The sequence below is a fragment of the Microbacterium schleiferi genome (assembly GCF_020781975.1).
Classification (GTDB): Bacteria; Actinomycetota; Actinomycetes; order Actinomycetales; family Microbacteriaceae; genus Microbacterium.
In genome coordinates this window covers 171,371-229,041 of the sequence record NZ_JAJGNI010000004.1, presented here as the reverse complement: position 1 = coordinate 229,041, position 57,671 = coordinate 171,371, and the positions used below count along the sequence as shown (strand labels likewise).

The 57,671-nt window shown below is 67.0% G+C and carries 52 protein-coding genes, 1 tRNA gene and 1 other RNA gene (2 of these 54 running past the window's edge); 14 read left to right on the top strand and 40 right to left on the bottom strand.

Going from position 1 to position 57,671, the window contains the following annotated elements; all coding sequences use genetic code 11:
- The 4 genes from LL236_RS06740 to LL236_RS06725 form a co-directional block, all read right to left on the bottom strand.
- Positions 1 to 382 carry the 5' portion of a thymidine kinase gene (locus tag LL236_RS06740; protein WP_228177997.1) on the bottom strand. 272 nt of this gene lie to the left of the window's left edge, so only the first 382 of its 654 coding nucleotides appear in the window; it begins with the start codon at positions 380 to 382; its stop codon lies off the left edge, out of view.
- Positions 383 to 414: 32 nt separating this feature from the next.
- Complete coding sequence (locus LL236_RS06735) at positions 415 to 1,890, bottom strand: malate:quinone oxidoreductase (RefSeq protein ID WP_228177996.1); 1,476 nt, start codon at positions 1,888 to 1,890, stop codon at positions 415 to 417.
- 52 nt (positions 1,891 to 1,942) lie between these two features.
- Positions 1,943 to 3,013: an aspartate-semialdehyde dehydrogenase gene (locus LL236_RS06730; protein WP_228177995.1), complete on the bottom strand. Its 1,071-nt coding sequence runs from the start codon at positions 3,011 to 3,013 to the stop codon at positions 1,943 to 1,945.
- A 124-nt stretch (positions 3,014 to 3,137) separates the two neighbouring features.
- Positions 3,138 to 4,424, bottom strand: a complete 1,287-nt coding sequence (locus LL236_RS06725; RefSeq protein ID WP_228178037.1) for an aspartate kinase — start codon at positions 4,422 to 4,424, stop codon at positions 3,138 to 3,140.
- Positions 4,425 to 4,546: 122 nt separating this feature from the next.
- Here LL236_RS06725 and LL236_RS06720 point away from each other — a divergent pair, with 122 nt between their 5' ends.
- Entirely contained in the window at positions 4,547 to 5,980 is a 1,434-nt protein-coding gene (locus LL236_RS06720; protein ID WP_228177994.1) for a threonine/serine exporter family protein, read from the top strand.
- Between the two features lie 24 nt (positions 5,981 to 6,004).
- On the opposite strand, the gene recR is transcribed toward LL236_RS06720, so the two are convergent.
- From recR to ffs, 7 genes are all read right to left on the bottom strand, one after another.
- Entirely contained in the window at positions 6,005 to 6,598 is a 594-nt protein-coding gene (gene recR / locus LL236_RS06715; RefSeq protein ID WP_228177993.1) for a recombination mediator RecR, read from the bottom strand.
- Between the two features lie 2 nt (positions 6,599 to 6,600).
- Positions 6,601 to 8,700 carry a DNA polymerase III subunit gamma and tau gene (locus LL236_RS06710; RefSeq protein ID WP_228177992.1) on the bottom strand — a complete coding sequence of 700 codons (2,100 nt, stop codon included), beginning with the start codon at positions 8,698 to 8,700 and terminating at the stop codon, positions 6,601 to 6,603.
- Between the two features lie 20 nt (positions 8,701 to 8,720).
- On the bottom strand, positions 8,721 to 11,264 hold the full coding sequence (locus LL236_RS06705; protein WP_228177991.1) for a glycoside hydrolase family 65 protein: 2,544 nt from the start codon (positions 11,262 to 11,264) through the stop codon (positions 8,721 to 8,723).
- A complete protein-coding gene (locus LL236_RS06700) occupies positions 11,261 to 12,046 on the bottom strand; it encodes an HAD family hydrolase (protein WP_228177990.1) in 786 nt (261 codons plus the stop codon). Before LL236_RS06700 ends, LL236_RS06705 begins: the two co-directional genes overlap by 4 nt.
- Before the next feature lie 127 nt (positions 12,047 to 12,173).
- Positions 12,174 to 13,406: an acetate kinase gene (locus LL236_RS06695; RefSeq protein ID WP_228177989.1), complete on the bottom strand. Its 1,233-nt coding sequence runs from the start codon at positions 13,404 to 13,406 to the stop codon at positions 12,174 to 12,176.
- Positions 13,403 to 15,586: a phosphate acetyltransferase gene (gene pta, locus LL236_RS06690; RefSeq protein ID WP_228177988.1), complete on the bottom strand. Its 2,184-nt coding sequence runs from the start codon at positions 15,584 to 15,586 to the stop codon at positions 13,403 to 13,405. Before pta ends, LL236_RS06695 begins: the two co-directional genes overlap by 4 nt.
- A gap of 105 nt (positions 15,587 to 15,691) precedes the next feature.
- Positions 15,692 to 15,788: signal recognition particle sRNA small type (ffs, locus tag LL236_RS06685), an RNA gene on the bottom strand.
- A gap of 142 nt (positions 15,789 to 15,930) precedes the next feature.
- On the opposite strand from ffs, the gene LL236_RS06680 reads away from it, so the two are divergent.
- The 3 genes from LL236_RS06680 to LL236_RS06670 are packed head-to-tail and all read left to right on the top strand — an operon-like array spanning position 15,931 to position 20,451.
- Positions 15,931 to 16,944, top strand: a complete 1,014-nt coding sequence (locus LL236_RS06680; protein WP_228177987.1) for an AAA family ATPase — start codon at positions 15,931 to 15,933, stop codon at positions 16,942 to 16,944.
- A 1-nt stretch (position 16,945) separates the two neighbouring features.
- Positions 16,946 to 18,166, top strand: coding sequence for a DUF58 domain-containing protein (locus LL236_RS06675; protein WP_228177986.1), 1,221 nt, complete (start codon positions 16,946 to 16,948; stop codon positions 18,164 to 18,166).
- Positions 18,167 to 18,213: 47 nt separating this feature from the next.
- Positions 18,214 to 20,451, top strand: coding sequence for a transglutaminase family protein (locus tag LL236_RS06670; RefSeq protein ID WP_228177985.1), 2,238 nt, complete (start codon positions 18,214 to 18,216; stop codon positions 20,449 to 20,451).
- Positions 20,452 to 20,506: 55 nt separating this feature from the next.
- Here the strand turns inward: LL236_RS06670 and LL236_RS06665 are convergent.
- The 10 genes from LL236_RS06665 to LL236_RS06620 form a co-directional block, all read right to left on the bottom strand.
- Positions 20,507 to 20,596, bottom strand: a tRNA-Ser gene (locus LL236_RS06665).
- A 421-nt stretch (positions 20,597 to 21,017) separates the two neighbouring features.
- Positions 21,018 to 21,431: a VOC family protein gene (locus tag LL236_RS06660; RefSeq protein ID WP_228177984.1), complete on the bottom strand. Its 414-nt coding sequence runs from the start codon at positions 21,429 to 21,431 to the stop codon at positions 21,018 to 21,020.
- Positions 21,428 to 21,775: a DUF2200 domain-containing protein gene (locus tag LL236_RS06655; RefSeq protein WP_228177983.1), complete on the bottom strand. Its 348-nt coding sequence runs from the start codon at positions 21,773 to 21,775 to the stop codon at positions 21,428 to 21,430. Before LL236_RS06655 ends, LL236_RS06660 begins: the two co-directional genes overlap by 4 nt.
- Positions 21,776 to 21,798: 23 nt before the next feature.
- On the bottom strand, positions 21,799 to 22,887 hold the full coding sequence (locus LL236_RS06650; protein ID WP_228177982.1) for a DNA glycosylase AlkZ-like family protein: 1,089 nt from the start codon (positions 22,885 to 22,887) through the stop codon (positions 21,799 to 21,801).
- A gap of 42 nt (positions 22,888 to 22,929) precedes the next feature.
- On the bottom strand, positions 22,930 to 23,346 hold the full coding sequence (locus tag LL236_RS06645; protein ID WP_228177981.1) for a GNAT family N-acetyltransferase: 417 nt from the start codon (positions 23,344 to 23,346) through the stop codon (positions 22,930 to 22,932).
- Between the two features lie 53 nt (positions 23,347 to 23,399).
- Entirely contained in the window at positions 23,400 to 24,299 is a 900-nt protein-coding gene (locus tag LL236_RS06640) for a multidrug DMT transporter permease (RefSeq protein ID WP_228177980.1), read from the bottom strand.
- Between the two features lie 73 nt (positions 24,300 to 24,372).
- Positions 24,373 to 25,095, bottom strand: a complete 723-nt coding sequence (locus LL236_RS06635; RefSeq protein WP_228177979.1) for an ABC transporter ATP-binding protein — start codon at positions 25,093 to 25,095, stop codon at positions 24,373 to 24,375.
- Positions 25,088 to 26,020, bottom strand: a complete 933-nt coding sequence (locus LL236_RS06630) for an ABC transporter ATP-binding protein (protein ID WP_228177978.1) — start codon at positions 26,018 to 26,020, stop codon at positions 25,088 to 25,090. Before LL236_RS06630 ends, LL236_RS06635 begins: the two co-directional genes overlap by 8 nt.
- Position 26,021: 1 nt before the next feature.
- Positions 26,022 to 28,652: an FtsX-like permease family protein gene (locus LL236_RS06625; RefSeq protein WP_228177977.1), complete on the bottom strand. Its 2,631-nt coding sequence runs from the start codon at positions 28,650 to 28,652 to the stop codon at positions 26,022 to 26,024.
- 3 nt (positions 28,653 to 28,655) lie between these two features.
- Positions 28,656 to 30,524 (bottom strand): hypothetical protein, encoded by a 1,869-nt coding sequence (locus tag LL236_RS06620; RefSeq protein WP_228177976.1) that lies wholly within the window; start codon positions 30,522 to 30,524, stop codon positions 28,656 to 28,658.
- A 124-nt stretch (positions 30,525 to 30,648) separates the two neighbouring features.
- Here LL236_RS06620 and LL236_RS06615 point away from each other — a divergent pair, with 124 nt between their 5' ends.
- On the top strand, positions 30,649 to 31,266 hold the full coding sequence (locus LL236_RS06615) for a hypothetical protein (protein WP_228177975.1): 618 nt from the start codon (positions 30,649 to 30,651) through the stop codon (positions 31,264 to 31,266).
- 96 nt (positions 31,267 to 31,362) lie between these two features.
- On the opposite strand, the gene LL236_RS06610 is transcribed toward LL236_RS06615, so the two are convergent.
- Positions 31,363 to 31,500: a hypothetical protein gene (locus tag LL236_RS06610; RefSeq protein WP_228177974.1), complete on the bottom strand. Its 138-nt coding sequence runs from the start codon at positions 31,498 to 31,500 to the stop codon at positions 31,363 to 31,365.
- On the opposite strand from LL236_RS06610, the gene LL236_RS06605 reads away from it, so the two are divergent.
- Positions 31,490 to 32,227 (top strand): sensor histidine kinase, encoded by a 738-nt coding sequence (locus LL236_RS06605; protein ID WP_228177973.1) that lies wholly within the window; start codon positions 31,490 to 31,492, stop codon positions 32,225 to 32,227. The genes LL236_RS06610 and LL236_RS06605 overlap by 11 nt on opposite strands.
- On the opposite strand, the gene LL236_RS06600 is transcribed toward LL236_RS06605, so the two are convergent.
- Both LL236_RS06600 and gnd read right to left on the bottom strand, forming a co-directional pair.
- Positions 32,203 to 32,568 carry a PLD nuclease N-terminal domain-containing protein gene (locus LL236_RS06600; RefSeq protein ID WP_228177972.1) on the bottom strand — a complete coding sequence of 122 codons (366 nt, stop codon included), beginning with the start codon at positions 32,566 to 32,568 and terminating at the stop codon, positions 32,203 to 32,205. The two genes, LL236_RS06605 and LL236_RS06600, sit on opposite strands and share 25 nt — an antisense overlap.
- 37 nt (positions 32,569 to 32,605) lie before the next feature.
- Entirely contained in the window at positions 32,606 to 33,664 is a 1,059-nt protein-coding gene (gnd, locus tag LL236_RS06595) for a phosphogluconate dehydrogenase (NAD(+)-dependent, decarboxylating) (RefSeq protein ID WP_228177971.1), read from the bottom strand.
- An 84-nt stretch (positions 33,665 to 33,748) separates the two neighbouring features.
- Here gnd and LL236_RS06590 point away from each other — a divergent pair, with 84 nt between their 5' ends.
- Positions 33,749 to 34,375: a hypothetical protein gene (locus tag LL236_RS06590; protein WP_228177970.1), complete on the top strand. Its 627-nt coding sequence runs from the start codon at positions 33,749 to 33,751 to the stop codon at positions 34,373 to 34,375.
- 3 nt (positions 34,376 to 34,378) lie between these two features.
- On the opposite strand, the gene LL236_RS06585 is transcribed toward LL236_RS06590, so the two are convergent.
- The 6 genes from LL236_RS06585 to LL236_RS06560 form a co-directional block, all read right to left on the bottom strand.
- Entirely contained in the window at positions 34,379 to 35,374 is a 996-nt protein-coding gene (locus LL236_RS06585) for a TIGR00341 family protein (RefSeq protein WP_228177969.1), read from the bottom strand.
- Between the two features lie 7 nt (positions 35,375 to 35,381).
- A complete protein-coding gene (locus LL236_RS06580) occupies positions 35,382 to 35,732 on the bottom strand; it encodes a hypothetical protein (RefSeq protein WP_228177968.1) in 351 nt (116 codons plus the stop codon).
- Positions 35,733 to 35,803: 71 nt separating this feature from the next.
- On the bottom strand, positions 35,804 to 37,033 hold the full coding sequence (locus tag LL236_RS06575) for a Dyp-type peroxidase (RefSeq protein ID WP_228177967.1): 1,230 nt from the start codon (positions 37,031 to 37,033) through the stop codon (positions 35,804 to 35,806).
- A gap of 2 nt (positions 37,034 to 37,035) precedes the next feature.
- Positions 37,036 to 37,587, bottom strand: coding sequence for a copper chaperone PCu(A)C (locus tag LL236_RS06570; RefSeq protein WP_228177966.1), 552 nt, complete (start codon positions 37,585 to 37,587; stop codon positions 37,036 to 37,038).
- Positions 37,588 to 37,598: 11 nt separating this feature from the next.
- Positions 37,599 to 38,255: a copper resistance CopC family protein gene (locus LL236_RS06565; protein WP_228177965.1), complete on the bottom strand. Its 657-nt coding sequence runs from the start codon at positions 38,253 to 38,255 to the stop codon at positions 37,599 to 37,601.
- A 79-nt stretch (positions 38,256 to 38,334) separates the two neighbouring features.
- Positions 38,335 to 38,943 (bottom strand): hypothetical protein, encoded by a 609-nt coding sequence (locus LL236_RS06560; protein ID WP_228177964.1) that lies wholly within the window; start codon positions 38,941 to 38,943, stop codon positions 38,335 to 38,337.
- A gap of 89 nt (positions 38,944 to 39,032) precedes the next feature.
- Between LL236_RS06560 and LL236_RS06555 the strand changes: the two genes are divergently transcribed.
- The 3 genes from LL236_RS06555 (at position 39,033) to cydB (ending at position 42,326) form a co-directional block, all read left to right on the top strand.
- Positions 39,033 to 39,677, top strand: a complete 645-nt coding sequence (locus LL236_RS06555; protein ID WP_228177963.1) for a helix-turn-helix transcriptional regulator — start codon at positions 39,033 to 39,035, stop codon at positions 39,675 to 39,677.
- A 162-nt stretch (positions 39,678 to 39,839) separates the two neighbouring features.
- On the top strand, positions 39,840 to 41,282 hold the full coding sequence (locus LL236_RS06550; RefSeq protein WP_228177962.1) for a cytochrome ubiquinol oxidase subunit I: 1,443 nt from the start codon (positions 39,840 to 39,842) through the stop codon (positions 41,280 to 41,282).
- A gap of 12 nt (positions 41,283 to 41,294) precedes the next feature.
- Positions 41,295 to 42,326: a cytochrome d ubiquinol oxidase subunit II gene (gene cydB / locus LL236_RS06545; protein ID WP_228177961.1), complete on the top strand. Its 1,032-nt coding sequence runs from the start codon at positions 41,295 to 41,297 to the stop codon at positions 42,324 to 42,326.
- A gap of 60 nt (positions 42,327 to 42,386) precedes the next feature.
- On the opposite strand, the gene LL236_RS06540 is transcribed toward cydB, so the two are convergent.
- Genes LL236_RS06540 through LL236_RS06525 form a run of 4 tightly spaced genes read right to left on the bottom strand, consistent with a single transcriptional unit; the run spans position 42,387 to position 45,150 of the window.
- A complete protein-coding gene (locus tag LL236_RS06540; RefSeq protein ID WP_228177960.1) occupies positions 42,387 to 43,157 on the bottom strand; it encodes an ABC transporter ATP-binding protein in 771 nt (256 codons plus the stop codon).
- The gene (locus LL236_RS06535; RefSeq protein ID WP_228177959.1) at positions 43,154 to 43,972 is read right to left on the bottom strand and encodes an ABC transporter permease; all 819 of its coding nucleotides are present in this window, start codon (positions 43,970 to 43,972) and stop codon (positions 43,154 to 43,156) included. Before LL236_RS06535 ends, LL236_RS06540 begins: the two co-directional genes overlap by 4 nt.
- The gene (gene modA, locus LL236_RS06530; RefSeq protein WP_228177958.1) at positions 43,969 to 44,754 is read right to left on the bottom strand and encodes a molybdate ABC transporter substrate-binding protein; all 786 of its coding nucleotides are present in this window, start codon (positions 44,752 to 44,754) and stop codon (positions 43,969 to 43,971) included. The genes LL236_RS06535 and modA overlap by 4 nt, the downstream gene beginning before the upstream one ends.
- A gap of 3 nt (positions 44,755 to 44,757) precedes the next feature.
- Entirely contained in the window at positions 44,758 to 45,150 is a 393-nt protein-coding gene (locus tag LL236_RS06525; RefSeq protein WP_228177957.1) for a TOBE domain-containing protein, read from the bottom strand.
- 173 nt (positions 45,151 to 45,323) lie between these two features.
- On the opposite strand from LL236_RS06525, the gene cydD reads away from it, so the two are divergent.
- A complete protein-coding gene (cydD, locus tag LL236_RS06520; RefSeq protein WP_228177956.1) occupies positions 45,324 to 46,985 on the top strand; it encodes a thiol reductant ABC exporter subunit CydD in 1,662 nt (553 codons plus the stop codon).
- Positions 46,982 to 48,643 (top strand): thiol reductant ABC exporter subunit CydC, encoded by a 1,662-nt coding sequence (gene cydC, locus LL236_RS06515; protein WP_228177955.1) that lies wholly within the window; start codon positions 46,982 to 46,984, stop codon positions 48,641 to 48,643. Before cydD ends, cydC begins: the two co-directional genes overlap by 4 nt.
- Here cydC and LL236_RS06510 read toward each other — a convergent pair.
- A complete protein-coding gene (locus LL236_RS06510) occupies positions 48,640 to 50,193 on the bottom strand; it encodes an SDR family oxidoreductase (RefSeq protein ID WP_228177954.1) in 1,554 nt (517 codons plus the stop codon). The genes cydC and LL236_RS06510 overlap by 4 nt on opposite strands.
- A gap of 9 nt (positions 50,194 to 50,202) precedes the next feature.
- A complete protein-coding gene (locus tag LL236_RS06505; RefSeq protein ID WP_228177953.1) occupies positions 50,203 to 50,835 on the bottom strand; it encodes a GNAT family N-acetyltransferase in 633 nt (210 codons plus the stop codon).
- An 89-nt stretch (positions 50,836 to 50,924) separates the two neighbouring features.
- On the opposite strand from LL236_RS06505, the gene LL236_RS06500 reads away from it, so the two are divergent.
- Positions 50,925 to 51,476, top strand: coding sequence for a nitroreductase family deazaflavin-dependent oxidoreductase (locus LL236_RS06500; RefSeq protein ID WP_228177952.1), 552 nt, complete (start codon positions 50,925 to 50,927; stop codon positions 51,474 to 51,476).
- Here LL236_RS06500 and LL236_RS06495 read toward each other — a convergent pair.
- The 4 genes from LL236_RS06495 to LL236_RS06480 form a co-directional block, all read right to left on the bottom strand.
- A complete protein-coding gene (locus LL236_RS06495) occupies positions 51,466 to 52,842 on the bottom strand; it encodes a multidrug effflux MFS transporter (RefSeq protein ID WP_374198014.1) in 1,377 nt (458 codons plus the stop codon). The genes LL236_RS06500 and LL236_RS06495 overlap by 11 nt on opposite strands.
- Before the next feature lie 162 nt (positions 52,843 to 53,004).
- Positions 53,005 to 53,991 (bottom strand): carbohydrate ABC transporter permease, encoded by a 987-nt coding sequence (locus tag LL236_RS06490; RefSeq protein WP_374198013.1) that lies wholly within the window; start codon positions 53,989 to 53,991, stop codon positions 53,005 to 53,007.
- Positions 53,992 to 54,049: 58 nt separating this feature from the next.
- Positions 54,050 to 55,183 (bottom strand): carbohydrate ABC transporter permease, encoded by a 1,134-nt coding sequence (locus tag LL236_RS06485; RefSeq protein ID WP_228177951.1) that lies wholly within the window; start codon positions 55,181 to 55,183, stop codon positions 54,050 to 54,052.
- A gap of 102 nt (positions 55,184 to 55,285) precedes the next feature.
- Positions 55,286 to 56,608, bottom strand: a complete 1,323-nt coding sequence (locus LL236_RS06480; protein WP_228177950.1) for an ABC transporter substrate-binding protein — start codon at positions 56,606 to 56,608, stop codon at positions 55,286 to 55,288.
- A 300-nt stretch (positions 56,609 to 56,908) separates the two neighbouring features.
- Here LL236_RS06480 and LL236_RS06475 point away from each other — a divergent pair, with 300 nt between their 5' ends.
- A protein-coding gene (locus LL236_RS06475) for a LacI family DNA-binding transcriptional regulator (RefSeq protein ID WP_228177949.1) crosses the window boundary here: on the top strand, positions 56,909 to 57,671 show its 5' portion. Its footprint extends 272 nt past the window's final position; 763 of the gene's 1,035 nt are visible here — the first part of the coding sequence; it begins with the start codon at positions 56,909 to 56,911; its stop codon lies off the right edge, out of view.

Below are 57,671 nucleotides of genomic sequence, written 5' to 3'. Positions count from 1 at the left end.
CCGGTACACCATCGAGCACGACGATCCGGAGCAGATCGTCGACCTGCTCGGGTGTGAGGAACTGCGCCTCGTCGATGAGGAGACATGCGACATCCGTGCGACGGCCTTCGGCTTCGGGAACGAGCGCTTCGTTTTCGCGGCGAACCAACTGTTCCCGGTGGTGCGCGAACAGCTCACGCAGGTCAGCGACGGGAGGGATGAGGAAGTCCACGGGACGCGTCACACCGAGCCGGCTCGAGATGTGATCGGCTTCCTTCGTGTCGATTGCGGGTTTGGCCAGCAGCACGTGCTGACCGCGCTCCTCGTAGTTGTACGCCGCCTGCAGCAGGGCGGTGGACTTTCCGGAGTTCATCGCTCCGTACCGGAAGTACAGCTTCGCCACGTTCGGATCTCAGCTCGACGGATAGGCGAGCATTACGCCTTCAGCGCGAGGACGTTCGCGGTCTCGGCAAGGGTCTGCTGCGCGGCATCCGGGTTGCTGTTGAGGTGCCCGCCGTAGCTCGGGATGAGGTCGCGCAGCGTCCCCTCCCACTCGTCGATGCGGTCGGGGAAACTCGACTTCAGGATGCCCAGCATGATCGCCACGGCAGTCGAGGCACCCGGGGAGGCACCCAAGAGGCCGGCGATCGTGCCGTCGGCCGAACTCACGACCTCGGTGCCGAACTGCAGCACGCCGCCCTTCTCGGGATCCTTCTTCATCACCTGGGCGCGCTGGCCGGCGTTCAGGAGCATCCAGTCCTCGTCCTTGGCGGTCGGCATGAAGGTGCGGAGGCTGTCGACCTTGCGCCTCTTGTTCTTGAGGAGCTCTCCGATCAGGTACCGGATGAGGCTTGGATTGTCGATTGCGACCTTGATCATCGGCCACAGATTGCCGGGGCGAACCTGGGCGATGATGTCGAATATCGAGCCGCGCTTGAGGAACTTCGGACTGAACGTCGCGAACGGTCCGAACAGCAGCGAGGTCTCACCATCGACGACGCGAGTGTCAAGGTGCGGCACCGACATGGGCGGCGCACCGACGGATGCCTGCGAGTAGACCTTCGCGCGGTGCTGGGCCACCAGGGCGGGGTTGCTGGTCTTGAGCCACTGCCCACCGATCGGGAAGACGCCGTATCCCTTGATCTCGGGGATACCGGATTTCTGCAGAAGCTTGATTGCCCATCCGCCCGCGCCGACGAACACGAAGCGTGCCCGCGTCTTGCCGGGAGTGCGACCGACCTGGTTGCGCCACGACACCTCCCAGGTGCCGTCCTTCAGCTTCTTCAGTCCCGTCACCTGGCGGTCGGTCACGACCCGACCACCATGCTGCTTCAGGTTGTCGAACAGCTGTCTGGTGAGGGCACCGAAGTCGACATCCGTGCCGGCCGGGACGCGCGTCGCCGCGAACGGCTCGTCGCTCGCGAGACGCTTCTGCATGAGCAGCGGAGCCCACTGGTTGATGACCCGAGAGTCTTCGCTGTACTCGATCCCGGCGAACAGCGGCTGCGTCTTCAGCGCCTCGTAGCGGCGCTTGAGGTACGCGACATCCTTCTCGCCGCGCACGAATGTCATGTGCGGCGTCGAGTTGATAAACGTCGACGGTTCGTCCAGGATGCCGCGCTCGACCAGCGATGCCCAGAATTGGCGGCTGAGCTGGAACTGCTCATTGATCGAGATCGCCTTGGCTGGATCCACGCTGCCGTCGGCTGCCGCCGGCATGTAGTTCAGCTCGCACAGGGCGGCATGCCCCGTCCCGGCGTTGTTCCAGGCGTTTGAGCTTTCCAGGGCGACATCGCCCAGCCGCTCATAGACCTCGATGGTCCAGTCGGGTTCGAGTTGGGAGATGAAGGTGCCCAGGGTGGCGCTCATCACACCGCCACCGATCAGCAGGACGTCGACGGGTTCGGTCACCGGTCAAGTCTACGGGCGGCTGGAACGATATCTCGACGTCGAGAGATCGGGATCAGACCTGTGCACCCAGACGCGCGGCGACCAGCTCAGCGATCTGAACGGCATTGAGCGCTGCACCCTTACGGAGGTTGTCGTTGCTGATGAACAGCACGAGCCCCTTGCCCTCGGGAGCGGACTGGTCGGCGCGGATGCGTCCCACGAAGCTGGGGTCCTTGCCTGCGGCCTGAAGCGGCGTCGGCACCTCGTCGAGGCTGACGCCCGGAGCGTCGGCGAGGATCTCCCGCGCACGTTCGGGCGTGATCTCGCGCGCGAATTCGGCATTGATGCTCAGCGAATGCCCGGTGAACACGGGAACGCGCACGCACGTTCCCGCGACGCGGAGGTCGGGGAGCTCGAGGATCTTGCGGCTCTCGTTGCGGAGCTTCTTCTCTTCGTCGGTCTCGTTCTGGCCATCGTCGACGAGGTTGCCGGCGAACGGGATGACGTCGAACGCGATGGGCGCAACGTACTTCTCGGGCTGCGGAAAATCGACAGCTGAGCCGTCGTGCACGAGGCGCAGGGTGTCGCCCTGGGCGAGCACACCCTCGACCTGGCCGAGCAGCTCCTGCGCGCCGGCAAGGCCCGAGCCGCTCACTGCCTGGTAGGTCGAGACGATGAGGCGTTCGAGCCCGGCTTCGGCATCCAGCACCTTCAGCACCGGCATCGCGGCCATCGTCGTGCAGTTGGGGTTCGCGATGATTCCCTTGACCGCCTGGTCGATCGCGTGCGGATTGACCTCGCTCACGACGAGGGGAACCTCGGGGTCCATGCGCCAGGCGCTGGAGTTGTCGATAACGGTGGCACCAGCCGCCGCAAAGCGCGGTGCGTGGGCACGGCTGCCGGTCGCTCCGGCCGAGAACAGGGCGATGTCGATGCCCGCCGGGTCGGCGGTTGCGACGTCCTCGATGATGACGGTGTGACCGCCGAACTCGACAGCGCTGCCGGCAGATCGAGCGGTGGCGAACAGCCGCAGCTCCCCGATCGGGAACGACCGCTCCGCGAGAATCTCGCGCATCACGGTGCCGACCTGGCCGGTGGCGCCGACGACGGCGACGGAGAGTCCTGAATCGGAGATGCGGGTCATTGTGCTTCCTCGTCCGTTCCGCTGTCACAGAACGATGCGCACGGCGGTCGTGGACCGCCGTCTGTGACAGTGGAGCTGGTGCGGTGCGAGCCGCGGGTGGTGCGACTGCGGGGTTGCAGAGAGTTTAGCGGCCGGTGCCGGCGTAGACGGTGGCGGCACTGTCGGCATCCAGCCCGTAGGCGGTGTGCACGACGCGAGCCGCCTCGGCGATGTCGGAGCCGCGAAGCACCACCGAGATCCGGATCTCGGAGGTCGAGATCATCTCGATGTTGATCCCCGCAACGCTCAGCGCCTCGAAGAGGGTCGCTGATACGCCCGAATGCGTGCGCATCCCCGCACCGACCACCGAGAGCTTGCCGATCTGGTCGTCGTGCACGAGGCTTTCGAAGCCGACCTCGCTCTGGTCGGCGGCGAGCGCCTTCAGCGCCGGCGCGGCATCCTGCTTGGGGAGCGTGAAGGAGATATCGGTGCGTCCGGTGGCGGCAGCCGACACGTTCTGCACGATCATGTCGACGTTCGCACCCGACTTGGCGACGATCTTGAAGATCTCGGCTGCCTTGCCGGGCACATCCGGGACGCCGATGACGGTGATCTTGGCCTGACCGAGGTCGGTGGCGACCCCCGCGACGATGGGTTCTTCCATGGTGACTCCCTCCGGAGCATCGGGACGGGACTGGCCCGGACCCAGGACGTAGGTGCCCTCGCTCGAGCTGAACGTCGACCGGGCATGAATGAGGACGCCGTGACGGCGGGCATATTCGACGGCGCGGATGTAGAGCACCTTCGCACCATTGGCGGCGAGCTCCAGCATCTCTTCGCTGGAGACGACATCAAGCTTTCGCGCCATCGGCACGACGCGCGGGTCGGCGGTGAAGATCCCGTCCACGTCGCTGTAGATCTCGCAGACGTCGGCCTCGAGGGCCGCTGCGAGCGCCACAGCGGTCGTGTCGGAGCCACCGCGGCCGAGGGTCGTGATGTCACGGGTGTCTCGGTTGAAGCCTTGGAATCCGGCGACGATCACGATGGCGCCCTCGTCGAGAGCCTCGCGGAGTCGAATGGGAGTGACATCGACGATGCGGGCGGCGCCGTGCGTGGCATCCGTGATCATGCCGGCTTGGCTGCCGGTGAACGAGCGCGCCTCGAAGCCCATCGACGAGATCGCCATCGCCAGCAACGCCATTGAGATCCGCTCACCGCTCGAAAGCAGCATGTCGAGCTCGCGCGGAGCGGGAATCGGTGCGACCTGGCCCGCGAGGTCGAGAAGCTCGTCGGTCGTGTCGCCCATGGCGCTCACGGCGACAACGACGTCGTGACCGGCACGACGTGTGTCGACGATCCGTTTGGCGACGCGCTTGATGCTCTCGGCGTCGGCCACCGACGACCCACCGTACTTCTGGACGATCAGCGCCACATGCAACTCCCGGGATGACAGGCTCGGATGCCGAACCCAGCGACCCATTCTACGGAGGCGCACATGCCGAACACGTCATGGGGACCGTCGGCGCCAGGTAGCACCGGAACGCGGCACGTAGGGTGGACGAAGCCATCCGTGACGACCTGGGAGCTTCCGCCATGCAACGTCGGCGTCGCCTACCGAATCCACTTGGCCGCCTCTTCCGTATCTCCGCAGACGCCTACCCGGCGACCGAAGCGCTTCCGATCGTCGATGACGCCGCTGCGGTGCGCATCCTCGACTTCGCCGTCCGCTTGGGCGAGACGATGCTGGTGACTGGGGCTCCCGCCTCAGAGGTGACCTTTGCGATCGTGCGCGCCGCCGGCGCGTACGGTCTACATCCGGTGCACGTGGATGTCACATACAACTCGATCACTGCTGCCTATCACCGCAGTGGCGAAGACCGTCCGATCACGCTTTTGCGCGTTGTCCGGGCGGCGGCTCCCGACTACGAGAAACTGCTGCGACTGCAGGCGCTCCTGAACGAGGTCACGAGCGGCCTTGCGCTACCGGAGTCGCGGGCGCGCCTGACCGGGATCCGACGAACACCTTTCTCCCGTCGACCGATCATCGTGGTCGCAGCGCAGGGCCTGCTCGCCGTGGGCGTTGCGATCATGTTCGGCGGCAATCCCGTTGTGACGGTTCTCGCGTTCCTCGCTGCAGCCCTCGCCGCGCTCACACAATTCGGTCTCGCGCGGGCACGGGTGCCGTTCTTTTTCAGCCAGATCACCGCCGCCGCAGTCCTGACGCTGTTCGCATCGCTCGCTCCCGCGCTGGCTGGAACAGGCCTGCCGGGCGCCGCTGACGCACGCCCCTCCGTCATCGTCGCCTCAGCGATCGTGTTGATGCTCGCCGGCCTCACCGTCGTGGGAGCAGCCCAGGATGCGATCGACGGGTTCGCCCTCACCGCATCGGGACGCATCCTGGAACTGACCACTCAGACGCTCGGCGTTGTCATCGGCATCCTGGTGGGTCTGCAGGTCGCCAGCCTTATCGGGCTCACCGTCGATCCTCCGAGCGAGGCTCTCCCCCTCGGCGCCATCCCGCTGCAGTTCCTGGGCGCCGCACTGATCGCCGTATCGGTGGCGGTCATCAACGGGTCAGGGATGCGGATCATCCTCGTCAGCGCGGCACTAAGCGTCGCAGCCTGGACCGGCTACCTTCTGGCGTCGCTCATCGGCCTCGACACCGCCGCAGCATGCGGCGTGGGCGCCCTCGCCGGCAGCTTCATCGGCATCCTGCTCGCCTACCGCCTCCACGTGCCGTCGGTAGCCGTGACGGCGGCAGCCATCTTGCCAATGGTGCCCGGTGCGATGGTCTTCCGGGGCCTGCTCACGCTGGTGCAGTCAGGTGAGGACCCGGCTCACATGCTCGTGGGGTTCGGGACACTCGTGAACGCCGGAGTGATCGGTATCGCACTGGCTGTCGGCGCATCACTGGGCATCTACCTCGGGCAGCCGGTGCGGGCGACCCTCACGAGTGTCATGAACGCGCGCGCCCGGTTCCGCATCTGAGAAGCCGGGTTCTGCTGACCCGACTCAGATCGAGCGACGACCCTCGAAGGCGCGACCGAGCGTGACCTCGTCGGCGTACTCGAGATCACCACCGACCGGCAGACCCGAGGCGAGTCTCGTGACTGTGATCTGCAGGGAGGTCAGCAGGCGCGACAGGTAGGTCGCTGTAGCTTCACCCTCGAGGTTCGGGTTGGTGGCAAGGATGACTTCCTGAACCGTACCGTCGGCAAGTCGCTGCATGAGCTGCGCGATGCGCAGATCGTCGGGACCGACACCCGCGATCGGGCTGATCGCCCCGCCGAGGACGTGGTAGAGCCCGCGGAACTCGCGCGTGCGCTCGATCGCCGCGACATCCTTCGCGTCCTCGACGACGCAAATCAGCGTCTGGTTGCGGCGAGGGTCGCGGCAGATGCTGCAGCGATCCTGCTCCGATACATTGCCGCAGAGCTCACAGAACCGAACCTTTTCCCGCACCTCGGCGAGCACCTGCGACAGTCGCGACACGTCGAACGACGGGGTCTGCAGGATGTGAAATGCGATGCGCTGCGCCGACTTCGGCCCAATACCGGGAAGCCGACCGAGCTCGTCGATGAGGTCTTGGACGATGCCGTCGTACATGCTCAGCCGAACCTCGTGGGTGATGCGTGCGGTTCTTCACGGATGAAGCGCGCCCCCAGCAGCTGGCGCACCACCGCTTCCCCGTAGCGCTGCGTTCCGTCGGGAGCCCGGGCGATCCGCTGCGCGACGACGGGCGCCTGCTCGGGGGCGATATCCAGATCGGCACCCTCGCTGTCATCATCGTCGGCTGAGGGCTCATCAGCGTCGAGGACGTCGCCCTCCCGGGGAGCCGGAAGCTGCACAGCGAGACCGACCGGCGCATCCTCGGGCTCGTCATCGACCGCGAGAGAAGACGCAAGGACCGCGGTCGGCGCTTCGGACGAAGGGATGGGGGCGACCGCCCAGTCCGTCACGGCAGGAGCTGCGGCAGCTGCTCTCGCTCCGCCGCGAGGCTGCGCTGTCGTTCCGCCGCCACGAGGCGGGGCCGGCGTGCCGCCTCCGGGCTGTGCACTCGCGCCGCCGCCGGGCTGCGGCGTGCGGGGCGCCTCGCCCGGGCCCGGCCCGCCAGAAGGCCCGCCGTCTGAAGGGCCCGACGAGTCCGAGGGACCGCCCGCGGGGTCGTGCTTGGCAAGGTACTTCACCCGGATGCCGAGAACCTGCTTGATCGCGGTGCGAAGATCCTCGCTGGGTCCTGCGCCGGCAAGAAGATGCTTGAACTTGGCGACGTCGGAAGCGTTCGCGAACGTGAGGGTGAGCACGTCGCCCGAGAAATCGGCAACTGTCGCGACAGACACCAGCAACCATGACGAGCGACTGATGCTCTCCAGCGCGGCAAGTACCGCAGCCCACCGCTCCCGAACCACGTCCAGCGTCACCGGCTCGGTCGGTGGCGCGGGAGGCACTGTCGCAACGCTCGTCTCCGAAACGCTCGCTTCCGTAGGCGCGGGCGAGGGAGTGGGAGCAGCGGCGGGCGCCGGGGCAGCAGCGGCCGCAGGGGCAGGGGAAGCAGCTGGAGCGGGTGCCGGGGCAGCGGCCACAGGGGCAGAGGAAGCAGCTGGAGCGGCGGTGGCCAGCGCCAGAACGCGCGCGCACATGAGCTCGAGCTGCAGTCGCGGTGAGGTGGCACCGGTCATCTCGTCGAGCGCGGCGACAACGACATCCGCTGTGCGCGAGAGCCGTTGAGCGCCGAACCGGTCTGCTTGCGCCGACATCCGCTGGAGGTCTTCGGGGGATGCGCCGCGTAGCACTGCTGCGGCGCCGTCCCCCGTCGCGGCGACGACGATGAGGTCGCGCAGCCGTTCCAGAAGATCGTCGACGAAGCGGCGCGGGTCTTGCCCGGTCTGTACAACCCGGTCGACGGCGGCGAAGACGGCGCCGGCGTCGGATGCCGCGAGGGCGTCGACGATCTCGTCGAGAAGCTCGGCATGCGTGTACCCGAGAAGTGCGACCGCGCGTTCGTACGTGACGGCGCCTTCCGAGCCCGCGATGAGTTGGTCGAGCAGCGACAGCGTGTCTCGCGGGGACCCGCCGCCGGCGCGGACGACCAGGGGCAGCACACCGGGATCGACGACCACGCCCTCGCTCTCGCAGAGCGAGCCCACATACTCGAGCATCGCCGCCGGCGGGACGAGTCGGAACGGGTAGTGGTGCGTGCGCGACCGGATCGTGCCGATGACTTTCTCAGGCTCGGTCGTGGCGAAGATGAACTTCACGTGATCGGGAGGCTCTTCGACGAGTTTGAGCAGGGCGTTGAATCCCTGCGGCGTCACCATGTGCGCCTCGTCGAGGATGAAGATCTTGAACCGATCACGTGCGGGTGCGAAGACGGCGCGCTCCCGCAGATCGCGAGCGTCATCGACACCGTTGTGGCTGGCAGCATCGATCTCGACGACATCCAGGGATCCCCCGCCGCCGCGTCCGAGCTCGATGCAGCTCTCGCACGTACCGCAGGGGGTGTCGGTCGGTCCCTGGGCACAGTTCAGGCACCGCGCTAGGATGCGCGCCGAGGTCGTCTTGCCGCACCCGCGAGGCCCGGAGAACAGGTAGGCGTGCCCGACGCGGTCGCCCCGCAGCGCGGTCATGAGCGGTTCGGTGACCTGACTCTGCCCGATCATCTCGCCGAACGCCTCGGGGCGATACCGGCGGTACAGGGCGGTGGTCATTCGTCCAGCCTAGGGCGTGGTCACGACATCGGGTCAGCGGCCTGCGGCAGCTGATCCGGCACGCTCTCGAACGTCTCCGGCGACCCCACGATCGGGATCGAGGTCGTGACGACCGGCACGGATGCCGACAACAGCGACCCGTCGTCGCGGGTGACATCCGCGAACTGACGAATCGAGGGTCGGCCGGGAATCACCGGACCCTGATCGGCAAGCGGAATCATCAGCTCTTGCTCGGGGTCGATGACGTACTGAGCGCCCCGCACCGAGAACGAGACGCTCTGCCCCGGCCCCGCCGCGAACCACATCCGGTCGCGGGCGATCGTCACCTGCAGCCGCGTGCCCTGCCAGTGCAGCGTGAAGGAGAGCTCCGGCCAGTCGGCAGGCAGCCGCGGATCGAAGCTCAACTCCCCGAAGTGGTCGCGCATACCTCCGAATCCACTGACCAGCGCGGTCCAGACGCCACCGGCCGAGGCGACGTGCACGCCATCCGCGGCATTGTGATGCAGGTCGCCGAGATCGACATAGATCGAGTCGAGGAAGTACCTCAGGGCGAGGTCCTGGTAGCCGACCTCGGCAGCGAGGATCGCCTGCACGACTGCCGACAGCGTCGAGTCCCCCGTCGTCAGGGGGTCGTAGTACTCGAAGTCGGCCAGCTTCTCTTCGGCGGTGAAGTGGTTGCCCTGCAAGAACAGCGCCAGCACCACGTCGGCTTGCTTGAGCACCTGGTACCGGTAAATCACCAGCGGGTGGAAGTGCAGCAGCAGCGGCCGCTGGTCGGGCGATGTGTTCTCGAGGTCCCAGACTTCCTTTTCGAGGAAAACGGCGTCCTGGGGGTGGATGCCGAAGGCATCGCTGAACGGGATGTTCATCGCCTCAGCCGCGGCCTCCCACGCCTCGACCTCGTGCTCCCCCAGGCCCAGGCGATCCACCATGAGGCGGTAATCCTCGGGAGCGTCCAGGGCCATGTCGCGCAACGTGTGGGCAGCGAAACGCAGGTTGAAGCGAGCCATGACGTTCGTGAAGAGGTTGTCGTTGACGACTGTCGTGTACTCGTCGGGCCCCGTCACACCGTGGATGTGGAACGACCGCTCGGAGTCGAGTTCCGTCTCACGCCAGAACCCGAGGCTCGCCCACATCCGGGCGGTCTCGACGGCGATATCGACGCCTTCGCGATAGAGGAACTCGGTGTCGCCCGTCGCCCGCACATACTTCGCGAGGGCAAAACTCACGTCGGCATTGATGTGGTACTGAGCGGTGCCAGCGGCGTAATAGGCCGAGGCCTCCTCACCGTTGATCGTGCGCCACGGGAAGAGCACCCCGGCCTCGTTGAGTTGACGCGCGCGCCGACGCGCGGCGGGAAGCATGAGGTACCGCATCCGCAGTGCGTTTCGCGCCCACTGCGGGGTCGTATAAGCCAAGAACGGCAGCACGTAGATCTCGGTGTCCCAAAAGTAGTGACCCGAGTAGCCCGACCCCGAGACACCCTTCGCGGGGACGCCGAGCCCATCGGCCCGCGCGGCAGCCTGGGCGAGCTGGAAGAGGCACCAGCGGGTCGCCTGCTGCAGATCGTCATGGCCGCCGATCCGAACGTCCGAACGCTCCCAGAACGCATCCAGCCATTCGCGCTGGCGCGTGAAGAACGTATCGACGCCCTCGGCCTCCGCGCGGTCAAGGGTCCTGCGGCACCGATCGACCAGTTCTCGCGCGGGAACACCGCGCGAGGTGTGGTAGCTCACGAGCTTGGTGACGGTGACCGGCACGCCGGCCTTCGCCCGCACCCGGAACACGTTCTTGGCGATGTCGGGTTCGATCAGGCGCCGCGGGTCGTACTCGTTGTCGGTGGTGATGATGTGGTCGGCGACGACCGCGATCGTCATCTCCGATTCGGTGGCCTTGTAGGCAAGCGCCGATCGCGCGCCGTCCTGCCAGTACTCCTGTGGTTGGAGTACGCGCTGGTGGATTCGCTCAGCCCTGCGAGGATCGAAGCCCGCCTTCTTGGGCGCGACGGGAGTGCCGCCATAGACATCCTCGCCGTCTTGCCGGTTGATGATCTGACAGCTGATGGTGACCGGAGCATCGGCGTTCAGCACCGTGACGGTCTGCCGCAAGATCGCGAGGTGCTTCTCCTCGAACGACACCAGCCGCGCGTCCTCGATCAGAACCTCTTTGCCCGACGGTGTCACCCAGAGGATGCGTCGACGCATGACACCGTCGCGCATGTCGAGGACGCGCTCGTACTCGCGCACATCGGCGATGTCGAGCGACAGCGGCTCGTCATCGACGTAGACCCGCATGATCTTGGCATCCGGGGCGTTGATGATCGTCTGGCCCACCTCGGCGAACCCATACGCCTGCTCCGCATGCCGGATCGGGAAGACTTCGTGGAAGCCGTTGATGAAGGTGCCGTGCTCGTGCGCGAAGCGACCCTCGGGGCTGTTGCCCCGCAAGCCCAGGTAGCCGTTACCGACGGCGAAGAGTGTCTCGGAGACCCCGACCTCGTCGTGCGAGTAGCTCGTCTCGACGAGCCGCCATGGGTCGATGGGGTAGCGATCACGATCGATCACGCGGACTCCTCCGGTTCGGGTGCGAGAGCAGCGGTAGGGATGCCGGCACCGTCGCCGTCGAGGAACTCGGCCAGATCGGAGACCACCACGTGTGCGCCAGCGTCGCGCAGCACCTCGGCTCCGACGCCACGGTCGACGCCGACCACGAGCGCGAATCCGCCAGCAGCCGCGGAACGTACCCCTGACAGGGCATCTTCGACGGCCGCGCTGGATGCCGGGTCGACACCGAGCATCGCAGCAGCCTCGACGAACACGTCGGGGGCGGGCTTGGAGGCCAGCCCGTCGCGTTCGGCGATGACGCCGTCCATGATCACCTCGAAGCGATCGATAATGCCGGCGGCCGTGAGCACTTCCCGGGCGTTCTTGGAACTCGAGACCACCGCGATCCGGGTACCGGCATCCCGCAGCACGTCCAGCAGCGCGAGCGAGCCCGGATACGGCGCGATTCCTTCGCTTCGCAGCACGCTCTCGAAGACAGCGTTCTTGCGGTTGCCGATGCCGCAGACGGTGTCGATCTCAGGCGAGTCGCTCGGGTCGCCCCAGGGTACTTCGACATCACGGCTCCACAGCAGGCTCGCGACGCCGTCATAGCGCTTCTTGCCGTCGAGGTGCTCGAAGTAGTCGCGCTCGGTGTACTCCGGCGTGATGTTCCAGGTCGCGAAGAGCTCCTGGAACATCGCCTGCCATGCGTGCATGTGCACTTCGGCGGTCGGCGTCAACACCCCGTCCAGATCGAAGAGCACCGCGTCGTAGGCGGTGAGATCGGGAAGAGCGTCGGCCACAGGAAACCTCCCGGCGGGTGGCGATGTCGAAAGCGTTGGCACGAGCCATGGCAACAGATCGGGTGCGGCTGACGCCGTGGTGCAAGCGTAGTAGTTCGGCCTTGCCGCGACGCTGGTTTGCGTGTCGTCAGCGCTGCGCGACGCCGAGAGTTTGCCGAGCGATCTCGAGTTCTTCATCGGTCGGAACGACCAGAACGCTCACCGCAGACGTGTCAGTGGAAATGCGACGGATGCCGCGCTCGCGCCGGTCGTTGCGCTCGGGGTCGATCTCCACTCCCGCGAACCCGAGGGTTTCGAGCGCCGCCGCGCGAACGATGGGCGAGTTCTCGCCGACGCCGGCGGTGAAGGAGATGACGTCCACGCCGCCCAGCTGCGCGAGATACGCGCCGGCGTAGGTGCGCAGGCGATGGATGTAGACGTCGAAGGCCAGCGTCGCCGCCTCATCGCCGTCCTCGCGCCGCTGTTCGATGTCGCGCATGTCGGAGGCCCCCGCCAGGCCGAGCAGTCCCGAGCGCTTGTTGAGCAGATCGTCGAGGTCGTCGATCGAGAGCCCCGCGCGTCGCGCAAGCTGGAACACGATGGCCGGGTCGACGTCGCCCGAACGGGTGCCCATGACAAGTCCCTCCAGCGGTGTGAGCCCCATGGACGTGTCGACCGAACGACCACCGTCGATCGCGGTGACCGAGGCTCCGTTTCCGAGGTGGAACACGATCTGCTTCAGGTCTCCCAGCGGCCGGTCGAGGAACGCCGCTGCGGCTTCGCTGACGAACTTGTGCGAGGTGCCGTGGAACCCGTACCGGCGCAGGCGATGCTGCTCGGCCAGTTCCCGGTCGATCGCATACGTGTAGGCGGCGGGGGCGAGCGTCTGATGGAACGCGGTGTCGAAGACCGCGACGTGAGGAATCGTGTCGAACGCTTCCTGTGCGGCACGGATGCCCTGCACCGCCCCTGGGTTGTGGAGGGGCGCGAGTACCGACAGGTCTTCGATGTTGATGAGCACCAGCGGAGTCACCAGCGTCGGCTCGAAAAAGCGCGCCCCACCGTGCACGACGCGGTGACCAACGGCGACGGGCGGATTCGCCTGCAGTGAGGGGCCGTGCGCAGCGAAGGCATCGAGCATCACCTGGAAGCCTGCGGTGTGGTCGGGAATCGGCAGGTCTCGCTCGGAGGTCGCGCTCACGAATGTCGGTGCCGGCTCATCCGGGGCGAACTCCGCCGCGGTGACGGTGTGACGCGCGTGACCGTTCTCTTGCCCGATCCGTTCCACGAGGCCCGAGGCGAGCACCGCTTCGTTGTCCATGTCGATCAGCTGGTACTTGAATGACGACGAACCGCTGTTGACGACGAGGACGACACTCATGCGGTGGTCCCTTCCTTCTCACTGGATGCTGGAGCCGAGGTGTCGGCATCCGCTTGGGCCTGAATCGCGGTGATCGCGATGGTGTTCACGATGTCGTCGACCAGCGCGCCCCGCGACAGGTCGTTGATGGGTTTGTTGAGCCCCTGCAGGACGGGCCCGATCGCGACAGCTCCGGCCGAGCGTTGGACCGCCTTGTAGGTGTTGTTCCCGGTGTTGAGGTCCGGGAAGACGAAGACTGTTGCGCGACCGGCGACCTGTGAACCGGGCATCTTCGCGGCGGCAACCGCCGCGTCAGCCGCTGCGTCGTACTGGATGGGGCCCTCGACGAGCAGTTCCGGCGCCCTGTCGCGGACCAAGGCGGTGGCTGCGCGCACCTTCTCGACATCCGCCCCCGACCCGGACTCCCCCGTCGAGTACGACAGCATCGCGACGCGGGGGTCGATCCCGAACTGCGCGGCTGTCGCTGCAGACGAGATCGCGATGTCGGCGAGTTGCTCAGAAGTGGGATCAGGGATCACGGCGCAATCGCCGTACACGAGCACGCGGTCGGCCAGAGCCATGAGGAAGACGCTCGACACCACCGAGACACCCGGCTTGGTCTTTATGATCTCGAACGCCGGACGGATCGTGTGCGCCGTCGTGTGCGCAGCGCCCGAGACCATGCCATCGGCCAGGCCCAGGTGAACCATCAGCGTCCCGAAGTAGGACACATCGGTGACGGTGTCGGCTGCCTGATCGAGCGAGATCCCCTTGTGGGCCCGCAGGCGCGCGTACTCCTGCGCGAACTGTTCGACGTAGTGGGGGTCGAACGGGCTGATGATCTGCGCTGCTGTCAGGTCGACGCCGAGCTCTGCCGCTCGCGTGCGGATATCGCCCTCATCGCCGAGGATGACGAGGTCGGCGATGCCGCGCGCGAGGACTGTCGCGGCGGCCCGGATGACGCGATCGTCGTTTCCCTCGGGAAGTACGATCCGCCGCCGATCCGCGCGGGACCGCTCCACGAGCTGGTATTCGAACATGAGTGGGGTGACGACTGACGACCGCGCCAAGCCGAGCGATCTGCTCAGCATCGCGGTGTCGACGTACTGCTCGAACATCGACAGCGCGGTGTCGTACCGCCGCTGGGATGCCGCGGCGAAGCGTCCCCGCGTATTGATGACCTTGACGGCGGTCTCGAAGGTGCCCTCATCGGTTGCGATGATCGGCAGGTTCGAGGAGACGCCATCCATCAGCCTGTCGATCTGTTCGGGCAGGGGGAACGGGCCGTTGAGCAGGATGCCGGAAATCGACGGGAACGTGCCCGAGGAGTGCGCCAGCAGCGTCGCCAGCAGCACCTCGGTGCGGTCGGCTGGGATCATGACGATGGAACTCTCACTCAGCCGCGGCAGCACGTTGACCATCGACATCCCCGCGATCACGACACCGAGGACCTCGCGCGAGAGCAACTCCTCGTCGCCTTTGATCAGGGTTCCATCGATCGCCGCCATAACCTCGCGCATCGTGGGGGCCACCAGGAACGTGTCCTCGGGAATCGCCCACACCGGCACGACACCGTCGGATGCCACGTGCTCGGGCTCGCGGGCGTGATCGATGACCTCACGCACGGATCCGACGACGTCTTCGATCCGCTCCGCATCCGCACGGTTGACGATCACCGCGAGGAGCCCCGCTCGTCCGTGGGCGAGCTCGGCCAGTGCTAGTGCGGTGATCTGGCCAATCTCCTCGGGGGTTCGCGCAGGTGACGACCCGAGCTTTTCCGCTTCGCCGGTTCGGCCGCTCATCACGAGCAAGACTGGGGCACCGAGATTTGCCGCGATGCGGGCGTTGTAGCCGAGCTCCGCGGGTGACCCGACGTCCGTGTAGTCGCTCCCCACGATCACGACGGCGTCACACTGCGCCTCAACGGCCTTGTAGCGCTCCACGATCTTCCCGAGAGCCGCATCGGGGTCAGCCCGCACCTCGTCGTAGGTCACACCGATGCAGTCGTCGTAGGGCAGGTCGACGCCGTCGTGCGCGAGGAGCATCTCAAGCACGTAGTCGGGTTCCGTGGTCGAGCGGGCGATCGCTCGGAACACGCCGACGCGTGGGGTGGCATGGCTCAACGCATCGAGCACCCCCAGGGCGATCGTGGACTTTCCGGAGTGACCTTCTGCCGAGGTGATGAAGATGCTCTGCGCCACCCCATCAGCCTAGGTGCGACCGCGGGGGCGCCGCCGGGTGCCTACCGGAGAAAAACCCGAGGCAACCGAATGTTCACGCCCCGTTGCGTCAGGACCACGCGGGCATGAAAAGACTCTCCGCGCACCCGGCAGAGCCTGGTTACCCTTGCTACGTTTCCGTCCTGGGGGAGTTGGCCTGGATGCCGCCGCGCGGAGAGCTTCCCCTAGTCTAACCATTCGTCCCGCCGGGATTCGCGGCGTCCTCCCAGAGCCGCACCCGGTCAGCCGAGGTTACGATTGTGCAACGACCGACGAGGCGCCGCATATCCGACGAGGCGGCGCGCGCACAGGCGGAGGGGGTCGGCATGACCGAGAGCGTCATCGGCGAGGAGCGGGTCACCGCAGAAAGCCCGCCAATCGCCGTGGAGCGCTTCGCCGAGGTCACCGACGCGATCCTCGGGGCAATCACATCCGTGATCGACGGCAAGCCGGAAGCGGCTCGCAGCGCACTCATCTGCCTGCTCGCCGAGGGGCACCTTCTTATTGAGGATGTCCCCGGAGTCGGAAAGACGATGCTTGCCCGGGCGCTGGCAGCATCCATCGACGCCGCGGTGCGACGCATCCAGTTCACGCCCGACTTGCTCCCGGGCGACGTCACCGGTGTTTCGGCCTTCAACCCCATCGAGCGTGAGTTCGAGTTCAAACCGGGTGCCGTGTTCGCCAACATCGTCATCGCCGACGAGATCAACCGCTCCTCCCCCAAGACCCAATCCGCACTGCTGGAGGCGATGGAGGAACGGCAGGTCACCGTCGACGGGCACACACACCTCGTGCCGCATCCGTTCCTGGTCGTCGCCACCCAGAACCCTCTCGAAATGGAGGGGACGTACGCGCTTCCCGAGGCGCAGCGCGACAGGTTCACGATGCGGATCTCGATGGGCTACCCGGATGCACGCGCCGAGACCCTCATGCTGCGCCAGCGTGAGACAGTCAACCCGCTCGAATCCGTCCGACCCGTCGTCACAACCCACGAGGTGGCTGAGCTGATCGTCGCGGCGCGGCATATTCATGTGGCGCCCGCGATCGAGGAGTACACCGTTTCCCTCGCTCAGGCGACCCGCGCTCACCCCGACCTGAAGCTCGGAGCGAGCCCGCGCGCGACGCTGCAACTCGTTCGAGCTGCCAAGGTGGCTGCAGCGCTGGAGGGACGATCTTTTGTCATCCCCGACGACATCACCGGCCTCCTGCATCCGGTGTTCGCCCACCGCCTGATCGCCACACGCGCAGCCGGCGGAGCCAACCACGGCGAAGCCGCGGTGGCGGATGCCCTCGATCAGATCGCGGCAAGCGCCCGCGTCCCGCTCGCCTCGCGGCGGTGACATGCGCTGGTGGCCATTTACGCCTCGGGGCACCGGTGCCCTGATCCTCGCCATCGCTTCGTTCGTGATCGCGGGAGAGACCGGCGTCGTCGAACTCATGTTCTTCGGTGTCCTCATGGTGGTGGTGTGTGCGGGGAGTCTCGCATCGCTCTGGTTTCGGGCGGCTCCCACCGCCACGCCTCGGCGGATCGTTCCCGACGTCTCGACGGTCGGCAAACCCACGACCGTCACGGTGACGCTCCGGCCGCCTTCGCGCATGATGGGCAGGTCCGGACGGTGGCACGAGCTCGCCGACCCGGTCTTCGTCGGCGAGCTTGAGGGCGACCTCAACTGGGGCGGGGCCGACAAGGCAGCCTCGGTGACATATAGCGTGACGCCCAGCACGCGTGGCACCTACGCTCTCGGTCCGCTGCGGGTCATCACCGAAGACCCCTTCGGGCTCGCCCGACGCGCGGTGCGCGTGATCGAAGCCGAATCGGTCCGGGTCGCTCCCGCGCAGGTCGAGGTAACGGCACTGCGGGCGATGACGGCGACAGCGGGTGGGGCGCTCCACGCCACCCACACGCAGCGCGGCCATGGCGTGGACAATCTGCTGGCCCGCCCCTACCAGCCAGGGGATTCGATGCGCCGCATCCACTGGCGTGCGTCAGCTCACCACGACGGACTCATGGTGCGCCAGGAAGAGAATGAGGCTGCACCGGATGCCGTCGTCGTGATCGACCGGGACGATGCGCGCTGGGGCGCCGGGGCCGCCGCAGCGCCCGGGCAGGATCCCGCTTTCGAGGCGGCAGTTGCCACTACCGTGTCGGCTGTCGCGCAACTGTCCCACGACGGCTACACCGTGAGCGTGCTCGAGAGCGACGGAACACCCCTCCACGAGCCCATCGAACCGGGCGAGAAAGCACTCCTCGACGCGTTCGCCGCAGATTGCGCAACCATCGTCGCCGGCACTGGGCACAACATCCATGACTTACCGCGCGCCTTCGCCCGCGTCGGCAGCGGCCCGATCGTCATCATTACCGGCACCCTCTCGGAGGCCGATGTCGCCGCCCTCGCTCCGATCGGCGCACACACGACCCTGCCGATTCTGCTGGCCACCGACGCCAGCGCTGACGCCTTCGACCGAGCGGCGGAGTTGGGGTGGCGGGTTCAGGCCATTCGCGTGGGCCCCGAGATGCCCGGCTGGTGGGACGACGCGCGAGACCAGGGTCAGAGGCGATGAGCTGGTCGACACGATGGAGAGCTGCTCGCAGGGCCCGCTGGCGGGGGATGCGAACCGGACGTTCTGACGCACTACTGACGATCGGGGTGATGGTCGGGATCGTTGCCGCCCTTCTTCCGGTGACGCGAGTCATCGCGCCCGGCGCCTGGATTTGGGGCACCCTCGCGCTGTCGGCGGCGATCATGGTCACAGGATTCTTGCTTCGCCGTACCCGGATGTCGGCGATCGGCATCAGCGCGGTCGAGCTTGCCCTCACGATCGGCGTTGTCACCGTCGTGTTCCTGCGAGAGACCGCGCTGTGGGGAATCATCCCGGTCTTTGCGAGCGTGGATCAGGCAGCGGGCCTCGTGGTCACGGCATCCGAGGAGATCTTCTACAGCGCGGCCCCCATGGTTCCGACCCCGGCCTTGAGCTTCTTGGTGGTCGGGGCAGCGGGCCTGTTCACGATTGCTGTGGATCACATTGCCTTGACAGCACGGATGCCGCTGCTGGCCGGTGTCGCACTGTTCACGGTGTCGCTGATCCCTGCTCTGACGGTGCCCAGCGCCGTCAACCTCTGGTCGTTCGCGCTGCTCGCGGCGGCTGTGTTGCTGTTGCTTCGCGCCGAGACCCGCGGCCGGGAACCGAGGAGTGGACGCGCGAGCGGCGCCTCCGCCGTCGCGGCAGGTATCGGAGCTCTCGCTCTGGTCGCGACCCTCATCATCACACCCTCGCTCCCCCAGCCCGGTCCCCGGGTCGCATCCGGAAGCGGTACCGCGGGAATCGACGCATCCCTCTCGCTCGGGCAGGATCTGCGTCGCCCTGAGCAGATCGAGGTCCTGCGGATGCGCTCGACCGCGCCTCTGCCTCCGTACCTGCGCGTGGCAACGCTCAGCGAGTTCACCGGCGCCGTCTGGCAACCCGATCGCACATGGTCACTTCCGCTGGACAGCTCCCGCGCCTTCGGGGAGGTCGAGGCGTCCCCCGGGATCGAGATTGCGGATTACCTCACGACTGTCGAGATCACCGATCTCTCGTCATCCTGGCTCCCGGTGCCCTTCCCCGCGGTGGACGTCGAGGGCCTGTCGGGCTCCTGGAACACGATGCCGCTCAATCGGACGGTGGTGGGCGAGAACGGCGCGACCCAAGGGCAGTCGTATGTCGTCGAAACCCGCGTTCCTGAACCAACTCTCGACCAAATCCGTGCGGCGGATGCCAACCCCGACCGGGTTCGGGAGACGGCATCCGCTCTGCCTGACAATCTTCCCGAGATCATCGCCCAGACAGCGCGAGAGATCACGGCTGGCACCACGAACGACTATGACGCCCTGATCGCGATGCAGTCGTGGTTCCGCGGGGCTGACTTCCGGTACTCGCTCGACGCCCCGGTTGAGCAGGGGTTCGATGGGTCAGGCGCTGATGCGGTGGCATCGTTCCTCGACGTGAAGTCGGGGTATTGCGTGCACTACGCGTCGGCGTTCGCACTGATGGCCCGAACTCTCGACATGCCCTCCCGGATCGTCGTGGGCTACCTGCCCGGCGTCAACACGAGCACCGTCGTCGACGGGCAGAACGTGCGATCGGTGCTCAGCGGACAGCTTCACTCGTGGCCCGAGGTCTACTTCGATGGGATCGGCTGGGTCGCGTTCGAACCCACCAACAGCCTCGGAACGGCGACGCGGTTCGGCTCGGCCACGGATGCCGCGCAGGATGATGCGGCTGGCCCCACGCCGACGGTGTCATCTGCGCCGTCGGCGACGCCGCAACCCACGCGGTCGGCCCTCTCCGAGAACCTCGACACCCCGAATGCCACGTTTCCCCTTCCCCTGCAGCGCAACCTGGCGGCGTTTGGCTGGGGAGCCTTCGCGATGGGGCTGCTTGCTCTTCTGGCGGCGCCGGGAGTTGTGGCTGAGCTGCGCCGACGGCGGCGGCTTGCTTCGGCCGCGCGCGGTGATGCGGTTGCCGCGTGGGCAATCGTTCGGGATACGGCGGTAGATCTCGGCATCCGCGTGGCAGGTAGCGACACCCCGCGGATGCTCGGGGACCGGCTCGTGCGAGAGCATGGCGTTGATGCGGATGCCATGTCCATACTCGTGTCGGCTATCGAACGCGAGTCGTATGCACTGGCAGGTGCCCGCACGGCGTCGGGGGCCCGGATTGGCGGTGAGGGAACCGAGCGCGGGACGCTTGTGCGTGCGGCACGAGACGTTCGGGGGCAGGTGATGCTGGCGGCGTCTCCTGCTCGACGCTCCATCGCTCTCGTCGCGCCGCGCTCGCTCGTGTTCGGCCTGTTCACCCGCGGCTAGACGAAAAAGCCCTGAGCCGCGACCCGTTCGTAAACGGTGACGCGGCTCAGGACAATGGCGGTGACGGTGGGATTTGAACCCACGGTGCGCTTGCACGCACACACGACTTCCAATCGTGCTCCTTAGGCCGCTCAGACACGTCACCAGAACAGCCTGTCCATCGTACCCGATGCCTCTTCGCCGCCCCGACCAGCGCGAAGGATCAGGCAGAGCCCGGCGGTCTAAACCGCCGTGAGCTAGGACGTCCTTCTTCAGTCGCGCCGAAATGCGGGTGTCGCCGCCCGTGACCCGCACGAAGGCGCGACCGAAGAACACCTCGTGCCCGGAGACACTGAGCACCGTCACTCGGTCGCGCCTTCGCGCGACTTCCGGGTCTCGTGACCAACGTCAGGGCGCGACTGAACGGAGGGCCCGACCCGGAGATACCGAGATACCGCTATGGCCGATCGCGGCTCGGCGCCAGAGCCATCCGACGCTCTGCCGTCAGGCAGAGGGCGGGGCCGACTACGCGACTGCGTCCTTGAGCAGCAGGGCCCGACGAGCGGTCCCGGCGCTCCGGGGCACAGTCAGTCCGTCGACTCCCGCGGTGGGTTGTGCATGAACTCGATGCGGATACCGTTGGCGTCCTCGACGAAGGATGCGTAGTAGCGGGGCGTGAAGCGCGGGTACGGCTTCGGGTCACGCACGATCGTCCACCCAGCGCGGACCGCGATCTCGTGGAGTCGGTCAACCTCGGCGCGCGAGCCGACCGCGAACGCGAGGTGCTGCCAGCCGACCCGACCGTGGCGGTGCGGGCCCGTCCCCGGCTCGCGCGCTGGATAGAAGATGAGTTCGGACTCTCCTGGACAGGTCCAGAACACGATGCTGCCGGCATCCGTTCGGGTGTACCCGAGCGCGAGGAGCACAGGTTCGAACTGGCTCGCGGCGGCGGGCACGTCGTCGACAGTCAGGGCGAGGTGGTCGACGAGAGGCACCGTCACGCCTCCCGGAGGATCTTCGGCATGGCTTTGCCCTTGGCAAGTTCGTCGATCAGCTTGTCGAGGTAGCGGATCTTCTGCATCAGCGGATCCTCGATCTCTTCCACACGAACGCCGCAGACGACGCCGGTGATCGCCGAGACGCGCGGATTGAGGTCGGCATCCGCGAAGAACTCCTCGAACGTCGTGTTCTCGTCGAGGTGTCGTGCCAGATCGCCCTCATCGAAGCCCGTGAGCCAGGCGATAATCTCGTCGACCTCGCCTTTCGACCGGCCCTTGCGCTCTGCCTTGGCAACGTAGAGCGGGTAGACCGACGCGAAGCTCGTCGTGAAGATCCGGTGCGCCATGATCCGAGGGTACGCGCCGGGGTCTATCGGCGTCCCGAGGCAAACACCACGGGAACACCCAGCCACTCCCCGAGATCGCGGATCTCGGCATCCACCATCTCGCGTTCCTCGTCATCGAACGGGATCAGTTCGTGAACCGCGGAGACGACGAGGTTCTCTTTCTTCTTGTCGAGTTCGGCATCCATCAGCGCAGAGAAACGGTCACCGATGAGGATCGGATGCACGAAGTAGCCGTACACACGCTGGGCTTTGGGCTTGAACTGCTCGAGGATGAACTCGAAGTCGAACAGTTCAGCGAGGCGCGGCCTGTCGAAGAGCATCCGGTCGTACGGGTTGAGGATCGCGACCCGGCCACCCGGGTCATCTCCCAGCGCGGCGATCGCCTCGGGGTCGACTCGCCATTTCCACGCGCTCCCCTCGACCTCGGCCGGCTCCCCCGCCATACCGACCTCGCTCCAGGGCGACTTCTGTCGCGCGATACCCGCGGCATGAAGGCGCCGCTGCTGCAACCGCTCTTCGGCCTCCTCTGCGGTGATGGACCCGTCATCGGGACCGTACAGCCGCTCGGCAAGGTCCCACACGCGCTGCCGGTTCTCACGTCGAACCACGGCCACCTCGCCGATGACCGACAGCAGTTCGAGCATCCGTGGCACCTGGTTCGATCCGTACCAGCCGCTCTCGTTGCTGCGCTGCACCACGCTCGTGTCAGGGATCTCGGATGCCAGCAGCGGCCCCTCGGCGCGGAGCCGAGCGAGCACGTCCTTGCGAAAGGCGGCGTTCGCCTCGAGGTATTCGCGAGACGCGGCACGCAGCTGCCGGGCGCGCATCAACGCGACCATGTCGGGCATCAGACTGGACGCGAAGAACCGACCATCGAACTCGAACAGCAGGCAATCGTCTTCGACGGCCTTCTTCAGCTGTCCCGGCTCGTAGCCCCATCCGATCCGGCTCCAGAACGCGGTCTGCTCGGCGGGTGCGATCGTCACTGTCGGATCGATCTTGATGCTGCCGAGCTGCTCGGCGACCTCGACGACATCGCCGGGACGATCGGCATCCAGCAACTGCGCACGCACGGCGATCCTGCGCGCTTCGTCCCGCGTGAGGCGATGCATGACGCGAGCGTACCGTGCAGCCCCGACATCGACGCAGCGGTGTCAGTGGGCGCCGAGAACCATGTACTTCTCGGGCGCGCGGACACCCTCGAATCCGAACTGCGCATACAGTCCGTGCGCGTCAGCAGTGGCGAGCATGACACGCCGGACGCCGAGCGGTTCGACGTCGGCGACGATTCCCGCCATGAGCGCCTTCCCGATGCCCTGACCTCGAGCGTCCGGTGAGACGAAGACGTCGCACAGCCAGGCGAAGGTCGCGTCGTCCGTCACGATCCGCGCGTAACCCAACTGCGCGCCGGTTTCGGAGTCATAGATCCCGTAATTGCGAGAGTTCTCGATCGCGGCATCCTGCTGCTCGCGACTGCGTCCGCGTGCCCAATACGACAGCTCGCTCAGCCACCGGTGAACCGTGGCCCGATCGACACGACGCGGGTCGGCGGAGAACTCGTATGCGGACATGGGGACATTCTCCCCGAGCCGGTCCGTCGCTTATGCCGCGACGCGGAAACCGGTCATCGCGTCGGCTGCGTGATCGAGGCGAGCCGCCAGACCGCCCACATGGCGCCCGCGCCGGCCACCGCAAACACTCCGAAGCTCCACAGCGGTGCCCCGACTGCCTCGCCGAGCACCGAGATGCCGAGGATGACGGCGATGAACGGATCGACGATCGTGAGGCCCGCCACGACGGTCTGCGGAGTATTAACCGTGTGGGCCGTCTGGACGAAATAGATCGAGAGCGCCCCGGCCACCGCGATCCCGACCAGGCACGCGATCGTCAGGAGGTTGGTGTCGTCGATACGGAAGTCCTGAGACGCCAACGCCGTCTGGACGCGCAGGATGACGGTCTTGCCGAGCGTCGCGACGAAACCTGCGAACAGCCCACCGAGCACGACGTAGGCGACAGGGGGGATGCCGCGCCGGCGCAGCAGTGCAAGAACAGCGAAGGTGACGGCGAGAACGACGAGCAGGATGATCAGGATCAGGATGAGCTCGCGATCGGTGATCGTCGTCTGCACGCTGACGGCGGCCGCGACGCCAACGAACGCCGCGAGGCTGGCGACAGCGACGAGGATCGCGACGATCTCGGCGCTGCTGGGCCTGCGCCGGGTGACGAGCGCGGTGAGCGCCGATGCGAAGACCAAAGCAATGACACCGACGGGCTGCACCACGATCAGGGGTGCGAACGCCAGAGCGGTGAGCTGTGCAAGGATCGCCAGCCCGAACAGCACGGAGCCGAGAAGCCAGACCGGAGTCCTCGCGAGAGCCCAGAACCCCGCGGCCCCGAGCCCCGACGTACTGGCTCCCTTCGCCCGCTCGACTCCGACTGATTGGAGGTGGTTTCCGACAGTGAGCAGCGCCGCTGACAACACGGCAAGCGCAATACCGATGATCGGAAACGAACTCAGCTCCATGTGGGTCCCCCGCTGTCCCGCCGTGTCACCTGGCGCTCAGGCTATCCGACAGCGCAGGATCTAGGGACGCCGATCAGCCGGATGCCGCGGGCTGCGCGAGAACGCCTCGTTCGGTGAGCACCCCATCGTGGATCTCCAAGACCCGGTCCGCGCGCGCCACGATCGACGGGTCATGTGTCGAAAGCAGCACCGCGACCCCGTCGTCGTGCGCGACCGAGGCGATGAGGTCGATCATTGCCTCGGCGGTGTGTGAGTCGAGCTGGCCGGTCGGTTCATCGGCCAGCAGCACCCGCGGCGATGCCGCAAGGGCACGCGCGATCGCGACGCGCTGACGCTGCCCACCAGAGAGCTCGGCAGGACGCTGCCCGGCGTGGCCAGCCAGGCCGACCCGCTCCAGGAGCGCCGCGACCTGCTCGTCGCGCGCGCCCGGTTCGGTCCGGGCGATCCGCAGTGGGATCTCGACATTCTCGGCGGCGGTGAGCGCGTCCAGAAGTCCGAACGACTGGAAGATGAAGGCGACGTCCTCACGCCTGACCCTGTCGAGGTCACGCTCCGAGGCATCCGTGATGACGACCTCTCCGACGCGGGCCGATCCGCTCGACGCCGTCTCGATACCGCCAAGGACGTGCAGGAGGGTCGTCTTTCCCGCCCCCGAGGGGCCGATGAGCACGACGAGTTCGCCCGGGTACAGCTCCAGCGAGGCCCCGACGAGGGCGTGCACCTCTCCGGCGGGCGTCACGTGGGTCACCGACAGGTCGGATGCCGTGACCACGGGCTCCACGGAACGCTCACTCATCCGTAGCCTCGCCTCGTGTCTCTCCGGCTCCGCCCCGGCTTGCAGAGCCCTCGTGACCGGGCCGCACCGCGACATGATCGGCCTGAAGCTGTAGTCGCACCCGATCACGCAGGCCCAGGCTCGTCAGGTAGTCCGCCGGCAGCTGCATCCGCCCGACTCGGTCGAGCACGACGAACTCCTCGGCCATGGCGTGCTCGCGTCCGTCGTCATCGGTGTGAGTCCAGCGCAACACTTCGGTTGCCGTACGACCGTCCCGGATCTGGACAGTCCGCTGGACGTGCTCAGAGACCGCCGGGTCGTGGGTGACGATCAGAGCGGTGGTTCCCAGCTCGGCGTTGACCTGCTCGAAGGTGCGAAGAACCTCCGCCGATGCTTCCTCGTCGAGGTCGCCGGTCGGCTCATCGGCCAGCAGCACCCGAGGCTCATTGACCAGTGCGACCGCGATCGCGACGCGCTGCTGCTGCCCGCCCGAGAGCTCTGCCGGGTGCCGGCCTGCCAGGTGGGCAGCCCCGACGAGATCCAGCATCCGCAGCGCACGCTCCTTCGCACGAGGCTTGCGCCCGATGGCTGCGGCCAGCTCGACGTTCTCGAGCGCGGAGAGGTAGGGCAGCAGGTTCCGCGCTGTCTGTTGCCAGACGAAGCCCACCACATCGCGCCGGTAGGCCACGCGATCGCGGTTGGTCAGCGACGGCAGGTCACGGCCAGCGACCACAGCCTTCCCCGCCGTGGGGGTATCCAATCCCGACAAAATCGCCAGCAGCGTCGATTTGCCTGAACCCGAGGCTCCGACGAGTGCGACAAGTTCCCCGCGACCGACGAACAGGTCAAGGCCCTGGAGGGCCTGCACCTCGATATCGGCGACGGTGAAGATCCGCACGAGTCCTTCGCAGTGGATGTCGGCTTCAGCCGAGGGTGCTGGTGTCATCTCAGTCCTCCCCCATTCGCAGCACTGTCGCCGTCGAGGTCGCGCGAGCACTCAGCACGCCGCCGATCACGGCGAGGGCGAGAGCTGCCAGCACGATCGCGACGAGCGTAGCGCTCAGGACGGGATCGATGAAGAGCGAGGGCTGGCCGCCCCCACCGGTGAACGGGCGCAGATCGATGGAGAACACGATCAGAAGGGGCAGCAGGATGCCGAGAGCCCCGCCAGCCACCAAGGCGGTGACTCCGAGCGGAACGAACTCCCACGCCACGATGCCGCGTGTCTCGCGGCGCCCCATGCCCATCGTGCGCAACAGCGCAATGACACGGGAGCGTGCGTCCCGGGTCACGCCGGCCACGACGAGGACGGCAACCGCCGACAGCGCGATCGCGATACCGACCGCGCTGAGCAAGGCGACCCGCAGGGCCGTGACCGCCGGAGAACTGCGGATCTCGTCGGTTGAGGCATCCAGCAGACTCACCGAGAACGTGCCGCCGATGATCTGACCGACCCGATCAATGACGGCAGCGGCGTCGTAGCCCGGTGCGAGCTCGATCAGCACCGTGCGCGGGAAAAAGCCCTTGCCGGTGAGCATTGTGTAGTCCTCGGACCCGACCACGATGAACTCCGACGACGCTGTGAGACCGAGGATCTGCTCGATTGGTTCGGCTTCCACGGCGGGCTCCCCCCCAACGGCGTTGACGGCTCCGTCGAGGTCGGCAGCGAGCGCCGTCGAGGGGACGACCTGCACGGGAATCTCCCCGTCGGCGAGTCCGCCGGGGAAGGCTCCCACCATTCCGTCCTGCACAGCCGCGAGCGCCGTCGGATCGGTGGCGATGACCTCGGCGGTTACGCGGCCCCCGGGGCCCGTGACCGGCAGATAGTCGCCGCGCAGCAGGCCCGCGACGGCCGCGACACCCTCGACCCCCCGGATCGTGTCGAGCTGATCGGCATCAACGTACGGGCCGGAGATCTGGATGTCTGCGCCGACCATGCGCTCAGCCGCGACGACGGCGCCACGGTCGACGGTGGCAAGCACAACCGAGGAAAACACCGCGATCGCGACGGCCACGAGCATCGCGAGCACTGCCGCCGTCCCGGCAACCGGTTCCCGGACGGCGCGCGCGGCGCCCACGAGGCCCGTCGCTCCCCAGCGACGCCGTTGCAGACGCAAGGCCAGAGCGAGGGGGATCGGATGCAGCCGCACGACGATCAGCGCGAGCGCTACTGTCAGCAGCAGCGGCGCGGCCACCGCGAGCGGATCGAGAGCTCCAGCGCCCGCGCCACGGACCAGCAGCACGGTCACGGCTCCCGCGGCGAGCACGACCACGAGAGCCTCCGTCGCCAGCATCGGCAGCGTGCGGCGCCTTCGATCGAGGTCTTCCCGACCGACAGCGAGGAGATGTCGGGGCAGTGCGAGAGCAAGTGCCGCGGCCGGAACCGCACCCGCGAGAACAGCGAGCGCGACAGGGACCCAGCCTGCGTCCGAGGGAACGAGGAAGACCCCGAGCGCGGCCGCAATGACACTGGCGGGGATGCCGAGCAGCGCCCCCTCGAGAGCGAGCAGGCGCCGCAACTGGGACGAGGCGGCACCTCGCGCGGCCAGCAGCGCCAGCTGCTGCCGACGTCTACGCACCATGAGCGCCGCCGCGAGGACCTCGAGCGAGAAGGCCACGACGACAGGGCCTACCGCCGCCACCGCAAGGATCGCACGCGTCGCTTCGGTACGCCCGACGGCGGTGCCGAGCGCGGCGACCAGACCGGAATCGAGCGCCACGCGAACATCGCCACCCGGGCCCAGCGGCAGCGGTGACGTGACGATTGCGCGAATCGCGGGAAGCAGCTGCGCGACATCGACGTCGGCGGCACCGGCAGCATCGACCGGGTACCACACGACCACCGTCCCTGGCAGGTCGAGCACCTCCCAGGTCCCGGGATCGATCCAGGCGGCGGAGGTCGCCACCGGACGCCGGTTCCCGTCGTCGAAGACGGTTGCCGTAAGCGCTGTTGGCAGATGAAGCCAGCGCGGATCATCCGGATCTGCTGCTCTCACCGTCGCCGTCAATACGAGCTCGAGCGGTGCCGTCGCGGTGAGAATCGTGCGCCGCTCTCCGATCGGCCAGTCCATCGTGGCGGCCGCGTCCTCCGACAGGGCGATCTCGATCGGCCCGGAACCCGACCACGCACTCGGCCACGCCCCTTCGGCAATCTGCAGGTGCGCGAGGGCATCCGGCTCTGCCATGAGGTGAACGTCAGCAAAGGGCGAGGTCGGCCCCAGAGCCTCCGGCGATGCCCGTAGCGGATCGGTGTAGACCGCGACCTCGCCATCACCGACCAGGCTCTGAACGATCGACGGCCACTGATCGCGCGCGCTCGACAGTGACGATTCCAGGCCCGGGATGCCGCCATCGGGCACGACCGCCGATACCGTCCCGGTCAGGTCTCGTGTTGTCGGGGCGAGCTGCCCCACCTGGTGAGCTACCTCGTCCCGAGTGACCTGGACGAGCATGCGGGGCGCAACGGAGATGAGCAGAGCAGTCAGCGCAGCAAGAACGACGATGACCGTCGCGGCACCGCGCGGCATGCCGAAGCGACGCCGCAGCAGGCGGAGAACCGAGAGGCGATTCGGTGGCATCCGTTACTCGTCCTCTCGGATCAGCCGCGCGAGCGCTCGCGGAAGACGGACCCACCAGGCAATGGCGAGTCCACCGACCAGCAGCACCGCCAGCAGCACGAGCAAGGCGGGAACATCGACCTGGATGCCGACGGGGTAGGCAGCGGGAAGATCACCGGATGCCCACCGGACAGCCGGAGGCACCGTCGCCGCTGCCGTCACCGCTCCCCCGATGATTCCGGCCACGAAACCGACGACGAGCGCCGTCGTATTTTGCGTTGCCACCACCGTGGTCGCACCTCGCCTGCCGGCTCCCACAATGGACAGCAGCGCCGCGTCGCGGGCCTCGACTCCGCTGACTCTGCCGCGCAGGACCAGCAGAGTCAGGGCGATGAGGACGGACCCGATCGCCGACACCTGAAGGATTGATCCCTGGGCGACACGGTCTGCTGCAACAGCCGGATCGGGGGCGAGCACGACCACCTGCGGGTACTCCCGTTCGATCAGCGCGGCGGAGGCACCGGGGTCGTCGGCGGCGATCCAGAGCTGATTGGGCTCGACCCGCTCCCCCGACACGACGGCCAGGCGCGCGAGATCTACGAGAAAACCTCGCGAGCCGGGTGTCCCTGGGATAACGGGAACCACGCCGGCGACCACCAGGTCCGCAGTCAGTGAGGGCGAGGAGGCATCCAGGGCAAGGGAGTCACCCTCGATCAGCCCCAGATCATCGGCGACGTCTTGCGACACGAGAGCGGGGATCTGGCCGGCACTCGAAAGTCGGCTCAAGCGCTCGGACCACTCGCCCGGGTCGACGACACCGGGGATCGCCGTCATCACCTCGCGGATCTTCTGTGATTCCAGCGCCAGGATCGGGACGCGGTCGCGCTCCGAGCGCGTCGAGGGCATGCTTGCAACCAGTTGACGGCCTTCCATTGCGGCGTCCGCCCCGGCTGCGGCGGAAATTGCCGAGGGTGTGACGTCCGCGGGGATGGTCACGACGCGAAGGTCTGCGCCCACCCGCAGCGCTTCCGGTCCTTCGCCGACACCGACAGCGCTGGAGGTGTACGAGGCTGCCACGACGCTTATTCCGACCGCAATGGCGACGGCGATCATCGATGAGGCGGAGCGCCCGGGCCTGCGAGAGAGCCGCCGCAGCGCCGTGACGAGGATGAGGCCCCGACTCCGGGACGCCGCGCTGCTGAGCATCCGGAGCCCGGCAAGTGCGAGAACGGTCGATGCAGTGGCAACCACGAGCAGGAGCAGCGCCGGGGCCAGGAACGAGATCGGATCCACACCGAAGGTCAGAAGGCGCCAGGTCGCCACCCCGGTGACGATGGCGACGACAATGATCGCAGCGACAGCGACCGCGACGCCCCGCGCCGGCGGGCTCTCGCGACCGGCGAGCAGCCCCGCGGCACCCGCAGTGCCGACGACGAACACCGCAACACCCGTAGCCGTCAGCACGACCTGCGCAGCGGCTGCCGTCAGCATCCACAAGAACACACCGGCTCCGAGAGCACCGGCGAGGCCCGCCACCGTTGCGATGAGGGCGGCCTCGAACACCGCCATCGTCACGAGCCGGCGCGGCCGCATGCCGCGGGCCAGAAGCAATCGCGTCTCGCCGGTGCGCGACCGAGCGACCTCCACTGCCGAGAGCACCGCCGCCAGAGCGACCGGCACGGCGAGCATCCCGATCGCGACCGCGGCGACACCGGTTGACCCGGTGCTCGCCAGCCCGTCCGCTGCGACGCGCGCCACGCGAGTTTCGTCCACCGCGGTCGCTGCGCTGACCAGCGCGCCCGAGAGCCCCGCGAAGACTGCCAGGGCCACAAGTGACGCACGCGCGGCGCCAGCGCGGCGGAGGGCGAAACGGATGCCTCCGCTCACTCGCACCCGCTCCGCATCCTGGCACTCTAGCCGAGGGCCCGAGCGGCGAGAACACTGCGGGCAGCGCTGCGTCAGCCACCCGTCAGCACACGGTTCGCCATCCAGAAGGTCGCGGCGGTGCGATGGAGCAGTGAACAAACGAGCATGGGTGTGGGCTGCCGTCGGCGTCATCGTCGTTGTCGGAGCGGTGGTCGGTGCTGAGCTCGTTGTGCGGGCGAATCTCGACGCGCGGCTCGCATCGGCCACGGAAGATCTCGCCGTACCCGGAGTGTCCGTTTCATCCGGCACGACACCGGCTATCTGGCAAGTGCTCACCGGTCGCGTGGACCTTCGCGTCGCCATCGACGGCGCCGCGGTCGCAACGTTGGCCGCATGCCGGTTCGATAGCCCAATCGACGTCCGGATCGAGCCGACGGCACTGTCGATAGCCGTTGAGATGCCCTACCAGGGCACGACGTTCCCCGCCGAGGTCAGCTTCCAGCCCGAGGAGACATCCGACGGTTGGCGGCTCGTCCCCGCCGCGGTGATCGTGGCGGGGTTCGAGGTGCCTCCGGCATTGCTCTCGCGCGCTGGCGGCGCTGTGCCTGCTGCTCTGATCGACGGGATCACGATGCCCAATGCCCCGGACGCGATGAGCGTAACCTCAGTATCCCTCGCCCCCGACGAGCTGGTTCTGTCCGTAACGGCACCTGCTTCGGCGTCCGGCGCGGGAGGCATCGCCGGCCTCCTGAGCGGCTGTATCGACTGAACCGTCAGCTTCCCGTCAGGTTCGGTGAGCTCATGCGGTCAGGTCGACCAGATCGACTAGTCGCTGTCGCATCCGCTCGCCCGGAAGGCTCCCATGTCACTTGCCCTGCACCGGCTCGGCCACCTGGTCGGCCGCCATCGCCTGCTCGTCATCATCGGCTGGCTGGTGATCATTCTCGCTACGCCTTCCGGTCGAGACCAGCGGAGATCCGGCTATCGCGCGGATGGCGAGCACCGTGAACCTCGCCTTCGACGTGCAAGAGGATGCCGAAAACCGCATGCGCTCGTTCGTCGCGGATGCCTCGCACGAGCTGCGTACCCCGTTGACGACGGCAAGCGGATGGGTCGAGCTCTACCTCCGCGGTGGCCTGACCGACCCCGAGACTCTCACTGAAGCCATGGCGCGAGTCGAACGACAGCTCGGGCGCATGAGGCTCCTCACCGACGAGTTGTCTCTGCTCGCGCGGACCGACTCCGGGCGTCCGCTCGAGAACGCGGCGGTCGATCTTGCCGCCGTGGCCGCGGAGGTCGTCTCGGATGCTCGCGTGCTGCATCCTGAACGCCGTCTCATCGTCGACACCGATGGTCCCGCGCCCGTCCTCGGCGACGAACCTCGGTTGACCCAGGTCGCGCGCAACCTCGTCGGTAATGCGTTGCAGCACACTCCGCCGGATGCCGACGTCACGGTCAGCACACGGATGAACGCCGACCGCGTCATCCTGCGCGTACACGACACCGGACCAGGCATCCCGGCCGAACAACTACCGCATGTGTTCGAGCGGTTCTGGCGGGGCGACACCTCCCGCCATTCTGCGGGCTCGGGCCTCGGACTCGCGATCGCTCATGCCCTGGTCAGCGCACACGGCGGCATCCTGCGCGTCACCAGCGCGCCGGGCCAGGGAACGACCTTCGAAGCGAATCTTCCCGCGCTGGACGGTCAGCCTGCCGAGCCGTCGCGGTGATCGCGCTTGCGCTTCTCGATCTCAGCCCGAAGTCGCCACTCCTCGATCTCGAGGTCCAGATCGGCTAGCTGCTGCTCGGTGCTGCGCGTGTCGCGGGGCCGCACGGGGGCGCTCGCCGGCGGAGCCCCTTTGTCGGTGTACTCGCGCCAGGGCGCCGGCGCACGCTGATAGTCCCGTCCCAGTGCGAACCAGAAGACACTGCCCAGCAGCGGCACGAGAACGATCAGAATCACCCACGCGACCTTGGGGAGGTAGCGCACGCGATTCTCGGAGATGACGATCGCGTCGATGAGCGCACCGATGCTCAGTGCGATGACGAGGACCGAGAACAGCACTGGCATGCCGACAGCCTAAGCACAGGCCGCGCAGCCGTGAAGGTCAGCCAGCCTGATCGGACTTGCGAGCACCTGCCTCGAGCACATCCCCGGTGGGAAGCTCGTGGTGGCCACCGAACTGCAGGCGCATCGCCGAGAGAAGCTGGTTGGCGTAGTGATCCTCATCACGGGATGCGAACCGCTCGAACAGCGCTGCAGAGAGCACGGGAGCGGGAACCCCCGTGTCGACGGCGGCCTTGACGGTCCAGCGGCCCTCGCCCGAGTCGGAGACCCGGCCGGCGAGTCCGTCGAGCGTGGGGTTCTCTTCGAGGGCAGCTGCGGTGAGGTCGAGCAGCCACGACGAGATGACCGATCCGCGACGCCACAGCTCCGCGACCTTGGGGGTGTCGATCGTGAACTGATAGAACTCAGGCTCTTCCAGCGGGGCGATCTCGGCCGAATGTTCGGCTTCGCGGACTCCCGCGTCGGCGTTCTTGAGGATGTTCATCCCCTCGGCGAGCGCGGCCATGATCCCGTACTCGATGCCGTTGTGGACCATCTTGACGAAGTGGCCGGCCCCCGACGGGCCGCAGTGCAGGTAGCCGAGCTCTTCGGGCGCGTAGTCGCCGGTACGCCCCGGCGTGCGCTCGATGTCGCCCTTGCCGGGCGCGATGGTCTTGAGGATCGGCTCGATCCGGTCGAATGCCTCGTTCGGACCGCCGACCATGAGGCAATAACCGCGCTCAAGGCCGAACACGCCGCCGCTGGTGCCGGCATCCACGTAATGGATGCCCTTGGGCTTGAGCTTCGCGGCCCGGCGCACATCGTCGCGGTAGTTGGAGTTGCCGCCGTCGATGATGATGTCCCCGGGCTCCAGCACCTCGGCCACCTGGTCGACGACATCGCCGGTGAGGCCCGCGGGGATCATGAGCCAGATCGCACGAGGTGCCTCGAGCTTGCTCGCCATGTCGGCGAACGACTCCGCACCCGTCGCGCCCTCGCCGGCGAGCGCGGTCACGGCATCCGCATTCACGTCGTAGACGACGCATTCGTGCCCGTCGTTCATGAGGCGGCGCACGATGTTCGCGCCCATTCGTCCGAGTCCGACCATTCCCAGTTGCATTCGTGATCCTCTGTTCCGCGGTATCGCTGACACGGCCAATCGATGCGGGCCTGCCTGCAGTCTAGAGAGCCATAGGATGACCGCGTGAGTGGAGATTCGCCAGCGACCCGTCCGCGCCGCGACTGGCTCGACATCATGGCGGTGTTCGTGTTGTCGATCACGGCAGTCCTCACGGCATGGTGTGGGTTCGAGGCCTCCAAGTGGGGCGGCGAGATGTCGATCGCGTTCAGCCAGGCATCCAGCGCACGAGTACAGGCAACCAGTGCCGAGGGCGAGGCTCGCGATGCACGACAGTTCGACCTGAGCGTCTACGCCGAGTGGGTCCGGGCCACCTACAACGGCGAAGAAGACCTCGCTGCCTATATCGAGGACCGGTTCAGCCCCGAGTTTGCCGTGGCGTTCGAGGCATGGGATGCCGGTGGACGTGTCGAAGCCGGTCCCTTCGCGGTGCCCGAGTACATCCCTCCCGGCACCGTCGAGGCGCAGGAACTTAACGAACGCGCGGATGCGAAGTTCCAGGAGGCGCTCACCAACAATCAGCGCGGCGACAATTACTCGCTCCTCACCGTGCTCTTCGCACTGGTGCTCTTCCTCACCGCAATGTCCCAACGCGACCTCGCACCGTGGGCCCGCAAGTTCCTCCTGATCGGCGCGACAGTGCTGGGAGCGGCCGGAGTCGTCATCCTCACGACCTTCCCGATCCGGATCTGACCGTCAGCGAATCGCGTATTCGGCTTCGGTCTGTACCCGCACCGACACACCGACGAACTCCGGCAGCCCATCCAGCGCCGTGGCAAGGTCCGCCGTGTCGGGGATCTCACCGTCGTCGGTCACGACGTCGATTGTCGCGTTCACGCCCACCCAATGGACGCCGGTGACGGATGCCGAGGAGTCGGTGTTCACCCAATCCTGCGCCGCGTCCCGAATCGTGAGACCCCACGAGGTCAAGGCGAAGGACACGATCGTGTTGAACGCGAGCGGGATGACGACGATGACGGCGGCGATTCCGACAATCACATACGCGCGGCGGCGACGAGCGGTCGGCAGCGAGCTCGGCTCGCGGGCGTACCCGGCGAGCGTGAAGATGATGCTTCCCGCGATGATAAGCGCCACGACATTGGAGAGGAAGAGCCACAGGGCGCCGATTGCGGCGTCCCACTCACCCACACCCGCGCACACACCCACGACACCGAGCGGGGGAACAAGCGAGATCGCGATCGCGACACCGGGCAGCACGGTGCTCAGGTCGCGTCGAGACATCGCGAAGGCACCGGCGGTTCCGGTCGCCAACGCGGCCGCGAGGTCCAGCAGCCCGGGCGAGGTGCGTCCGGTGATCTGCGAGTTGCTCTGCAGCGCGGTCGGGTCAGCGACGAACACGGCGAACACCGCACCGATGGCGATCACGACGACCACACCGATCATGACCCACAGCAGCGAACTGACCACGAGGCGCAACTGCCCCACGACGATCCCGAGTGCGATACCGAGGATCGGGGTGGCAAGCGGCGCGATGATCATGGCCCCGATGACCGTCGCCGTCGAATCCCCCAGGACGCCGGCCGCAGCGATGATCGCCGAGAGCACGAGCATGATGAGGAAGGCCGAACGCTTTCGACCGACCTCCCCGGCTCCGAGGTTCAGCGCATCGTGCAGTTCATCGGAAGTCAGGCGCTGTGACGGCGGGATGAGTGCATCAGAGAGCCGAGACATCGCGGCCTCAGCGGAAGAAGCTGTTGGCGCGCGACGTGAACAGCAGCAGCAGGCCGATCAGCGGCAGCACCGCCGACCCCACAGCCGACCAGAGCTGCGCCGGCTCGGTGATCATGAGATACACCGAGCCGGCGATATTCAGCACGAAGACAACGGCGGTCAGGATGCGGGCGCCGTTGCTCCCGCCGAACAGGCCCAGACTCACCAGAATCGTGACGAAGCCGATGAGCATCGCGACGATGCCGAACGTGATTTCACCGCCGATCAGCAGCAGCACTCCCGCGATGATCTGCAGCGCACCCGTGAGCCAGGCGATGATCGCCACCAGGGTGACTCCGAAAGGTCGCCTACCCGCCATGTTCCCCTCCCAGCGGGGCGCCCGCCCGGCGCGGCATCCGTCCCGTGGGCATCACTGTACCGGGAGCGGCGCTACGCGAGGAGGGTCTCCCCGACGAACCCGCCCTCCGCGCACCCGGGCGGCACGGCGAACACCGCCGAACCGATCGGAATCGTCCACTCATTGAGCAGGTCCAGCTCCGCAAGGCGCTGCTGCATCGGCACGAACTGCGCATCGATGTCGGCCTGGAACGACGCAAAGATCAGTCCCGAGTCCGACAGCGCACCCCCGGTCGGAGCATCGTCGTAGTTGTACGGGCGGCGCAGGATGCGTTCCCGAGGGTTGTCGCTGCGCGCCCGCCGCATGTGCGAGAACTCCGGGATCACCGGGAAGCCGAGCGCGGTGCGTGCCTCGAAGTCCGGATCGTCGGTTTCGGCCGTGCCGGTCAGCGGCGCACCGGTGTCGAGGGTGCGGCCCACGGACTGTTCTCGTCCCGACCGATCGAGCTTGTCCCACGTGTCAAGCGTCATTCGGATGCGGCGCACAACCATCCCGGTGCCGCCGGCGAGCCATCCGTCCGAGTTCCAGACGACTTCGTCGAAGTCCGCCGTCCCCGCCACCGGGTTGACGGTGCCGTCGACCTGGCCGAAGAGGTTTCGCATGCTCCGCTCGGGGTAGGCGCCGGCCGAGCGGCGGAAACCCTGCTGCACCCACCGCACGGTGGTGAACGAACGCGAGTCCTTCAGCAGCATCCGGGTCGCGTGGGCGACGACGAGCGGGTCATCGGCCGCGATCTGGATGAGCAGGTCACCGCCCGTGTACGCGGGCTCGAGCCTGTCGATCGAGAAGGCGGGGAGGGGCTTCAGCCACGACGGCCCGGAGCCTCCCGCCCGCGCGACGAACTCGGGCCCGAACCCGAACGTGACGGTCAGACGAGCGCTCGCTACCGCGAGTTCGGGCTCCGAGTCGGCAAGCGCCGGCTCCCCTCGCGTCAGTCGCGCGGCGTCATCGGTGAGCACCTTCATCATTCGGCGCTGGGCCTCGCGCTGCACCTCGGGTAGGAGGTCGAGCGCAACGAATGTCCCGTAGGTCTGCGCGGCCGTGTCGATTCCGGCCTGGTGGGCACCGTAGAAGGGAACGATCTCCGTTCCCTCCTGCGGAGTCGAACCGGATGCCGCGGGCGCTGGGGCATCCGAGCCGGAGGTCAGGGCGAGGTCGATGCCGATCGCCGCGGCCGCGCCGACGCCGGCGACAGCTCCTCCCACGAGGAACTGTCGCCGGGTCGACCCGGGGCGATCGGAATGATTCCGATCCGCGGTCATCGTTACTCGTCGCCGCCCATGTCCATGTCCGAGTGGCCCTCGTCCATGTCCATGCCGCCGCCGTTGTAGTTCTCGTCAGCACCGGTGAAGTCCTTCACCGGTGCTGTGAACTCCATCGTCGAGCCGTCCTCGAACGTGACGGTGAACGTCGCTTCGTCACCGGCGACCAGCGGAGCCGTGAGGCCCATCAGCATGAAGTGGTAGCCGCCCGGCTCGAGTGTGAGGCTGCCGCCTGCCGGCACGATGAAACCGCCGTCCTTCTCTTGCATGACCATGCTGCCGGTGCCGTCGTCGACGACCTCATGCAGCTCCATCATCGAGGACGCGTCGGAGCTGACCGAGACGATCGTGGCGTCGGTGTCGCCGGAATTCTCGAGTTCACCGAAGGCTGCTGACATGCCGCTGTCGGCAGCCTTGACCCACGCATCGGTGATCGTGACGGAGTCGGCCTCGGTGGCAGCTGCCGTGCCGCTGCCGGCGGACGCACAGCCGGCGAGGCCGAGTGCCGCGGCGACCAGAAGGAGGCCGAATCGGGTGGAAATACGGGTGTTCACAGGCTTCCCTTTCAGGGCTTCGGGGGCTCCTCGTCGGAACCCCGGCGGCCACGCCCGGCGCGGCCGCGAAGGAAGAAGAGAACCAGCCCGAACAGGGCGAGCGCAGATGCTGCCCCGATCGCGCCGATCAGAACGACGCGCGGGATGCCGCCGTCCTCTGCCGCCGAGTCCAGCGGCGCGGTGGTCGCGTCATCGGAAGGACCACCGGTGGTCTGATCTGCTGTCGGCGTGGGTGAACTCACGGCGGTCGAGGTCGCCGTCGGCGTTGGGGCTGACGCTCCCGGATCATCCACCGTGAAGGGGATGAGTCCGGAGATCGGATGCCCGTCAGACGAGACGACACGCCAGCGAACTTCATATGCCCCGTTCGGCATCCCCTCGTTGAGAGGAACCGTCAGGGTGTCGAAGTCGATCTGGATGTCGCCGGCGACCCAGTCGTTCTCCTGAGCATCCGCAACGATCACGGCTGCTCCCATTTCCATGATCTCGGCTGAGAACGTGAGCTCAACGCTGGTCGGAGCCACCGTGAGCTGCTCGTCCTGCTGAGGGGAGCTCGCGACGAGCTCGTCGTGCGCCCAGGCGGGCGCCGCGACGAGAGAGAGCGCGACGGTGGCCGCTGCGACCGAAGCCGCGAAGGCTCCGGCGCGCGCGCGAAGGGACAACGACATGAGAAACGCCTTTCGTGAGTGAACGTCGATGCGCCTCCCCCAGCGCCACGTCGGCAGCCGCGGGAGTCGAAACAGAGAGTCAGACCACGAAAGACAGGGGCGGACCACGCCTGCGCACGAGCGAGGCAACGCGTGCCGAACGCAGCGGCGGCGCCGGGGCACACACGATCCCGGGCCGCTCAGCAACCGCAGGAAGCCTGACGACACCGGAGAGGATGCGCCGGCGCACCCATGCGAGCAGCTCGCGAGCCAGGACACCAAGCCGGATGACGAGTCGTTCACCCCGGTACAGCGCCGCGACCGTGAGCACGGCTGCCGCGAGGTGCGCGAACCACATCGACAGGTCAGCGGCGACTGGCGTTGCTCCCGTCGACAGATCGAGGACAGGGAGGCCATGGACGTGGCCGGTGGCGACTGTTCCTGCAGGGGCTCCGCTGTCAGCGCCGAGGACGAACAGCAGGTGGAACAGGATCTGACTGAGGACCACTGCGACACCCAGTCGCGGCAGTGAGAGCGCGCGGCCGACGAGCACCGTACACACGGCGAGCGAAAGCACCCACGGCACGGCGATTCCCAGCCACGAGGGCATCGCTCCGCCCGCTGCGACGTGCGAGAACAGCGCGACGAAGGTCGCGATCGACGCGGCGACTGAGGCGCGGATGACGCGCGTCGCTCGCGATCGGGACATGCATCCATTGTGGCAAACATCGACCGGGCCCCCGCCCATGGGACCTTATTCCCGGTTGGGCGAGCCGATCGGCGACCCATAATCCTGCTATGACCCGCGTTACCTACAGTGCGATCTCGAGCTTCTCCCGCGTCCGCATCCTGTTCCTGCTGCAGGAGCGACCCGAGCGGACCGTCACCGAACTGTGCGAGGCGACGGGCCTGCACGCGAACACCGTGCGTGAACACCTGCAGCGGCTCGTCGACGGCGGCTACGTGGTGGCCGAGACCGAGCACCGCACCACACGCGGCCGCCCGCGAGTGCTCTATTCGGCAGCGACCGGGCAGGACAGAGACTCGACCAGCGCAGTCGCACGCCACAAGGCCCGGGCTGCTGCGCAGCGCGGTGACCTGATGCGTCGGGTCATGCCGTGGACGGATGTCGACGACCTGCCGACAGAGGCCGTCCATCAGCTCGATGCCCTGGTGGAGGATCTCGGGGACGGCGGGTTCGATCCCATCGTCGACGAGTCGACACTGACCGTCGACCTCTCCCCCTGCCCCCACGCCTCGGCCAGCGCGCGCGACCGGGAGACGCTGTGCGCTGTGCACCTGGGCCTCATGGACGGCGTGCTCTCCCAAGCCGGGGGGCCGCTCCGGGTCGACTGCATGACGGCGTCTCGGCATCCTGAACGGTGTGTGGTGAAGCTTCTTGCCGCGCACGCTTCGCGCCCCGCGGAACTCGTCGCGAGCTGAGCGGACCAAGGTCCTCCTCCGGCATTGCCGCCAGCGAGGTACCGTGATGTGGTCAGACACCGGCAAGGGCGACTTATTCACGGCCCTAACTTTCACCCCGGCTGATAGAGCCGGGGGTAGCGTGACCACCAGTACACAACCTCGATCTGGGGGGGAATAATCATGGATCTGCTCGATCCGCTGCTGCTAGCCCGATGGCAGTTTGGCCTCACGACGCTGTACCACTTCCTGTTCGTGCCGCTGACCCTCGGCATGTCGGTCACCGTCGCGATCTTCCAGACCGTCTGGTACCGCACCGGCGACGTCAAGTGGCTGCACCTGACGCGGTTCTTCGGGAAGATCTTCCTGATCAACTTCGCGATGGGAGTCGTGACCGGCATCGTGCAGGAGTTCCAGTTCGGCATGAACTGGTCGTCCTACTCGCGTTTCGTCGGTGATGTCTTCGGCGCCCCCCTCGCCTTCGAAGGGCTGATGGCGTTCTTCTTCGAAGCCACCTTCATCGGCCTGTGGATCTTCGGATGGGACAAACTCCCGAAGGGGCTGCACCTGGCATCCATCTGGATCGCCTCGATCGGCGCGCTGCTGTCGGCATACATCATCATCGCTGCGAACGCGTTCATGCAGAACCCGGTCGGCTACCAGATGGCCGAGGACGGCTCGCGCGCCGAAATGAACAACTTCCTCGAGGTCGTCTTCAACCCGATCGCCCTGGCGGCGTTCCCGCACACAATCTTCGCGGCGTTCATGTTCTCGTCGGGCGTGGTGATCGCCGCGGCGGCCTGGCACATGGCCCGCAAGCGAAACATCGAGATGATGCGCCCCGCCCTGAAGTTCGGGCTGTGGGGCATGATCGTCGCCTTCGCTGGCACCTTCCTGGCCGGCGACCAGCTGGGTCTGGTCATGGTCTCCACCCAGCCGATGAAGATGGCAGCTGCCGAGGCGCTGTTCAACTCGGCGTGTGGTGCTGACGCATCGTTCTCGATCTTCTCGATCGGAACCCCCGACGGCACCGGTGAAATCTGGTCGATCCGCGTCCCGTATCTGCTTTCGCTGCTGTCGACACACACGCTCGACGGATGCGTCGAAGGCATCAACGACCTGAACGCGCAGTACGCCGCGCAGTGGCCGGATCTTGCCGCGCAGGTGGACGGCGTCTTCAACCCCGTGCTGTGGATCACCTACTGGTCGTTCCGCTGGATGATGGGCCTCGGCTTCCTCGCGACCTTCATCGCGATCGTGGGCCTGTGGCTGACCCGCAAGAACGCCAAGCGCGAGGTGCCCCGCTGGGCGTGGAGCGTCGCGATCTGGACGGCACCCATCGCACTCGTAGCCTCGCTCGTCGGCTGGGTGTTCACCGAGATGGGACGCCAACCGTGGATCGTGTTCAGCCTCATGCTGACCGAAGACGGCGTATCGCCGAGCGTTCCCGGCTGGTCGGTGCTGATCTCGCTGGTCGCCTTCACCGCTATCTACGCATCGCTTGCGGTGGTCGAATTCGGCCTCATCCTCAAGACCGTGCACAAGGGACCGGATCCGCTCCCCGAGCCGGGCAGCGCGGATGCCGAACCGACCTCACGCGAAGACACCCCGACGACGGTCTACTAGGAGCTGATCATCATGGATCTCGCATACCTCTGGTTCTGGATCGTCGGAGTGCTGTTCGTCGGCTACTTCGTGCTCGACGGCTTCGACTTCGGCGTGGGAATGTCGCTCCCCTTCCTCGGCAAGGACGAGGTCGGAAAGCGTCAGATCATCAACACGATCGGTCCCGTCTGGGACTTCAACGAGACCTGGCTCATCGTCGCCGGCGCCTGCCTGTTCGCGGCCTACCCCGAGTGGTACGCGTCGCTGTTCAGCGGGTTCTACCTGGCGCTGCTGCTGATCCTGCTCGCCCTCATCCTGCGCGGCGTCTCATTCGAGTACCGCCACCAGCGCGAGGGCCTGCGGTGGAAGAAGGGCTTCGACACGATGATCGTCATCGGGTCGGTGCTGCCGGCGCTGCTGTGGGGTGTCGCTGTCGCGAACCTCGTCCAAGGTGTGCCGCTGGATGAGAACCACGAGTACACCGGTTCTCTCCTGACGCTGCTCAACCCGTACGGACTGCTCGGCGGCATCACGCTCGTGCTGGTGCTCTTCCTGCACGGCCTGTACTTCATCGGCCTCAAGACCGACGCTCAGGTGCATCAGGATGCCAAGCGCCTCGCGACCCGGGTCGGGTTCATCACCGTCGTGGTCGCTGCAGCGTTCCTGATCTGGACGATCTTCATCGCTGCAGCTCACGAAGCGCCGCTCCTGCCGCTGGTGATCGCAGCCGCAGCCCTGGCGGCCGTCGCCCTGCTGCTGTCGATGTTCTTCCACACGAAGGAGCGCGAGGGCTGGGCGTTCACGGCGGGGATCTTCACCGTCGCGTTCGCGGTACTCACGCTGTGGATGTCGATGTTCCCGAACGTGATGCGCTCGTCCACGGATGTCGCGTTCAGCCTCACGATCGAGAACGCCTCGAGCACCGACTACACCCTCACGATCATGTCGTGGGCGGCGCTGATCTTCCTCCCGCTGGTCCTCGCGTACCAGGGCTGGACGTACTGGGTGTTCCGCAAGCGCGTCACCCGGTCGCGGATCGAGAAGGCGGAGCTCGTCAAACACTGAACCGGCCAAACACCGAGATTGTCGAGGACCGCCTGGCGCTGCGCCAGGCGGTCCTTGCGTTCAGCCGTCGTCGCCGATGCACCCTGCAATTCGCACGTGGTCTGAGAGCGCCCGCGCAAACGGCGTCGCAGGATGACCCATTACCTCGCGAACCGACCCGTACTGCGTCACTCGCCCCCGCTCGATCACGACGAGTCGGTCGGCGATGGCGAGGGCGTCAACCGGATCGTGGGTGATGACCACAGCCGTGCTGCATAACTGGTCTGCCAGCAGCATCCGGATCTCTGCCGCCGTCTGAATATCAAGCGCGGTCAGGGGTTCATCGAGCAGCACGAGCCGCGGTTCCACGGCGAGTGCGCGAGCCACAGCCACCCGCTGCTGCTGCCCACCCGAGAGCTGGGCCGGCATCCGATTGCCGAACCCGGCAAGTCCGACGCGGTCGAGCCATTCATCGGCGGCATGCCCTGACTCGGTGCGGGAATGACCCCGCGCGCGAGGGCCGAACGCAACGTTCTCACGGGCACTGAGGTGAGGAAAGAGGCGGGCCTCCTGCCCGAGCAGCACAACCCCGCGATCCATCGGAGCGACATGGATGCCACGGCGCGCCGTGCCCCCTCGCACCGAAGCGTCGGCAATCACATCCCCGTCGAGTTCGATGCGACCGGCATCCAGGCGGACGAAGCCGGCGAGCGCAGCCAACAACGTCGACTTCCCCGCGCCGCTCGGCCCCATCACCGCAACCCGCTCGCCCGGTGCGAGATCCAGGTGCAGGTCCAGGTCGAAGAGCGATGATCGGATGACCCGCATCCGCGCCGAAAGCTGTGCCGTCATCCGGGAACTCCCCGTCTCGGTGCCTCGCCTCGCCACCCGCGCACGAGCAACAGCACAGCCAACGCCGTCACCAGCAGGAGCAGCGAGAGCGCCACTGCAGTTCCTTGCGTGACACCGGCCCCGTTGAAGGCTGTGTAGATCGCCAGCGGCATCGTCTGGGTCACCCCGGGCGCATTGCCGGCGAACAGCGCCGTGGCGCCGAACTCACCGATCGCACGTGCGAAGCTCAGCACCACGCCGGCGATCAGCCCGGGTGCTGCGAGGGGAAGAGTCACGCGGCTCAGAATCACCCATCGCCCGGCGCCGAGCCCAGCGGCGACCTGCTCGAGATCGGTGCCCGTGGCGCGAAGCGATCCCTCCACGGCCAGGACCAGGAACGGCAGCGCCACGAAGGTCTGGGCCATGATGACCGCGGTCGTGGTGAACGGCAACGCCATGCCGGCCTCGGCGAGCAGGCTACCGACCCAGCCGCGACGCCCGAACAGAAAGAGCAGGGCCACTCCCCCCACCATCGGGGGAAGCACCAGGGGAACCGTCACGAGGGCTCGCAACACCGCAGCCGTGCGAGGCGACGACCGGGCGATCAGCAAGGCGAGGGGAAGGCCCAGCAGCACACAGAGCCCCGTCGCGGCCAGTCCCGTTCCCAGCGACAACCCGAGAGCTTGTGCAGCCTCGGTCGAGGTGATGTCAGCCCAGAAGGTGCCCCACTGCACCCGGGCGATGAGCGCGATGAGTGGCAGGACGAGAAACGCGAGGCCGAGCAGCGCCGGAACGATCAACGCACGCGGAAGAAGCGTTCCGGTTCCCGTGCTCACGGCGCACCGAATCCGAACGAAGCAAGGACGCGCTGTCCTTCGAGTCCGCTGACATAGGTGATGAACGCTGCCGCTGCCTGAGGCGAGGCGGCGGCGCGGAGCGCAGCGATGGGATAGAGATTCACGACGGCCTCGGCACCATCGGGAACGATCGATTCGACGTCTTCGCGACCGGCGACATCCGTGCGGTACACCAGGCCCGCATCGGCCTCGCCGGCAGCGACTTTGGTGAGCACCGCGGTGACGTTCTGCTCGAGACTCGCGGGTGCGACTGACACGTCAGCACCCGCAAGGAGCCTCTGCGACGCCGAACCGCACGGCACCTCCGGAGCACATAAGACGACAGACAGGTCCGGATCGGCCAGGTCGGCGAGCTCTGAGACATCCGCCGGGTTGCCCGCGGGCACGACGATCACGAGAGTGTTCGAGGCGAACAGCTGCGGAGCCTCGGCAAGCCCGGCATCGACAACTGTCGCCATGGTCGACTCGTTCGCTGCGGCAAAGACGTCAGCTGGCGCTCCCTCGACGATCTGTGTCGCCAGGGTGGCGGAGCCGTCGTAGGTGATCGGGCGGACGTCCACGTCGGGGTAGGCGTCTTCGAACCGCGCGGCGATCTCCGTGAACGCCCCCTGGAGCGACGCCGCAGCGAAGACCGTCAGCTCGCCAGAGACCTCGGGCGTCGAGGCGGTCGGTGATTCGTCTGTGTACACCGCCGAACAGCCGGCCAGAACGAGCACGAAAGCAGCGGCGAGCGCGGCGCGGGCTACGAGCGGAAGAGTCACTGCTCAGTCCTTCGGTGCTTCAACGATGACTGTCGTCGCCTTGACGACTGCCGCGGCAAGCGATCCGACCTCGAGGTCTAGCTCGCGAACGGCCTCTGCTGACATGAGGGATACGACCCGGTGGGGGCCGGACTGGATGTCGACCTGGGCCATCACCCCGTCAATCTGCACACGGGTCACCAGGCCCACGAATCGATTACGGGCGCTCGAGAGCACGTCGGATGCCTCGGCTGCCTGCTGTGCGCGCTCCACCGCGCGCTGGGCGAGCGCGTCGCCGGGGATCTCGGCCGGGCTTGCTCCCGTTGTGGCGAGACTGCCCGCCTCAATCCACCGCCGGACGGTGTCATCGCTCACCCCGAGCAGACGGGCAGCATCGGCAATGCGATAAGCGTGCATCCTCAAACCCTAACATTCCGTGAATGCGGGCATCTGGAGGTATAAGTTCCGCTTGCGCGGCCTGCCATGCGGATTCTTTCCGATGCTGCGGCCGCAGATGCCTGCCGCAGCAGCGGGACCTTTGGCACGGTCGACCTGGGCGTCGGCCCGACGAAATGAGGCAGACTCGATTCATGCCCGCCGAGCAGGACCGACCAGCCCGTCGGGGACCTGTCGACCCTCGTCTCCTTCGTTACGCGCGAAGCTCCCGCGGCTTCTTCGCCCTGATCGCGGTCATCGGCCTTGCCCAGACCTTGACGATCGTCGCCTTCGCCTGGTTCCTCACGACGGGAATCGTTAGCGCGATCGACGGGGTGCGGCTGAACGAGCTAGCGCCGACGCTGATGGCGCTCGGCGCCACGATCGCTGTGCGCGCTGTCTTGATCTGGGCGCGGGAGGCAGCTTCATCTCGAGCTGCCGCACGCGTCGAGAGCGAGTTGCGCGATCACCTCGTGGGCGCAGTCAGCACACTCGGTCCGGAGTGGCTCGCTAACCGGAACACCGCGCAGCTCGCGGTAACTGCGGGCCGCGGACTCGAAGCCCTGGATGCCTACTTCGGCCGCTACCTGCCGCAGCTGGTGCTCACCGCGATCGCCACCCCCATCCTGGTCGGTGTCATGTGGTGGCAGGACTGGCTCAGCGGCCTGATCGTGCTGCTGACCCTCCCCCTCATTCCGATCTTCATGGTTCTCATCGGGCTAGCCACCCGGGCCGTGCAGCAGCGCCAGTGGCAAACGCTTGGCCAGCTCGCCGCGCGCTTCAGCGACACCGTGCAGGGGCTGTCGACCCTGAAGGTGTTCGGCCGTCAGCACCGCGCCGCGGCCTCGATCGAGAGCGTCACGACACGGTACCGGCGCGAGACGATGAAGGTCCTCCGGGTCTCATTCCTCTCGGGCTTCATGCTCGAGTTCCTCGCCTCGATCGCCGTCGCGATCGTCGCCGTCACGATCGGCTTCCGCCTGCTCGACGGTTCCCTGGCTCTCACGGTCGGCCTGTTCGTGCTCCTCCTCGCACCCGAGGCATATCTCCCGCTTCGTCAGGTCGGCGTCCAGTTCCATGCTGCAGCGGAGGGCGTCGCCGCAACCGACGACATCTTCGACGTCCTGGATGCCTACTCCACCACGGTCGGCGGAGGTGGGCGGTCCCTAGACACCCGAGATGGAGCCGAACTCGTGCTCGATGAACTCGCCGTCCATCGCGGTGAGCGTGTTCTGCCCGCCATCAGCCTTCGGGCCCGGCCCGGCCTCGTGACCCTCATTGAGGGCCCCAGCGGCGCGGGCAAGTCGAGCATCCTCGCCGCTCTGCGCCGTGCAGCGGGCTACTCCGGCGCAGCCAGCTACGGTGGCATCGAGATCGCCGCCCTCGATCCTGCCGGATGGCTCGCCTGGGCGGGGCAGCAACCTGGACTCATCTCCGGCACTGTCGCTGCGAACGTCGCCCTGGGCGATACCCGCCCCGATGCCGCGCTCGTCGCCCGGGCGCTGCGCTTGGCGTGCGCCGACGAGATCCACCCCGAGAAAGAACTCGGCGTCCAGGGAGCAGGGCTCTCCGGCGGCCAGGCGCAGCGCGTCGCGGTGGCGCGGGCGTTCTATCGACACCTCCGGAAAGCGGCGAGCGTCATCGCGCTCGACGAACCCAGCGCGGCACTGGATGCCGAGACCGAGGCGCGACTGTGGGCATCCGTTCGCGAGCTCGCCGACGCCGGCGCGACAGTTCTCTTGGTTTCCCATCGCGAGAGCGCGCGCGCGATCGCCGATCAGATCGTCACGGTGACCGTGAGCGAGGTGATGGCATGACCACGGCACGCGACGTCCTCCGGGGCGCGATGCCGCCGCTGCGTCGGTTCTGGCCGGGAGCGGCTTCCGCGTTCATCTCAGAGGCGTCAGCGGTAGGGCTGCTGGCGACCAGCGCGTGGCTGATCGTTCGCTCCAGCGAGATGGTGCCGGTGCTCTATATCTCTGTAGCGGTCGTCGGCGTGCGCTTCTTCGCGCTGACCCGATCGGTCTTCCGGTATGTCGACCGGCTCGCCGGGCATGACGCTGCACTGCGCCAACTCGCCACGACACGCACCGACATGGTGCGCCGCCTCATTCCGCTCGCGCCCGACGGGCTCACCCGCACCAGGCGCGGGTCTGTCCTCGGCGCACTGGTGGACGACGTCGACGATCTTCAAAACCTGCCCCTGCGCGTCGTGCAGCCTCTGGTCGCATCCGCGACAGTGGCGCTGGCAGCTGTCGTACTCGTGACGATCATTTCGTGGCCCGCGGGGCTGACGCTGCTTGCCTGCCTCGCCATCGCCGCGCTCATCGCTGTCGGCTGGGGGTGGGCAGCCGGCGCCCGGGCGGAGCGGGCGATTGCCCCCCTGCGCTCCCGGCTCGCCGATGCTCTCCTCGATCATCTCGGCAGCCTCGATGTGCTTCTTGCCTACGGCGCCGAAGAGGCCAGCCGCACCCGCATCCAGGAAGCCGACAGCAAACTCCGCCGCGCAATCATCCGGCGCACAGGCGCACAGGCTGGAGCCGCGGGGATCATCTCGCTGCTTGCGGGGGCCGCCTCGCTCGCAGCGATCCTCGTAACGATGCCCGCCGTCGCAACCGGAACTCTTACGGGCCCGAACCTTGCGGTGGCGGTCCTCGTCCCGATGGCGGTCTTCGAGGTCTTCGCCGCGGTGCCGCTGGCCGCCGCCGCCTGGCGCCAGGTTCACGCATCGGCAGAGCGCATCGCTGCAGCTCTCCCCGCCGAGCCCCCGGCGGGGATCGTCCGCGATGAGCCTCTCGCGACCGGAGCGGCCCCCGCTCTCGGCGACGGAATCGTTCTGCGCGATCTCTCGGCCACCTGGCCACACTCGGACGACGCAGCGCTGCGCGACATCGCGCTCGAGATCCGTCCCGGCGAAAGACTTCTGGTCGTCGGGTCATCGGGTGCGGGCAAATCGACCCTGGCGCACGCGCTGGTGCGCTTCCTCGACAGCACCGGCGAGTACCGCATCGGAGATACCGACGCGCACGCGATCGCCTCGGACGACCTGCGCAGAACCGTCGGACTGTGTGAGCAGAGCCCCATGCTGTTCGATGAAGACATCCGACAGAACCTGCTCTTTGCGCGCGACGACGCCACGGATGCCGATCTCGAGGCGGTCCTTGAGCGCGTCGGACTCGGACCGTGGCTGCGAGAGCGCGGCGGGCTGGATGCCCGGGTCGGTGAGCGGGGGCAGCTGGTCTCGGGCGGCCAAGCACAACGGATCGCCCTAGCCCGTGCGCTGCTGCATGGGTTCCCCGTCCTGGTTCTTGACGAACCGACCGCTGGCGTTGACCCCGCGGCATCGGATGCGCTGCTCATCGACCTGCTCTCGGCCGTCGAGCCGCACCAATGCGTCGTGCTGATCTCGCACGTCACCGTCCCGGAGGGATTGGTCGACCGCGTCGTGCGCCTGGAGCGCGGCGCTCTGGCCTAGACGTCAACCCGTTCCGCATCCTCGACGAAGGTCTCGGCGGTCGCCGCGATTCGATTGGCCATCCCGCTGAAGATGAACCCGTGAAAGGGCAGCACGGCGAACCAGTACAGGCGCCCGGCAAGTCCGTGCGGGAAGAAAACGGCGCGCTGCTCATAGCGCGATCCGGTCTCGGTCGGGACTGCCCGCAGTTCAAGCCACGCCAGACCCGGAACCTTCATCTCGGCCCGCAGCCGCAGGAAGCTCCCGTGCTCGATCGCTTCGACACGCCAGAAGTCGAGGGCATCACCGGCTGACAGCCGACCCTTGCTCCGGCGTCCGCGCTGCAGCCCCACTCCCCCCACGAGTCGGTCCATCCATCCCCGAATCGCCCACAGCAGGGGCGAGGAGTACCAGCCGTTCTGCCCACCGATGCCCTCGATCACCCGCCACAGCGCGGATGCCGGTGCGGGAGTCGTCGCGGAACGCTCATCGACGAACACGACCTGACCGGCCCAGTCTGGGTCACTCGGCAACGGGCTGGAGGGCACATCCAAGAGCTCCGCATCGGCCCAGCTCGTCTCGACGGTGTCCTCCTTCTCGCGGCTAAGAGCCAGAGCCACGGCATCCCGGTACCGCATGAGCCCGTCGCCTGGCCGAGGGATGAGATCATCGACAGCCCAGGAGCGCACGACACAGTCAACCTGCAGCGACTCGACCAGCGGGCGAGCGATAGCGGCGGGGATCGGCGTGACGAGGTTGACCCACAGCGAGGCGAGACGCGGGGTGAGCACGGGGAGTGCGGCAATCGCGCGCTGCGGGAGGCCCGCGACGACCGCGTACCCGTTCATCATCTGCCCGTACCGCAACACGTCGGGGCCGCCGATGTCGACGGCCGTGTTCACCTCAGCGGGAACGTGCGCCGCACCGAGCAGGTAGTGCAACACGTCGCGCACCGCGATCGGCTGGATGCAGTTGCGCACCCACTTGGGCGCTGGCATGTAGGGAAGAACATCGGTCAGGTGCCGCACCATCTCGAACGACGCCGACCCCGACCCGATGACGACACCCGCCTGCAGCACGAGCGTCGGCACTCCCGAGGCGAGCAGGATCTCGCCGACCTCGACGCGACTGCGAAGGTGAGGCGACAGCGGAGCGTCGTCGGGATGAAGGCCACCGAGGTACACGATGCGGGCCACGGATGCCGCAGCTGCGGCATCCGCCACGGTGGTGGCAACGTCGTGGTCGGTCTGCTCGAAAGACCGACCCGACATCATGGAGTGGATGAGGTAGTAGAGAACGTCAACGTCGCGCACGGCGTCGGCAACGGCATCCGGGTCCTTCGCGTCGCCAGCGACGACCTCGACGCGATCGCCCCACGAGAAGGCGGCGACGCGCTCCGGATGGCGGGCAAGCACCCGCACGCGATATCCGGCGTTCAGAAGCCGCGGAACAAGTCGTCCGCCGAGATATCCGGTGGCACCGAGCACGAGCGTGCGCGGCTTCTCGCCGTCGGCACGGGCTGAAGCTGCGAGAGCAGGCTCGCGGCCGGTCGGGGCGGTGAGGTCTTCCACACCGGCAGGCTAACGCGGACCCGACCCCTCGGGGCCGCCCAGCGACATTCCAAACGCTTGAACTCCCTCGTGCGAGGCGAGCCTTGCGAACCCGAGACGGTCGTAGAAGGCGAGAGCTGACGTGTTGGCCGCATCGGCGACCAGGTGCACGCCCGAGACTCCGCGCTCACGGAGGGTCTCGATGAGCGCGTCGATCAACCGTCGCCCCCATCCCTGGCCCTGCGCCTGTGGGAGCAGGTCGATGTGCAGATGAGCGGGATAGGCGTCACCGTAGGGTTCGGCTCCTGCGCGTCTGGCGGCTGCATGACGCAGGATGCCGGCGGTTCGCTCCGCACGCGGATCTCCGGCGTCGACATCCGGAGCCCACCGCGACCGGCGCTCGGGCCACCACGACGTGCTGAACCAGTCCTCGAAAGACCTCGTATCGGGCGCGCAGACGAGATACCCGACGGGCTCACCGTCGACGTCGACCACGAAAGCGTAGTCCGGGTGCCGCGCAAGGTAGGGGCGCAGGAACACCTCGGGCCAGATCTCGTCGTCGGTCAGGATGCCTCTCGCATCGGCTCCGGCATCCGCAGTGCGAATGCACACCGACGACAGCGCCGCCTTGTCCTCGGGGCGAAATGCTCGAATCCTGGCCACGCCCCGATCGTACGCGGGGGTGGCTACCCTGCAATGAGGTGCGAGGATGGCGGGGGGAGGACGAACGCGTGGGTGTGAGCACTGGTCGGGTGTCCGAGATCGCACAGCGCATCGCGCGGCCGGTGCGCAACCTGCTCCGCGCGCTTCTGGCGCCTCTCACCAGAACCCGGCTCTTCCGCGCGGCAGGTCCCCGCCTGCTCCCCCCGGTCGAGCGGTTCTTCGCCGCCCTCAGCGGCGGCCGAGTGCAGCTCAGCGCCGTCCTGGTTCCCTCACTCGTTCTCCACACGACCGGGGCCAGAAGCGGTCTCATCCGTGATGTTCCGCTGATGTACACCCCCGACGGACAGGGCCGGGCGATCGTCGCCGGGACCAACTTCGCCGGCGAACGCCACCCCGCTTGGACGACGAATCTGCTCGCCCATCCGGATGCTGCGATCACGGTTCGCGGGCGGCGGATGCTCGTGCACGCGACCGTCATCCCAGACGACCAGCGAAACGCCGTATGGGCTCGCATCGAGTCGCAGTGGCCCGGTTATCGCGCGTACGAGCGAGAGTCCCACCGCACGGTGCGGCTGTTCCGGCTTCAGCCCGTGCTGCGCCACGCAGCGACAGCGGGCTGGGAGCCGGATCCTACGGAGTGAGGGCCTGCACCGTCCGCGGCCGCACGATCGTCCACAGTGCGATGACCGCGATCGCTCCGCATCCGACCATGACCGATGCCATTGTCGTGGCGGTGATGCCGGCACTGGCAGAGAGCCAGCCGACGAGAGGCGAGACCGCGCCTGCCACACCGAAGTTCACGGCGCCGAGGATGGATGCTGCCGTCCCCGCCGCCTTGCCGTGGCGATCGAGCGCGAGCACCTGCACACACGGGAAGCCGAAGCCGACCGACGTGATGAACAGGAAGAGGGGAACCATCGTTCCCCACAGGCCGAGACCCAAGCTGTCGGCGAGGATGATGGCAGAACCGAACACGACGGTGCCGGCCGTCGAGAACGCCAGCACCCACTGGGGGCCGAACCGGGCAGCCAGCCGCGAGGCCATCTGCACACCGAAGACGATGCCCAGGGAGTTCACGGCGAACAGCAGACCGTATGCCTGCGGATCGAACCCGTAGCCCTCCTGAAAGAGGAAGGGCGAGGCCGACAGGTATGAGAACAGGCCGCTGAAGTTCATCCCGCCGATCACCAGAACGCCCAGGAACACGCGGTCGCTGAGCACCGACCGGTAGCGCTGCCAGGTCGTGGTGCTCCCCTTGTCGTGCCGACGGGCCGGCGGCAGGGTCTCGGGGATGATGAAGATCGTGCTGACGAGCATCACCACGCCGTACACGGCGAGAACGACGAAGATCCCCTGCCACGGCATGACGATCAGAAGCGCCGAGCCGATGAGAGGCGCAACGACCGGGGCAACACCGCTCACGAGTGCGAGTCGACTGAGCATCACGACCAGCCGCTTCCCGCCGAACAGGTCGCGCACGATCGCCATTGCAACCACGCCTCCCGCGGCAGCCCCCACTCCCATGAAGAACCGGGCGGCGCCGAGGGTGATGAGCGTCGGCGAGAGCGCTGCAGCTGCGCTGGCCAGCACATGCAGCACGGTCACGGCGATCAGCGGCATCCGTCGCCCGACTTTGTCGCTGAGCGGGCCTACGACCAGCTGCCCGACAGCGAAGCCGATCATCGTGCCCGTCAGGGTGAGTTGAATCGCCGCCGACGTCGTCTGGAAGTCGGCCTCGAGCACCGGGAAGGCCGGGAGGTAGAGGTCGATCGTGAACGGCCCGAGCGCCGTCAGCGCGCCGAGCAGGATGATGTACAGCACGCGGCGCCGCGTGGGGATGGCATCGCCGGGGTGCAGCATGACCGGCGCTGTTGCCGGGTTGGCTCCAAGGGTGCGGATCGCACCGGTCGCCGAACGAAGCCGCACCGATCCGGTCGGGGTGAGCTCCGGCCGGTCAGCAGCAGACGCGTCCGCGGGTGTTACGGGAATGGAGGCAGTGTCGAGCACGGGTTCCGTTCAGGGGGAGGTTGCGCGGGATCGGAGGACCCACGCCCCCGATCGGCGTCGAATCGATTCGACTCCATGATAACGGATGCTCGACACGGCGGCATCAGAAAGCGAAGGGGCGCCCCTCCCCGGGACGCCCCTTCGAGCTTCATCCTTCTGCGATCAGCCCTTCGTCGAGCCTGCGAGCAGACCTCGTACAAAGTAGCGCTGGAGCGAGAAGAACACGATCAGCGGAACGATGATCGCGACGAACGCACCCGCTGTCAGCAGCTGCCACTCGTTGCCACGCGTTCCCGTGATCTCCGCCAACAGCTTGGTGATCGGCGCCACCGGCCCGTCGGCGAAGATCAAGGCCACGAGCAGGTCGTTCCAGACCCACAGGAACTGGAAGATCGCGAACGACGCGAGAGCGGGCATCGTCAGGGGCAGCACAATGCGGAAGAAGATCTGCCCGCGGGATGCCCCGTCGACGCGTGCCGCCTCGATGATGTCGGCCGGGATCTGCGACATGAAGTTGTGCAGCAGGTAGATCGCCAGCGGCAGAGCGAACATCGAGTGGGCGATCCAGACCTGCGCGTACCCACCCGACACTCCGAGCGGCCCCGTGATCTGCACCCCGAAGATGTTCAGACCACGAGAGAACGAGCTCAGCAGCGGGATCAGCGCCATCTGGATCGGCACGATCTGCAGCGCGAACACGAAGATGAACAGCCAGTCGCGCCCCTTGAAGTCGATCCACGAGAACGCGTAGGCCGCGAACGCCGCGATCGTCAGCGGCACGATGGTCGCGGGGATCGTGATGGCGATCGAGTTGATGAAGGCCTCGGCCATCGTCAGCTGCGTGTTACCTGCCTGCAGAACCTGGATGTAGTTCTCCAGCGTCACCTGCGGGTCGGCGAAGAACGTCCACCATCCGGTCGTTTTGATCTGCTGCTCAGGACGGAAGGACGAGATCAGCAGTCCGAAGGTCGGGATCGTCCACGCGAGCGCGATGATGATCGACGCGACGGTTGCCCACGGCTTGGAGAGCACGCGTCGAACACGGCCCGCGCGGCCCGAACCACCGTTCTGGTCCCGGCGCATCCCGCGCTCGAGTTCCTTCTCGGTCTCCTTGTCGATCGGGAGATCGATCGGCATAACCTCACTCATTGGATCGCTCCCTTCGGGAGATCTGCGCGCGAGGGCGCGCTAGATGCGTACCGCATGCTCATCGGATCTCCTTCTGCTTGCGGATCTGCCGGGCGTTATAGATCACGATCGGCAGCACCAGGAGGAACAGGATGACGGCGAACGCCGCACTGCGGCCCGCCTCGAACTTGGTGAACTGCGTGTACATCTCGTTCGCGATCACCGAGGTGCCGAAGTTACCGCCGGTCATCGTGCGCACGATGTCGAAGACCTTCAGCGAAGCGATCGAGATCGTCGTGAGGACCACGATGATCGCGGGACTGATCGCGGGAACCGTGACGTTGATGAAGCGCTGCCACGCGTTGGTTCCATCAAGCTGCGCGGCCTCAAGCTGTTCGGTCGGAACGCCCTTGATCGCCGCGGAAAGGATGACCATTGCGAAACCGGTCTGCACCCAGATGAGCACGACGATCAGGAACAGCGTGTTCCACGGCTCGTTGAGAAGCCACTGCACGGGGTCTCCCCCGAACCACACGACGATCTGGTTGAGAAGACCGATCTGGGTGAACTCGGGACCGCGATAGGCGTACACGAAGTTCCAGATGATGCTCGCACCGACGAACGAGATCGCCATCGGCATGAACACGAGAACCTTGTAGACCTTCTCACCGCGCGTCTTGTCGATGAAGACCGCATACGCAAGCCCGACGATCGTCGACACTGTCGGGGCAATGAGCACCCAGACGATGGTGTTCACGACGGTGCGGATTCCGTCTGGCTGGGTGAAGATCCAGACGAAGTTGTCGAGGCCGACGAATTGGTTTCCCGCTGCGTTCATGAACGAAGCGACAAAGGTCTGGATCGACGGGAGGATCAGACCGATCAGCAGCAACAGCGCCGCCGGGGTCATGAAGGCGATGAGCTGGATGAAATAGCCCTTGCCGTTTCGAGATCGGTAATCGATCACGAAGAACAGACCGCCGATGACAGCGGCGACGATCGCCGCCCACCAGACGGAGTTGAAGAGCAGAACCGTGGCGACCGGGATGAGCACACACATCGCGAGCCTGATCCAGGTATAGACGGGTCCCGAACGGGGAGCAATGTCGATGAGAAAGAGGATCAGGCCGATCACCACGAGGAATGCAACGACCACGACGATCGCTTGCAGAATCGGGTGCATTGTGCCGACCCAGTTGAAGAACGCGGTCACGTCGCTCCTTTCGAGTACGTCAGTGGACTCGCTCGAATCCTAGCCAGGAAGACGGCGGAGGGGCCGCCCCGCCTGAGCGAGGCGGCCCCTCCGTGATCACTGTCAGCTGGACGGCCAGCCGGCTTCGATCTGTGCGGTGACCTCGTCAACGGGGGTGCCGCTGATCCACGAGACCATGCCCTTCCAGAACGTCCCGGCGCCGACGGCGCTGGGCATCAGGTCGGATGCATCGAACCGGAACGTGGTGTTCGGGTCCTGAAGGATCTCGATCGCCTGCGTCAGGATGCCCGACGAAGCGTTGGCCGGGTCGAGGCCCGTGTTCGCCGAGATGACACCACCGAGCGAGACGCGGTTGTTCGCCCACTCCGGGCTCGAGAGGTACTCAAGCACGGCCTGCGTGTCGGACTCGTCGTTGAACGCGCCAACGATCTCGCCACCACCGGTGACTGCCGGCGCACCGGCGGTCTGACCGGGCATGATGAACGCCCAGACGTCGCCGTCCTCGGCGACAGTGCCGCCGGCGTCCTCGATGAATCCGGTGAAGAACGACGCCTGGTGGTGCAGTGCGCATTCACCCGAGACGAGGGCGGCAGCAGGGTCGCCGAACTCGGTCGAGTTGATGGACTGGACGTCACCGAAACCGGCATTGACGTACTCGGGGTTCAGCAGGTATTCACCGGTCGCGTCGAACGCGTCGATGATCGGCTGGTCGGTGAACTTCACCTCGTTGGCAACCCACTGGTCGTAGACCTCGGGACCCGAGTCGCGAAGCACCATGTCCTCGACCCAGTCGGTTCCCGGCCAGCCGGTCGCGTCGCCCGAGCCGAAGCCGGCACACCACGGGGCCTTGCCGGTGGTCGACTGGATGGTCTGCGTGACCTGCATGAGTTCGTCGAGTGTCGTCGGGACCTCAAGACCCCACTCCGCGAACTTGGCGGGCTGGTACCAGATGAAGCCCTTGACGGATGCCATCAGCGGCGCGCCGTACAGCGTGCCGTCGACGGTGCCGTAAGCAGCCCAGTCGTCCGACCAGTAGTCGGCGACGTTCTGCTGCACGGCCTCGGGAGCCGGAACCAGGTAGCCGCGCGACGCGAGGTCGGCGAGCAGACCGGGCTGCGGGAAGATCGCGATGTCGGGCGGGTTGCCACCCTGTGCGCGGATGCCGATCTGAGACTCGAACTCCTTGGAGGCCTCGTACTGGATGTCGATTCCCGACTCCTCTTCGAAGTCAGCCCACGACTCGTCCAGCAGTTCCGCCTCGGTGTCCGAGATCGTGCCGTAGATCGTGACGACGTTGTCGACGTCGCCGCCCCCACCGTCAGTGCTGCCGCCGCCGCTGTCACCGCTGCAGCCCGCGAGCGCGATGCCCGCGATGCCGGCGATCGCCACGGCGCCGAGCACCTTGTGACGCTGTGTCATGCCCATATGAATGACTCCTCCTCGTTGAGCGCAGACATGGTTCCTTCGTAAGAGCCTCTCCGGAACCGTTTCCATGACACCGTATCGCCCTCTTCTCCCGCGCACAACAGATGAACCATTACGAGCCGATAACTGCGCCTGGGAGCGCTCTTTTCGCTATCTGCATAGTGATCGACGACACTGCATTCACCTGGAACCGGTTCCCCTTTTCGCCTTTCGTCGTTTAGCCTGTCCCTACAAGAGATCGACGATCGATCGCGGGTGCGGTGTCGGGAACCGCAGAGAACCGCCGGAAGGTACAACGACGTGAGCGGCATCGAGGACGTGGCCCGCGCTGCGGGAGTCTCGAAGGCGACGGCAAGTCGCGCCCTCACCGGACACGGGTACGTCGCCGCAGCCACGCGAGAGCGGGTGACACGCGTCGCCCACGAAATGGGATACGTCCCCTCCTCGAGCGCTGCGAGCCTGGCCACCGGGCGCACGCGCAATATTGGCGTCGTCATGCCCTACCTCAACAGATGGTTCTTCGCCGAGGTTCTCGAAGGTATTCAAGAGGTGCTCCTCGAATCCGGGTACGACCTGACCCTCTACGACGCCAAGCCAGGCACCGAAGGGCGCAGGCGCGTGTTCGACGACTTCCTGGCCCGCAAGCGATTCGACGGACTGATAGCGGTCGGGCTTGAACCCGATCACCACGAGCTGGAGCGACTTGTCGCGATCGGCCGCCCCGTCGTGAGCGTCGTCGCAATGGGCGACAATGCGGGAGTCGTGCGGCTGGATGACGAGTCTGCCGCTCGACGTGCCACAGCGCACCTCATCGAACTCGGTCACACGAAGATCACCTTCCTTGGAGGCGTCTCGGTCTCCAGCGGTCCCCACGTCGATCGCGCGCGTCTGGCGGGATACCAGACGACGATGAGGGAGGCCGGCCTCGAGGTGACGCACGTGCGATCGGAGGTGAGTCTGCCCGGTGGGTACGCAGCGGCTGTCGACCTCCTCGGAGACCCCGATCGACGGCCCACGGCACTTCTGGCTACGTGCGACGAGGTCGCGATCGGGGCCATCATCG

Bases quoted from the DNA above. Each gene is read 5' to 3' on its own strand.
- LL236_RS06730 (WP_228177995.1), bottom strand. From the start codon at position 3,013: ATGACCCGCATCTCCGATTCAGGACTCTCCGTCGCCGTCGTCGGCGCC.
- recR (WP_228177993.1), bottom strand. From the start codon at position 6,598: ATGTACGACGGCATCGTCCAAGACCTCATCGACGAGCTCGGTCGGCTT.
- LL236_RS06710 (WP_228177992.1), bottom strand. From the start codon at position 8,700: ATGACCACCGCCCTGTACCGCCGGTATCGCCCCGAGGCGTTCGGCGAG.
- LL236_RS06695 (WP_228177989.1), bottom strand. From the start codon at position 13,406: ATGAGTGTCGTCCTCGTCGTCAACAGCGGTTCGTCGTCATTCAAGTAC.
- LL236_RS06680 (WP_228177987.1), top strand. From the start codon at position 15,931: ATGACCGAGAGCGTCATCGGCGAGGAGCGGGTCACCGCAGAAAGCCCG.
- LL236_RS06675 (WP_228177986.1), top strand. From the start codon at position 16,946: ATGCGCTGGTGGCCATTTACGCCTCGGGGCACCGGTGCCCTGATCCTC.
- LL236_RS06670 (WP_228177985.1), top strand. From the start codon at position 18,214: ATGCGAACCGGACGTTCTGACGCACTACTGACGATCGGGGTGATGGTC.
- LL236_RS06655 (WP_228177983.1), bottom strand. From the start codon at position 21,775: ATGGCGCACCGGATCTTCACGACGAGCTTCGCGTCGGTCTACCCGCTC.
- LL236_RS06650 (WP_228177982.1), bottom strand. From the start codon at position 22,887: ATGCATCGCCTCACGCGGGACGAAGCGCGCAGGATCGCCGTGCGTGCG.
- LL236_RS06645 (WP_228177981.1), bottom strand. From the start codon at position 23,346: ATGTCCGCATACGAGTTCTCCGCCGACCCGCGTCGTGTCGATCGGGCC.
- LL236_RS06640 (WP_228177980.1), bottom strand. From the start codon at position 24,299: ATGGAGCTGAGTTCGTTTCCGATCATCGGTATTGCGCTTGCCGTGTTG.
- LL236_RS06635 (WP_228177979.1), bottom strand. From the start codon at position 25,095: ATGAGTGAGCGTTCCGTGGAGCCCGTGGTCACGGCATCCGACCTGTCG.
- LL236_RS06630 (WP_228177978.1), bottom strand. From the start codon at position 26,020: ATGACACCAGCACCCTCGGCTGAAGCCGACATCCACTGCGAAGGACTC.
- LL236_RS06625 (WP_228177977.1), bottom strand. From the start codon at position 28,652: ATGCCACCGAATCGCCTCTCGGTTCTCCGCCTGCTGCGGCGTCGCTTC.
- LL236_RS06605 (WP_228177973.1), top strand. From the start codon at position 31,490: ATGGCGAGCACCGTGAACCTCGCCTTCGACGTGCAAGAGGATGCCGAA.
- LL236_RS06600 (WP_228177972.1), bottom strand. From the start codon at position 32,568: ATGCCAGTGCTGTTCTCGGTCCTCGTCATCGCACTGAGCATCGGTGCG.
- gnd (WP_228177971.1), bottom strand. From the start codon at position 33,664: ATGCAACTGGGAATGGTCGGACTCGGACGAATGGGCGCGAACATCGTG.
- LL236_RS06585 (WP_228177969.1), bottom strand. From the start codon at position 35,374: ATGTCTCGGCTCTCTGATGCACTCATCCCGCCGTCACAGCGCCTGACT.
- LL236_RS06580 (WP_228177968.1), bottom strand. From the start codon at position 35,732: ATGGCGGGTAGGCGACCTTTCGGAGTCACCCTGGTGGCGATCATCGCC.
- LL236_RS06575 (WP_228177967.1), bottom strand. From the start codon at position 37,033: ATGACCGCGGATCGGAATCATTCCGATCGCCCCGGGTCGACCCGGCGA.
- LL236_RS06565 (WP_228177965.1), bottom strand. From the start codon at position 38,255: ATGTCGTTGTCCCTTCGCGCGCGCGCCGGAGCCTTCGCGGCTTCGGTC.
- LL236_RS06560 (WP_228177964.1), bottom strand. From the start codon at position 38,943: ATGTCCCGATCGCGAGCGACGCGCGTCATCCGCGCCTCAGTCGCCGCG.
- LL236_RS06555 (WP_228177963.1), top strand. From the start codon at position 39,033: ATGACCCGCGTTACCTACAGTGCGATCTCGAGCTTCTCCCGCGTCCGC.
- LL236_RS06550 (WP_228177962.1), top strand. From the start codon at position 39,840: ATGGATCTGCTCGATCCGCTGCTGCTAGCCCGATGGCAGTTTGGCCTC.
- cydB (WP_228177961.1), top strand. From the start codon at position 41,295: ATGGATCTCGCATACCTCTGGTTCTGGATCGTCGGAGTGCTGTTCGTC.
- LL236_RS06540 (WP_228177960.1), bottom strand. From the start codon at position 43,157: ATGACGGCACAGCTTTCGGCGCGGATGCGGGTCATCCGATCATCGCTC.
- LL236_RS06525 (WP_228177957.1), bottom strand. From the start codon at position 45,150: ATGCACGCTTATCGCATTGCCGATGCTGCCCGTCTGCTCGGGGTGAGC.
- cydD (WP_228177956.1), top strand. From the start codon at position 45,324: ATGCCCGCCGAGCAGGACCGACCAGCCCGTCGGGGACCTGTCGACCCT.
- cydC (WP_228177955.1), top strand. From the start codon at position 46,982: ATGACCACGGCACGCGACGTCCTCCGGGGCGCGATGCCGCCGCTGCGT.
- LL236_RS06490 (WP_374198013.1), bottom strand. From the start codon at position 53,991: ATGAGTGAGGTTATGCCGATCGATCTCCCGATCGACAAGGAGACCGAG.
- LL236_RS06480 (WP_228177950.1), bottom strand. From the start codon at position 56,608: ATGGGCATGACACAGCGTCACAAGGTGCTCGGCGCCGTGGCGATCGCC.